The 50,424-nt window shown below is 41.6% G+C and carries 46 protein-coding genes and 2 other annotated features; of the genes, 40 read left to right on the top strand and 6 right to left on the bottom strand.

Annotated elements, in window-relative coordinates; translation table 11 throughout:
- The coding region (locus G519_RS0125215; RefSeq protein WP_029192908.1) for an integrase core domain-containing protein at positions 1-247 on the top strand (247 nt) is incomplete at its 5' end.
- Positions 248-680: 433 nt separating this feature from the next.
- Complete coding sequence (locus G519_RS0125210; protein ID WP_029197050.1) at positions 681-1,628, top strand: ATP-dependent DNA ligase; 948 nt, start codon at positions 681-683, stop codon at positions 1,626-1,628.
- Positions 1,629-1,707: 79 nt separating this feature from the next.
- Here G519_RS0125210 and ku read toward each other — a convergent pair whose 3' ends face one another.
- Positions 1,708-2,577, bottom strand: a complete 870-nt coding sequence (ku, locus tag G519_RS0125205; RefSeq protein WP_029197049.1) for a non-homologous end joining protein Ku — start codon at positions 2,575-2,577, stop codon at positions 1,708-1,710.
- 161 nt (positions 2,578-2,738) lie between these two features.
- Here ku and G519_RS0125200 point away from each other — a divergent pair, with 161 nt between their 5' ends.
- From G519_RS0125200 to G519_RS0125165, 8 genes are all read left to right on the top strand, one after another.
- Positions 2,739-2,924 carry a hypothetical protein gene (locus G519_RS0125200; RefSeq protein WP_029197048.1) on the top strand — a complete coding sequence of 62 codons (186 nt, stop codon included), beginning with the start codon at positions 2,739-2,741 and terminating at the stop codon, positions 2,922-2,924.
- Positions 2,921-3,103 carry an H-type small acid-soluble spore protein gene (locus tag G519_RS0125195; RefSeq protein WP_029197047.1) on the top strand — a complete coding sequence of 61 codons (183 nt, stop codon included), beginning with the start codon at positions 2,921-2,923 and terminating at the stop codon, positions 3,101-3,103. Before G519_RS0125200 ends, G519_RS0125195 begins: the two co-directional genes overlap by 4 nt.
- Positions 3,104-3,240: 137 nt before the next feature.
- Positions 3,241-3,723 carry a tRNA (adenosine(37)-N6)-threonylcarbamoyltransferase complex ATPase subunit type 1 TsaE gene (gene tsaE / locus G519_RS0125190; protein WP_029197046.1) on the top strand — a complete coding sequence of 161 codons (483 nt, stop codon included), beginning with the start codon at positions 3,241-3,243 and terminating at the stop codon, positions 3,721-3,723.
- Complete coding sequence (gene tsaB / locus G519_RS0125185) at positions 3,720-4,544, top strand: tRNA (adenosine(37)-N6)-threonylcarbamoyltransferase complex dimerization subunit type 1 TsaB (protein ID WP_036633747.1); 825 nt, start codon at positions 3,720-3,722, stop codon at positions 4,542-4,544. The genes tsaE and tsaB overlap by 4 nt, the downstream gene beginning before the upstream one ends.
- Entirely contained in the window at positions 4,544-5,050 is a 507-nt protein-coding gene (rimI, locus tag G519_RS0125180) for a ribosomal protein S18-alanine N-acetyltransferase (protein WP_174806667.1), read from the top strand. The genes tsaB and rimI overlap by 1 nt, the downstream gene beginning before the upstream one ends.
- 82 nt (positions 5,051-5,132) lie before the next feature.
- The gene (tsaD, locus tag G519_RS0125175; protein ID WP_029197043.1) at positions 5,133-6,176 is read left to right on the top strand and encodes a tRNA (adenosine(37)-N6)-threonylcarbamoyltransferase complex transferase subunit TsaD; all 1,044 of its coding nucleotides are present in this window, start codon (positions 5,133-5,135) and stop codon (positions 6,174-6,176) included.
- Positions 6,177-6,250: 74 nt separating this feature from the next.
- Positions 6,251-6,501, top strand: a binding site (T-box leader).
- Positions 6,502-6,658: 157 nt separating this feature from the next.
- Positions 6,659-6,927, top strand: a binding site (T-box leader).
- Between the two features lie 332 nt (positions 6,928-7,259).
- The gene (locus tag G519_RS0125170; RefSeq protein ID WP_029197042.1) at positions 7,260-8,831 is read left to right on the top strand and encodes a 2-isopropylmalate synthase; all 1,572 of its coding nucleotides are present in this window, start codon (positions 7,260-7,262) and stop codon (positions 8,829-8,831) included.
- 368 nt (positions 8,832-9,199) lie between these two features.
- The gene (locus G519_RS0125165) at positions 9,200-11,635 is read left to right on the top strand and encodes a hypothetical protein (protein ID WP_029197041.1); all 2,436 of its coding nucleotides are present in this window, start codon (positions 9,200-9,202) and stop codon (positions 11,633-11,635) included.
- Between the two features lie 811 nt (positions 11,636-12,446).
- Here the strand turns inward: G519_RS0125165 and G519_RS0125160 are convergent.
- Positions 12,447-14,396 (bottom strand): ABC-F family ATP-binding cassette domain-containing protein, encoded by a 1,950-nt coding sequence (locus tag G519_RS0125160; RefSeq protein WP_029197040.1) that lies wholly within the window; start codon positions 14,394-14,396, stop codon positions 12,447-12,449.
- Positions 14,397-14,547: 151 nt separating this feature from the next.
- Between G519_RS0125160 and G519_RS0125155 the strand changes: the two genes are divergently transcribed.
- From G519_RS0125155 to groL, 10 genes are all read left to right on the top strand, one after another.
- Positions 14,548-14,949, top strand: coding sequence for an endonuclease/exonuclease/phosphatase family protein (locus G519_RS0125155; protein ID WP_029197039.1), 402 nt, complete (start codon positions 14,548-14,550; stop codon positions 14,947-14,949).
- On the top strand, positions 14,921-15,415 hold the full coding sequence (locus G519_RS0125150; RefSeq protein WP_029197038.1) for an endonuclease/exonuclease/phosphatase family protein: 495 nt from the start codon (positions 14,921-14,923) through the stop codon (positions 15,413-15,415). Before G519_RS0125155 ends, G519_RS0125150 begins: the two co-directional genes overlap by 29 nt.
- Before the next feature lie 65 nt (positions 15,416-15,480).
- Entirely contained in the window at positions 15,481-16,110 is a 630-nt protein-coding gene (locus G519_RS0125145; RefSeq protein ID WP_029197037.1) for a 5-formyltetrahydrofolate cyclo-ligase, read from the top strand.
- A gap of 16 nt (positions 16,111-16,126) precedes the next feature.
- Positions 16,127-16,615, top strand: a complete 489-nt coding sequence (moaC, locus tag G519_RS0125140) for a cyclic pyranopterin monophosphate synthase MoaC (RefSeq protein WP_036633746.1) — start codon at positions 16,127-16,129, stop codon at positions 16,613-16,615.
- Between the two features lie 111 nt (positions 16,616-16,726).
- On the top strand, positions 16,727-17,218 hold the full coding sequence (locus G519_RS0125135; RefSeq protein ID WP_029197035.1) for a MogA/MoaB family molybdenum cofactor biosynthesis protein: 492 nt from the start codon (positions 16,727-16,729) through the stop codon (positions 17,216-17,218).
- A gap of 2 nt (positions 17,219-17,220) precedes the next feature.
- Positions 17,221-18,231: a molybdopterin-binding protein gene (locus G519_RS0125130; protein WP_029197034.1), complete on the top strand. Its 1,011-nt coding sequence runs from the start codon at positions 17,221-17,223 to the stop codon at positions 18,229-18,231.
- A gap of 412 nt (positions 18,232-18,643) precedes the next feature.
- The gene (gene tatA / locus G519_RS53095) at positions 18,644-19,366 is read left to right on the top strand and encodes a twin-arginine translocase TatA/TatE family subunit (RefSeq protein ID WP_279626878.1); all 723 of its coding nucleotides are present in this window, start codon (positions 18,644-18,646) and stop codon (positions 19,364-19,366) included.
- Positions 19,367-19,436: 70 nt separating this feature from the next.
- Positions 19,437-20,195, top strand: a complete 759-nt coding sequence (gene tatC / locus G519_RS0125120) for a twin-arginine translocase subunit TatC (protein WP_029197033.1) — start codon at positions 19,437-19,439, stop codon at positions 20,193-20,195.
- A gap of 229 nt (positions 20,196-20,424) precedes the next feature.
- Entirely contained in the window at positions 20,425-20,706 is a 282-nt protein-coding gene (gene groES, locus G519_RS0125115; protein WP_028553854.1) for a co-chaperone GroES, read from the top strand.
- A 93-nt stretch (positions 20,707-20,799) separates the two neighbouring features.
- Positions 20,800-22,428, top strand: coding sequence for a chaperonin GroEL (groL, locus tag G519_RS0125110; RefSeq protein ID WP_029197032.1), 1,629 nt, complete (start codon positions 20,800-20,802; stop codon positions 22,426-22,428).
- Between the two features lie 83 nt (positions 22,429-22,511).
- On the opposite strand, the gene G519_RS0125105 is transcribed toward groL, so the two are convergent.
- Complete coding sequence (locus G519_RS0125105; protein WP_029197031.1) at positions 22,512-23,174, bottom strand: class I SAM-dependent methyltransferase; 663 nt, start codon at positions 23,172-23,174, stop codon at positions 22,512-22,514.
- A 290-nt stretch (positions 23,175-23,464) separates the two neighbouring features.
- On the bottom strand, positions 23,465-27,700 hold the full coding sequence (locus tag G519_RS47790) for a GGDEF domain-containing protein (protein WP_051253673.1): 4,236 nt from the start codon (positions 27,698-27,700) through the stop codon (positions 23,465-23,467).
- Between the two features lie 273 nt (positions 27,701-27,973).
- Between G519_RS47790 and G519_RS50480 the strand changes: the two genes are divergently transcribed.
- Both G519_RS50480 and G519_RS0125090 read left to right on the top strand, forming a co-directional pair.
- The gene (locus G519_RS50480) at positions 27,974-28,279 is read left to right on the top strand and encodes a hypothetical protein (protein WP_127528039.1); all 306 of its coding nucleotides are present in this window, start codon (positions 27,974-27,976) and stop codon (positions 28,277-28,279) included.
- 181 nt (positions 28,280-28,460) lie between these two features.
- A complete protein-coding gene (locus G519_RS0125090; protein WP_029197029.1) occupies positions 28,461-29,219 on the top strand; it encodes a C1 family peptidase in 759 nt (252 codons plus the stop codon).
- Positions 29,220-29,266: 47 nt separating this feature from the next.
- On the opposite strand, the gene G519_RS0125085 is transcribed toward G519_RS0125090, so the two are convergent.
- Together G519_RS0125085 and cysC are read right to left on the bottom strand one after the other, a co-directional pair.
- Positions 29,267-31,786 carry an O-antigen ligase family protein gene (locus G519_RS0125085; RefSeq protein WP_029197028.1) on the bottom strand — a complete coding sequence of 840 codons (2,520 nt, stop codon included), beginning with the start codon at positions 31,784-31,786 and terminating at the stop codon, positions 29,267-29,269.
- Between the two features lie 103 nt (positions 31,787-31,889).
- Entirely contained in the window at positions 31,890-32,489 is a 600-nt protein-coding gene (gene cysC / locus G519_RS0125080) for an adenylyl-sulfate kinase (RefSeq protein WP_127528042.1), read from the bottom strand.
- A 156-nt stretch (positions 32,490-32,645) separates the two neighbouring features.
- On the opposite strand from cysC, the gene G519_RS0125075 reads away from it, so the two are divergent.
- From G519_RS0125075 to G519_RS0124990, 18 genes are all read left to right on the top strand, one after another.
- A complete protein-coding gene (locus tag G519_RS0125075; protein ID WP_029197026.1) occupies positions 32,646-33,440 on the top strand; it encodes an ABC transporter permease in 795 nt (264 codons plus the stop codon).
- A gap of 15 nt (positions 33,441-33,455) precedes the next feature.
- Positions 33,456-34,727: an ABC transporter ATP-binding protein gene (locus G519_RS0125070; protein WP_029197025.1), complete on the top strand. Its 1,272-nt coding sequence runs from the start codon at positions 33,456-33,458 to the stop codon at positions 34,725-34,727.
- A 42-nt stretch (positions 34,728-34,769) separates the two neighbouring features.
- On the top strand, positions 34,770-35,849 hold the full coding sequence (locus G519_RS0125065; protein ID WP_029197024.1) for a sulfotransferase family 2 domain-containing protein: 1,080 nt from the start codon (positions 34,770-34,772) through the stop codon (positions 35,847-35,849).
- A 62-nt stretch (positions 35,850-35,911) separates the two neighbouring features.
- Complete coding sequence (locus G519_RS44510) at positions 35,912-39,310, top strand: glycosyltransferase (RefSeq protein WP_036633744.1); 3,399 nt, start codon at positions 35,912-35,914, stop codon at positions 39,308-39,310.
- A gap of 57 nt (positions 39,311-39,367) precedes the next feature.
- Positions 39,368-40,336 (top strand): GHMP family kinase ATP-binding protein, encoded by a 969-nt coding sequence (locus G519_RS0125055; RefSeq protein WP_244280214.1) that lies wholly within the window; start codon positions 39,368-39,370, stop codon positions 40,334-40,336.
- Positions 40,337-40,924 (top strand): D-sedoheptulose 7-phosphate isomerase, encoded by a 588-nt coding sequence (gene gmhA2, locus G519_RS0125050; RefSeq protein ID WP_036633743.1) that lies wholly within the window; start codon positions 40,337-40,339, stop codon positions 40,922-40,924.
- A gap of 3 nt (positions 40,925-40,927) precedes the next feature.
- Complete coding sequence (locus tag G519_RS0125045; RefSeq protein ID WP_029197021.1) at positions 40,928-41,623, top strand: nucleotidyltransferase family protein; 696 nt, start codon at positions 40,928-40,930, stop codon at positions 41,621-41,623.
- Positions 41,616-42,182, top strand: a complete 567-nt coding sequence (locus G519_RS0125040; protein ID WP_029197020.1) for a D-glycero-alpha-D-manno-heptose-1,7-bisphosphate 7-phosphatase — start codon at positions 41,616-41,618, stop codon at positions 42,180-42,182. Before G519_RS0125045 ends, G519_RS0125040 begins: the two co-directional genes overlap by 8 nt.
- A 2-nt stretch (positions 42,183-42,184) precedes the next feature.
- Entirely contained in the window at positions 42,185-43,927 is a 1,743-nt protein-coding gene (locus G519_RS0125035) for an ArnT family glycosyltransferase (protein WP_029197019.1), read from the top strand.
- 14 nt (positions 43,928-43,941) lie between these two features.
- Positions 43,942-44,658, top strand: coding sequence for a glycosyltransferase family 2 protein (locus G519_RS0125030; protein ID WP_029197018.1), 717 nt, complete (start codon positions 43,942-43,944; stop codon positions 44,656-44,658).
- A complete protein-coding gene (locus G519_RS0125025) occupies positions 44,655-45,044 on the top strand; it encodes a DUF2304 domain-containing protein (RefSeq protein ID WP_029197017.1) in 390 nt (129 codons plus the stop codon). Before G519_RS0125030 ends, G519_RS0125025 begins: the two co-directional genes overlap by 4 nt.
- Complete coding sequence (locus tag G519_RS0125020) at positions 45,041-45,382, top strand: EamA family transporter (RefSeq protein WP_029197016.1); 342 nt, start codon at positions 45,041-45,043, stop codon at positions 45,380-45,382. The genes G519_RS0125025 and G519_RS0125020 overlap by 4 nt, the downstream gene beginning before the upstream one ends.
- 63 nt (positions 45,383-45,445) lie before the next feature.
- Positions 45,446-46,189 carry a sugar phosphate nucleotidyltransferase gene (locus tag G519_RS0125015; RefSeq protein WP_029197015.1) on the top strand — a complete coding sequence of 248 codons (744 nt, stop codon included), beginning with the start codon at positions 45,446-45,448 and terminating at the stop codon, positions 46,187-46,189.
- Between the two features lie 166 nt (positions 46,190-46,355).
- Positions 46,356-47,219 carry a methyltransferase domain-containing protein gene (locus tag G519_RS0125010; RefSeq protein ID WP_029197014.1) on the top strand — a complete coding sequence of 288 codons (864 nt, stop codon included), beginning with the start codon at positions 46,356-46,358 and terminating at the stop codon, positions 47,217-47,219.
- A 117-nt stretch (positions 47,220-47,336) separates the two neighbouring features.
- Positions 47,337-47,882, top strand: a complete 546-nt coding sequence (gene rfbC, locus G519_RS0125005; RefSeq protein WP_029197013.1) for a dTDP-4-dehydrorhamnose 3,5-epimerase — start codon at positions 47,337-47,339, stop codon at positions 47,880-47,882.
- Between the two features lie 19 nt (positions 47,883-47,901).
- The gene (gene rfbB, locus G519_RS0125000; protein WP_029197012.1) at positions 47,902-48,924 is read left to right on the top strand and encodes a dTDP-glucose 4,6-dehydratase; all 1,023 of its coding nucleotides are present in this window, start codon (positions 47,902-47,904) and stop codon (positions 48,922-48,924) included.
- Positions 48,921-49,772 (top strand): dTDP-4-dehydrorhamnose reductase, encoded by an 852-nt coding sequence (rfbD, locus tag G519_RS0124995; protein ID WP_029197011.1) that lies wholly within the window; start codon positions 48,921-48,923, stop codon positions 49,770-49,772. The genes rfbB and rfbD overlap by 4 nt, the downstream gene beginning before the upstream one ends.
- A 124-nt stretch (positions 49,773-49,896) precedes the next feature.
- Positions 49,897-50,136 (top strand): hypothetical protein, encoded by a 240-nt coding sequence (locus G519_RS0124990; RefSeq protein WP_029197010.1) that lies wholly within the window; start codon positions 49,897-49,899, stop codon positions 50,134-50,136.
- The last annotated feature ends 288 nt before the right edge of the window (positions 50,137-50,424 follow it).

Below are 50,424 nucleotides of genomic sequence, written 5' to 3'. Positions count from 1 at the left end.
CGAGCGCATACCGCCCAAGACCCCCAATATGAACGCATACATTGAGTCATTTCATAGCATTATTGAAAGAGATGTGTACACAAAAGAGTACTTTGAAACGTTTGAAGAAGCTTACCAAAGAGTACACACATACATTGAATTCTACAACCAACGGCGTTTCCACGGAAGTCTGCACAAAATGAGTCCAAGCCAGTACCATGCAGCTTGGGAAGCTAAAAAATTAGAAGCCGTAGAAATTGCGCTTTAGTGTGCTAGAGAAATGAGAAGCTGCGAGAGCGAGAGCATTTAGCAGCTAGACTCCATAATTAAGGGGCCGAACCGGTGTACAACAATTTCTCTACTTTCTTCTCAATTGGCTGTAGATGTTGCAGTTTGTACAACAGTTTAGCCATATTTCATGCTATGGAGCTACTCTTGGGAGTAAATGGTGTATTTTCTGCAACAATTTTGAAGATAACGCTGATTTGCTTGCTTTTTGTTGTACAAAGTACAACATGTTTTGGGGCGAACTTGGCTTGGAGCAAACATTGATTGTCTTGGCAGCAAGTAGATACCGGGCTTCTGGTTGATCCTCTTCAATCATTCTGGACTTTCAAAAAGAGGGACGTAGTCTTAGCTTGGTTTGTTCTTTTTTAATAATGGCAACAATGAAGAGAACATATCAAACAGGGGAGACCCACATGGAACTCAAGCCCGTATTTCCTTTCGAGCCGATCAGCACAGAAAAGATTCCAACATCCGATGATTGGGTGGCACAGATTAAATGGGACGGCGTCCGAATGCTAACCTATTTTGATGGAAATGACGTTCGTTTAGTGAATCGTAGGTGTAATGACCGTACGAAACAGTACCCAGAGCTGCTAGATATCCAATCATACTGTTCTGCTTCCTCAGTCATCTTAGACGGGGAAATCATTGCATTTGATCAAAAGAAGCCTTCCTTTCACGAAATTATGAAGAGGGAATCTTTACGAAAAAGCCAAAGCATAGATAGAGCCGTCTCGCAAACGCCCATTACTTATATGATTTTCGATATCCTCATGTACAATGACAAATGGATCGTGGACAAGCCATTATCGGAGAGACAGAAGATACTCCATGATGTGATTACCCCTTTGCCCCATTTTCAACTTACGCAAAACATTGCGGACGGAAACAAACTTTTCGATGTAATGAAGGAGCACGGTATGGAGGGGGTTGTATGCAAAGACCTTAACAGTACTTATGCCATTGGGGGAAAAGACAGCCGTTGGGTGAAGAAGAAGATTTTCCACGACCTATTTGCTGTGATTGGCGGGGTAACGACGAGGGCGGGAGTTGTCAATGCGATATTGCTAGGATTATACGACAAAGAAGGCCGTTTTGTCTATATCGGTCATGCCGGCACTGGAAAATTAAGCAGGGAAGATTGGCGTCAATTGACGAAGATCGTTGAACCGATGACGACGCCGCAAAAGCCATTTATTAATGAGCCTGAACGGAGTAAAGAAGCCATTTGGATTGAACCCAAGTTAACGGCGAAAATACAATTTCTTGAATGGACTCCCCATGGAACGATGAGGCATCCCAGCATTCAAGCCTTCGTTCAAATGGATCTAGCGGATTGCACGTTTTCACAAAATATGTAGATGGTAAACAACAGAACAATGCAAAAGCGCTAATCCTTGATAATCAAGAATGAGCGCTTTATTTGCGTCCAATTCACATTCACGTTACCGGTTCTTTGACTTTTTTGGCTCTCGGTTTCGCTTTCGACTTCTTGACCTCAGTGACACTGGCGTCCTCACTCAAGGTAACTTTGTCATCCGTCGACTTCGTGGCGTCAAGACTCGCTTGCAGCGCTGCCATGAGATCAATAACGCTCGTTTTCTGCAGCGTAGGGGCAGCTTGTACTTCTTCTCCAGCCACTTTATGCTCGATTGCTTCGAGCAAGCGGCCGCGGTACTCATCTTTATACTTCTCAGGCTCAAAAGGTGTCGATAGTTGGCTGATCAGCATCTTCGCCATTTCCATTTCACGCTCGTTCACGGTAACTTTCTCGGGAAGGTTGGGAACTTGAGAAATCGGACGAATCTCATCCGGGTAAAAAATAGTTTCCATAGCGAGGCAGTTCTCGATAACTCGAATGGCGGCTAGTGAGCTTTTGGAACGGATCGAGACTTTGGCGATGCCAATTTTGCCGGTTTGACGCATGGAATCCAGCAGCAAATGATAGGCGCCAGAACCAGTATCTCCAGGCCCGAGGTAGTAAGTCTTTTGAAAATAAACAGGATCAATATCTGTCAAGTTGACGAAATCCAGAATCTTGATCTCTTTATTCGCTTCGCCTGAGATATTTTCCAATTCATCCTTCTCAAAAATAACGAAACGTCCAGGTTCATACTCGTATCCTTTGGAAATTTCCTCCCACTCTACTTCCTTGTCACAAGTCTGACATTTACGCACATAGGAGAGCGGTGTAATACAAGTTTTATGTATGTAACGCATAGAGATATCCTTATCTTCCGTAGCTGAAAACATTTTCACAGGCACATGAACAAGTCCGAAGCTAATAGCGCCTTTCCAAACCGTATGCATCTCGTGATTCCTCCCCATTAATCGTGATTGTACTAGTATTCTCTTGAATTAATGGCTTTATACGGTAGGGATTTAAGAGAATAGATGGCCTTGAGAGTGGGTACGTTAAAAACGCAAGTTAATTACCATGAAGCTAATTTATGCTAAGGAGGGATTCACGGATGGCACAAGATTCAAATGCATCCCAAGATAAAGATAATCAAGGGAAAGATGATCATTTCATGGACATTGATCGCATGATTAACGAAGGCTTGGGAGGCGGCAACGTCACCTTGCACAATGGATTAATCGAATCCTCAACGACGGATACGATGGATCATCCGGAATCCGTATTGGATGAGCCATGAACATTCATCGCACTCAAGAAATTCTAGCCGCTGATGAGAAGATTCACGTCGAGTTAAATGGCCTCCCTGTCTGGATCGACAGTGTGGATTCTGGCAAAGCAACGGCCAAAGTTCATGCGGAAGAAAACCCGGCCGATTCTCGGGTTGTGACGGTTCAAGAGTTAGAAGAGGTCCATTAGTGGATGTGAAAGAACAGCAAAGCCTGCTCCGAGTTATTTCGGGGCGGGCTTTTTGTATTAGAGAGTTGATGTTGCCTACTAGCGAGGACTATAATAGGAGCAGCACGCGCAAACGGAAAGAAAGGGATGAGATCTACTTGCCTCAATCCACATTTACGTACAACTCCCGGCACGAGGAAGATACCGATAAACTGGGGAGATTGCTGGCCGCCTATTTGCAGCCTGGCACCGTCTTTACACTAGATGGCGATCTGGGTGCGGGAAAAACGAGGTTTTCGCAAGGCTTTGCCAGAGCGATGGGAATTACCGAAACCGTCAACTCGCCTACATTTACCATTATCAAAGAATACGAGGGAGCCGAGCTTCCTTTCTACCATATGGATATGTACCGCATTTCCCAAGAGGAGGCGGATGAATTAGGGCTCGACGATTATTTTTATGGAGCGGGCGTTACGCTGATCGAATGGTCAAGTTTAATTGAAGACCTTCTGCCGCAAGATCGGCTAGCCATCACGATTGACCATCAGGATGATCAAACCAGAGTATTTCACCTGACTCCGCACGGAGACCCGTATCAGAGCTGGTGTGTACAAATGAAGGAGAACGGACATTTACAATGACAGAACGGACAATGAATTTAGGGCGATGCTTAGCCATCGATACTTCAACATCTGCAATGACAGTTGCTATTTTGGAAAATGGCAATATGCTGGGCGAGGTCAGCTCCTACGCTGAACGGAATCACTCGATAGGGCTTCTTCCCCATATTCAAGATCTACTTGCGAGTTTACATCTAAAACCAAAGGACCTACAATCGGTCGCTGTCGGCCAAGGCCCCGGTTCCTATACAGGGGTTCGTATTGCCGTGTCTGTTGCGAAAACATTCGCATGGTCGTTAGGTCTGGATCTTATTGGTGTGTCCAGCTTAGAAGCAATGGCGCTTGGAGGTGCTATGAAGGAGCAGAGCGCGACCGGAAATGGGCCGACTTGGGTGGTGCCGCTCATGGATGGTAGACGTAAGCAGGCTTTCACGGCAGTCTACGCCTATGAGGGTGCTTCTCCGTTAACAGCGAATGGTGAGCTCGGGGCAAATTGGCAAGAAGTTCTGCCTGATGGCATTCGTGTTATAGGTTCTTGGACAGAGCAAATCGTTAAGCAAGCAGCCTCATCTTCGCAAGGACAAAGGCCCTATGAGATTCTGTTTGTGGGTGAAACCGAAGGATTCAAGGATGAGCTTGAACAATTTGCGCAGGCTTGGGACGGAGTCGTTCGTATCCTTTCCTATGGCATTGAAGCGGAATATATAGGTAGACTAGCCTATCCGAGGCTGGCTAAAGGGGAGAAGGCAGATGTGCATACATTTGTTCCTAATTACACCAGATTACCGGAAGCTGAAGCCAATTTACTAGCCGGAATTAAGACGAAGAAAGGGGATCATTGATGATGGAGCAGCGGCAACCGCAAACAACTGAAAACTCGTTGGTGTTCCGTTCCATGCGAATGGAAGACATCCCTTATATTTGTGAAATTGAGCAAGAAGCGTTCACGACGCCCTGGACCAAAGGTGCATTCGAGAATGAATTAACGAACAATCAGTTCGCTCATTATATGATTATGGATATCGAAGGTGAGGTCGCCGGGTATGGCGGGATGTGGCTCATCATGGAAGAGGCGCATGTCACGAATGTGGCCGTTCGGGATACGTATAGAGGTCGTAAGCTAGGGGAGCGTTTGCTTCGGGAGCTAATGAAAACTGCCGCTTTCTTAGGGGCAATTCGGATGACGCTTGAGGTTCGAGCTTCGAACTACGTTGCGCAAAATTTGTACGAAAAAGTCGGATTCCGCTCTGTTGGCGTGCGTAGAGGGTACTACACGGATAATCGCGAGGATGCTGTCATTATGTGGGCAGACTTGCCTAAGAGAAGAAAGGATAGTCTCGGAGATTGAGGCTTTCGGATAGGTGAAGAATTTGACTAGAGAAGCAGGGCAAGAGCAAACAAGTGCAATAGGACAACAACAAACAAGTGAAATAGGACAAGAACAAAAAGAAGCTTCCGTCACGAAGCCGGTATATATTTTGGCGATCGAAACGAGCTGTGACGAGACTTCCGTAGCCATTGTCGAAAATGGTAAAATCATTCGTTCCAATGTGATTTCCAGCCAGATCGAAACACACCAACGTTATGGCGGTGTGGTGCCGGAGGTGGCTTCCCGGAAGCATGTGGAGTCCATCACATGGATGCTGGAGGAAGCCGTCGAGAAAGCGGGCGTATCGCTGCAGGAGCTGTCCGCGATTGCCGTAACCGAGGGACCCGGATTAATCGGGGCCCTATTAGTAGGCGTCGTTGCGGGCAAAGCGCTAGCCTGTGCCTTAGACCTGCCGCTGATTGGTGTTCACCATATTGCGGGACATATTTATGCGAATCAACTTGTGCATGAGCTCGAGTATCCGTTGATCTCGCTCGTTGTGTCCGGTGGACACACGGAGTTGATTCTGATGGAAGGGCCGGGCCAATTCCGCATCATCGGGCGAACGCGCGATGATGCGGCTGGCGAGGCCTACGACAAAATCGCGCGGGCGATGGGCCTGCCTTACCCGGGCGGACCGCATGTGGATCGGCTTGCGCAGGAAGCCGAGTCCGAGATCAAGATGCCTCGCTCGTGGCTCGAGGCAGACTCTTACGACTTCAGCTTCAGCGGATTGAAATCCGCGGTGCTGAACGTCGTCAACCAAAGCAAGATGCGCGGCGAGGCCGTTCAAGTCGCGCAGATTGCCAAGGGCTTCCAAGCCTCCGTCATCGACGTGCTTGTGGAGAAGGCTGACCGCGCCGTGCGTGAATACGGCGCGAAGCAGCTGCTGCTCGCGGGCGGTGTCGCCGCGAACAAAGGGCTGCGCAGCAGGCTCGCTGAGCGCTGCGAGCAGCTGAATGTGCCGCTGCTCGTGCCGCCGCTTAACCTTTGCACGGACAACGCTGCGATGATAGGCGCAGCCGCTTTCCTCAAGTGGGACAAGCAAGAATTCGACTCCATGGAACTGAAGGCAGAGCCTCAGCTCAAGCTGGAAGAGTGGTAAGGGCAATAAAATAAATTTTCTGACAACTGTATTGACTTTGCCAAAGCAGCATATTATAATCACAATCAATACTTTCAAACGCAACGAACGGGATTAGTAAGGAACAGCAGTTTCGCTCAGAGAGCTGTGCGCTTGGTGAAAGCACAGACGAAACGGTACCTGAACTCGCCCGGGAGCGGTAAGACTGATAAGGATGCCAAGGATCCAGCACCCAAGTAGGTCTTGACGGTTGACCCCCGTGATCAGGTACATGAGTGGTTTCGAGTGTAACAGCTCGGATCAATTAGAGTGGTACCGCGGAAGGTTCAAGCCTGTCGTCTCTTTTATAGAGATGGCAGGCTTTTTTGGTTGTTCTGAAACTTGAAGCGAACATGAGCAAATGCGAAGAAGAAATATGAACATACAAAAAACGCGATGAACAAGAGTAGTAAGGAAAGCATACACAAAAACGTGATGAACAAGAGTAGTAAGGAAAACATACACAAAACGCGATGAACAAGAGTAGTAAGGGCTCACTTGTACGGTACAGAAAGCTGCGGGTTGATGCGACGCAGACCGTGAATGCCCCGAACTCGCTTGGAAGCGGTCATCCTGAGCAGGCAGTTCATGCTGTTAGGGATGAACGGATGACCTCCGTGATCAGGTGACGTAATGCTGCAGCTAGTTTTGCTGCGCTATGTCTGAGGTGGGCTCCGTGACTTGGAGCCAACAAGAGTGGTACCGCGCTGGGTGAAGACCCGTCGTCTCTTATGTGGAGATGACGGGTCTTTTTGTTGTTTTGAGGTGACTGTGAGGCCTCGAAAGTGAAATTAATGCATTTTGTACATCTAAATTGGGCATTAGAAGTCCATTTGGAAGATTACCTGTATTTTGTGCAGTTAATTTCACCTCAAAAGGCCCAAAACGTCTAAATTCAGAAAAATAGATGTAGGAAATGCAGCTAATCTAAGAATAGGTAAACATATTGCGAAATTAGATGTATGTTTTACATCAAATTTTTGATTCTTTTACGAGTATTGTTTCATTTTCAATAAAATAGCCAACGCCAGCACGTCTGGCCCAACCTTGAGGAGGAATTTAACCATGGAAAACAACATCACTAACAACAATCGTCGTATTCGGATTTTTGACACGACACTTAGAGATGGCGAACAGGCGCCAGGAGCTTCCCTATATCCAGAAGAGAAGATTCGTATCGCAAGACAGCTTGCGAAAATGGGCGTGGATACCATCGAGCCGGGCTTCCCGATATCTAGCCCTGGGGATTTTCAGGCGGTGCAGCAAATTTCACGTGAACTGCAGAACATTGAGATTTGCGGCTTCGCCCGCGCTGTTAAAGCGGATATTGACTCGGCGATAAAAGCAACTCAGGATGCTGCTTCAAGACGCATTCACATGTTCCTGTCCTCGTCGGATATCCACCTGGATTTCCAACTGCGCAAATCCCGTCAACAGGTGGTAGAGATGGCTCGCTCCATGGTCGCCTATACGAAGCAATTCGTTGATCGGATCGAATTCTCACCGATGGACGCAACACGGACAGGGGACGAATTCCTGTTTGAAGTGCTTGAGGCGGTCATTGCTGAGGGAGCAACCATACTCAACATCCCTGACACTGTAGGCTACGCGCTTCCAGAAGAATATGGGGCTATGTTCCGCAGAGTGCGCCAAAGTGTAAGGGGCGGCGACACCGTGGAGTACAGCGCGCATTGCCATAATGATTTGGGTCTTGCAGTTGCGAACAGCCTAGCGGCTATTGCTGCGGGAGTCACACATGTGGAAGTAACCGTTAACGGTGTAGGGGAGCGCGCAGGCAACTGTTCTCTTGAAGAGCTCGTTATGGCTATTGAGACGCGAAAGCAAACCATGGGTGTGGAAACAGGGATCGTATCCAGTGAAATTTTCAACACATCCAAAATGGTCAGCCGCATCATGGGCTTCCCCATTGCTTACAATAAGCCGATCGTTGGCCGAAATGCCTTCCAACACGAAGCGGGTATCCATCAAGATGGGCTGCTGAAAAATCGCAACACGTACGAAATTATGGATCCGGAAAAGCTGGGTATTCCACGGTCCATGATCATCCTTGGCAAGCATTCAGGACGTCACGCGCTGAAACATCGCGCCCTACAATTTGGCATTGAGCTTACAGGAGAAGAACTGGATACACTGTATACCAGATTCAAAGAAAAAGCAGATGACCAGAAAATGGTGACGGACGATCAACTCATGGAGCTTGTAGGTTCTACTGTTGATGGGCAAATGGAGCCATTTACACTGACACACATGCAAGTCGTCTCTAGCAGTGATCGCAATCGGGTTGCCTCCGTGTCGGTAAAGAACAATCAAACTGGTGTTGAAAATGTGTACTCGGGGACAGGTGAAGGACCGATTGAAGCCATCGTGCAGTGTCTTAGACAAGCGATTCCGATGGCTGTGGATTTCTCCGATCTGGAGCTTCATTCGTTGTCAACAGGTGAAAAAGCAACAGGCGAAGCGGAAGTCACCATCTCAGTAGGCGGCCAAACTTACAAAAATACGGGCATAGATCAGGATGTGCTTGTTGCGGTAGCCAAAGCTTTTATCTCAGCTTGCAATCAAGCCATACGGATGCAAAATAGCGCAGCGGCTCCAACCGAAGCCACTACGGCTTGATAAGACGACTACACCAGATCAAATTGTAAGAAAACTTAGATATATACACAGCTTGTGTGCAAAGTTATTCACATACCCTGTGTACAATGTGTATAACTAGGGCAAACCCATGGTTACCAATGGTTTTAAAAGAATACGGAGAAGAATAACTTTTTAACATTTTTTTGTGGATAATGTGGATAAGAATGTGGAAAACGAAGGAATAGCGCAGAGGGAGGCGAATTTTGCCTCTCTTTTTTTGTGGATAACGATGTGGATAACTTAAATGGTGTAAAATCACCCCGCTTTAAATTATCGGAACAATCCGGCAGTGGATAGCTTTTCACTTGGATGAAAATGCTAAAAGCAAAAACAGTGGGTGAATACACTTGAAATTAAAAATAGCAGGCATCATTGTGGGTATCTTGACTTTAATGTTTGAGTTGTCCACAAGTGCGGAGGGAATAGAAGCTGGAATCGACCCATCCATCCACAACATAGTAAAGTCCAAGCACGTAACAGTGGTTTCTATACCGGGTTTATCGTTCATGGAGCTCCGACCAGATCAACTTGTTGAGCTCCCTCATTTACGGCGGCTGACGGAGTTAAGTGCAGTTGGAGCTATGAACATTCGCACATCGAGTCGTACGATGAGGGATGTGTATGTCTCGTTGGGAGCAGGAGCACCTTCCGTAGGAGTTGCAGATGGGCAGGCTTTTGCAGCAAAAGAAACAAGGCACGGCATTCGTATTTCCGAACTTATGAATCGTTACATAGGCCGCTATGGCGAAGATAAACAGATCGAGATTGACTCCGTACTGGTGCCTGATATCACGATGCTGCAGCGAGCTAATAAGAACCAAGGTTATGTACCAGGTATCCTAGGAGAATTGTTGAAGGAGTATGGTGTTTTTCGCTCTGTGCTGGGAAGCAGTGATTTAGGGAAGGGATCAGGCATGGAAGATAAAAAAATGCGGCGCTACAGCCCGCTCATGCTGATGGATGCCAATGGTTTTGTGGACAAAGGCGCACTCGGAGATGACGTCATAACTTTGGACGTGGACAGACCATACGGTGTTAGTACCCATTATGCACAATTGCATTCTTTATGGGAAAAACGGACGCAGCCTGGTATCACTCTAGTCGAATTAGGTGATTTGTACAGACTTTATACGGATCAAGAGCATTATAACGAGGAACGTTTCACGCAGTTGAAAGGGCAAATCTTAAAGGAAATAGACCAATGGATAGGGCAAGTAGTGGCAGGGATGACGGAGGAGGACAGCTTGTGGATCTTCTCTCCGGAAGTGAATAGTGAGGCGGCAAGAGCCAAAGCTTATCTATCTCCTATCCTTCATTATACGACTGACAGTAGAGAGGCAATTCTGGTGTCGGAATCTACTCGCAGGCAAGGTGTCGTCACGGCGCAAGATTTCACAAGTTCGCTGCTAAAAGAGTTCAACATCCCGGTGCCGAGTGGGCTGGTGGGCATTCCTTTATCCTATATGGGAAAAAGTGATGTTCTTGCTGATCTTGTCAGGGAACAGAGCAGCATGCAGATGATTTACCGCAGTAGGCCGCTGCTTCTATATCCTTTTGTTACTTATGAAATGCTCATATTGCTCTTGAGTTTGATCTATGGTCTGTGGATAAAAAAAAGACTGGCAGACCCAGGGTATCTCGAAGGAAGGGAAATGCCTTGGCGTAGGAGTGTGCGAACGCTGCTGTTCTCGCTGCTCTCGGCGCCTGCTGTTATGCTGTTGATGGGCTGGTTGGTTGTTCCTCTGACAACAAAAGTAGGGATAGAAGGCACGATGCTGGTACTGATTGCCGTTTTTATTGTGTGTACGCTGCTTATTTCCGCTTTTATGGAAAAATGCGGCTTATCCACAGCCATGATCTGGCTTGGTCTTGGGAACGCGCTGATCATAACGCTGGATGGCAGTTCAGGGGCCCATGCCATGAAGTATTCCATTCTGGGTTATGATCCGATGATCGGCGCCCGCTACTACGGCATCGGGAATGAGTTCATGGGCGTCTTGATCGGCGCCCTCGTACTTGGCGTTACGGCGGCTTTGCAGCGCCGTCATGGGGGGGAGCAGCCCGCGCTGCGCGGGCTTGGTGGGAATGAGCCGCTCCTTGCAGGGAGCGGGAAGGTTGAGGGATCGCCACGCCTCGGGGACGCGGCGGCTTCGCCTGCCGCCGCGCTGCTCGCGTGCGGGGCGTTCTTGCTCGTGACGGCCTGCCTGGCGGCACCGTCACTCGGCGCGAACGCGGGCGGCGCCTTGAGCGCCGCGGTCGCCTTCGGCGTAGCCGGCGCACATTGCTTCGCCGGCGAACGCTGGCGCGAGCTGCGCCTAGGCAGGGGCGCAGCCCTGCTGTCGGCGCTGCTCGCGCTGGGGCTTGGGGCGCTGTGGCTGCTCAACAGCGCCGATTCTCCCGCGGCATTCGCGCGGGAGAACCATGTCGGGCGTGCGTTTCACGCGCTGCACGCCGGGCACTTCGATCAGATCGGACAGCTGATCGAGCGCAAGCTGCGGATGAACGTGCACTTGCTTCGTGCATCCGTGTGGAGCAAAGTGCTCATCACCAGCCTCATCGTGATGGCTGTCCTTGTGCTCCGTCCACGCGGCCATCTTCGCTCGTGGCAGCACAAATACCCGTATTGGATGTACGGGTTCTCGGCCAATATGATCGGAGCCATCGCAGCGCTGCTGCTTAACGACTCCGGCATTGTTGCAGCAGCGACGTTAATTATCTTCGTCGCCGTACCGATGCAGCTCCTGCGATTGCAGGAGCTGGAAACAGAAAATCCCCGCTCATAGGGGGACATGAATCGCTGAGAGGTCGTTTTAGATCCTCTCAGGCTGCCTCACGAGCGGAAATTCGTCTGAGAGGTCGATATCAGCGCTCTCAGCTCAGAAAACCCCCGCCATTAAGTCATTGAGCAGCTGAGAGGTCGTTTTAGATCCTCTCAGGCTGCCTCACGAGCGGAAATTCGTCTGAAAGGTCGAAATCAGCGCTCTCAGCTCAGAAAAACCCCGCCTTTGAGGAATTGAGCAGCTGAGAGGTCGTTTTAGATCCCCTCAGGCTGCCTCACGAGAGGAAATGCGTCTGAGAGGTCGAAATCAGCGCTCTCAGCTCAGAAAAACCCGCCACGGAGGCATTGACCAGCTGAGAGGTCGATTTAGATCCTCTCAGGCTGGCTCACGAGCGGAAATGCGTCTGAGAGGTCGAAATCAGCGCTCTCAGCTAAGAAAAACCCCGCCTTTGAGGAATTGAGCAGCTGAGAGGTCGTTTTAGATCCTCTCAGGCTGCCTCACGAGCGGAAATGCGTCTGAGAGGTAGAAATCAGCGCTCTCAGCTAAGAAAAACCCCGCCTTTGAGAGATGAGCAGCTGAGAGGTCGTTTTAGATCCTCTCAGGCTGCCTCACGAGCGGAAATGCGTCTGAGAGGTAGAAATCAGCGCTCTCAGCTAAGAAAAACCCCGCCTTTGAGGAATTGAGCAGCTGAGAGGTCGTTTTAGATCCTCTCAGGCTGCCTCACGAGCGGAACGGAGCCCGAGAGGTCCAATTTCGCGCTCTCAGTCCAGTAAATTCCCGCTTCCGAGGCATTGATCTGCTAAGTGATAACCTATCAAGCCAACAAAAGCTCCCACTCCTCATAACAAGCAGCGAGCGCGCTCTTCCGTTGATCAACCGCAGCGGTCTTCTCCTGAACGAGCACATAGTTGTTATACACAGCTGGGTCAGCAAGCTCCGCCTCCAAGGCGGACACTTCGTCTTCCAGCCGAGCAATGTCGAGCTCAAGCTGCTCGAGCTTGCGCTGGCGGCTGCGTTCTTCGCGCTTTGCCAGCTTGTCCGCTTCATACCCACCGCCACTCGTGGGTTCGCTCTTCCCAAGCGCGCCGCTGCCTCCAGCGGCTTTCTTCTCCGCTTCTTTGGCCAGCCGCTTCGCTTCCATCTCGGCGAGTTCGGCCTTTTTCTCCACATAATCGTCGTAGTTGCCGAGATAGCTCGTAAGCCCATCCTTCTGCAGATCCAGCATACTTTCAGCCATCTTGTTCAGGAAGTAACGGTCATGGGAGATGAAGAGAAGAGTGCCTTCGTAATCCATCAATGCCGATTCCAAAACCTCTTTGCTGTACAAATCCAAATGGTTGGTAGGCTCATCGAGGATCAAAACATTCGCTTTTTGCAGCATCAGCTTGGCTAAGGCTACGCGCGCTTTTTCCCCGCCGCTTAAGGCTGCAACTTTTTTGAAAACATCTTCGCCGCTAAAGAGAAAGCTTCCTAGCACCGTCCGAATCCGTGCCTCCTCCAAATGAGGATACGTGTTCCATACTTCCTCAAGCACGCTATTGCTCGGGGTCAGTCCAGTTTGCTCCTGATCATAGTAGCCAATCGTGACGCCAGCGCCCCACTTGAAGGTGCCTGCGTCTTGTTTGTGCTGACCAATTAATGTTTTGAGCAAGGTGGATTTCCCTACACCGTTGGGTCCAATGAGTGCAGCGGTTTCCGAACGGCGAAGCTGGAAGGAGACGCCATCGAGCAATCGGTTCTTTCCATCATAGGAAAGCGCCAAACGATCAACTTGCAGTACTTCCTTGCCGGAGGTCTGCTCGATTTCAAAAGAAAACGAAGCCCGCTTCAAATCCCCCATCGGCTTATCGAGTCGATCCATTTTTTCCAGCTGTTTGCGGCGGCTCTGCGCTCTCTTCGTCGTCGAAGCACGCACAATATTGCGCTGAACAAAATCCTCCAGCTTCGCAATTTCATCCTGCTGTTTCTCGAATTGCTTCATTTCGATCTCATAATTAGCTTCTTTAATTTCGATGAATCGGGAGTAGTTCCCGGTATATCGTTTGGAAGCATTTCGCTCAATTTCATAAATAGAAGTCACCAAAGCATCTAGGAAAAAACGGTCATGAGATACTACCAGAATAGCGCCCGGATAGCCGCGTAAATAACCTTCGAGCCAAGTTAGCGTCGGAATGTCCAAATGGTTCGTCGGCTCATCGAGCATAAGCAGATCAGGTTCTTCGAGCAGCATTTTAGCAAGGGCAAGTCTTGTTTTTTGACCGCCACTGAGCGTTTTGACTAACGTGTCCGGAGGAAACTGGCCGAAGCCCATCCCGTGCAAAATGCCACGGATTTTCGCTTCAATTTCATAGCCCCCATGTTCACGGAACCATTCGGAGCGCTGAGCGTAACGATTCATCGTGGTTTCGTACTTTTTTTCGTCCGAGATTAGATCAGGGTCAGCCATTAATGCTTCAAGTTCACGAAGTTCTCGCTCTGTCTCCAGCAAGGAAGTAAACACGCTGAGCAGCTCGTTCCAGATCGACTTGTCCGTTTGCAGTCCGCTATTCTGCTTCAAGTAACCTATTTTCGTTTCTTTCGCCTTGAATAAGTCGCCGCTGTCATAGGACATTTCGCCGGCAATAATTTGGAGCAGCGTCGATTTACCGGCGCCATTCACGCCAACTAAACCGATCCGTTCCCTGTTTTCGATCTGTAGCGTTATATTGGAGAGTACGGAGCGTACCCCATAGCTTTTGGAAATGTTTGAAACCTGTAATAGCATCTTCTGCTACCTCCTGCTTATTAATGAAAGGACTTGATCTAGCCCGTCCTTTCGCTCTCTTATAAATCCCATCAATTCACTAGTATACACCATGCGCGAGGGCATCGTATGCTTAATTTTGCATAAATGAGAATGGGTGGGGGATGGGTAAATGGTACTTTTGAGGCATGCTAAGCATATAGGGTATCCGTTCTTGCCCCTGCTTCTGTTGATATGTCTGTGTCAAGGAGTATCAAGCTCATCAGACATTGGGAGCCATGCGATATCTGCAATTCCCGCGTCTAGTTCAACCACTTCCCCAGCAGCATTCACGATTATGACGTTTAATATCCACCACGGTGAAGGTTTAGATGGTAGAGTAAATATACAACGTATTGCTGATCTCATTCAAAATGCCAAAGCCGACGTCATCGCCTTGCAAGAAGTGGATCGGTACCGCTGGCGCAGCGGGTATGTGGATCAAGCAAAGGAACTGGCCGAGCTGCTTGGGATGGAGATGCGTTTTGCACCTAATATAGGGATCTTTGGTCGGAGACCAAAGTCTCACATATAAAGTCGGGCAATATGGCAATGCGATTCTCAGCCGATATCCAATTGAGGACAGCAGCTATACGCTGCTTCCTGGGAATAAGGAAACTAGAAGCATGTTAGAGGTAAAAATCAAGGTTGGTTCTGAACACGTTCGAATAGCCGACACACATTTGGGTCTTTCCAAAGAGGATCGAAGCGTTCAACTTGCTCGTATTTCAGAAAAGGTAGCAAACTACGATGACCCGCTTATTGTCGCGGGGGATTTTAATATGGAATTAGACTCTTTTCCGTTCAAAATAGAACCAACACAGCTCACGAATGTGCCATTACGAGCTGATGTGAAATCGACATTTGTGGATGGAAAAAGGATCGATTACATCTTTACAAATAGGAAGAATGTCCAATCTTCATGGGCGATTCCGACGATATTCTCGGACCATTTTCCCGTAATAACGCTCATTCGGCTGGGGTCTTCGGTGCGAGTATAGTTTTTTTCCTTGTTTATGTTAAAATGGGGGAAACCACTCCTCGTTAGGGAAGGGCTGAAGCTAGTATGAACATCCGAGAGCGGAAAATCGAATTACGCAAAGAAATGGAAGAACTGCGCTCCTCCATCATGAATGAAGAACGTGAAGTGAAGCAGCAGCGCATAAATGAAAGATTGATAAAACTATGCAGCGATAGGCTTCTTGGACATGGACAGAATGAAACCTCCGCTCCGCCTGCGATCATGAGTTATATGCCTTTTCGGTCTGAGCCGGATGTTGCCCCTCTGATGGAATGGTGTTGGCAGCAGGGAATTCGTGTGCTTGTGCCGAAGGTTGTAGCAGATACGAAGACGATGAATTTGCATATCATAAGCAGCTATGAAGATGTGGAAAGCGGGGCATATGGCATCAGAGAACCTCGCAGCGAGGTGCCGATTGAGCACGATTTGTCCACCCTATCTATGATCTTAGTGCCAGGGCTTGCTTTTGATTTGGATTTCGGAAGACTTGGGTATGGAGGCGGTTTTTATGATCGCTTCATGCAGCTATTTGCTGCGCGCGGGCTTAAGAGACCATTTGCGGTTGCAGCCGCTTTTGATAATCAATTGATTCCAGCGGTTCCTTCTTCCTGGCATGATTTCCGAGTTGACGGGATCGTCACCGAGAGCAAAATGGTCTTCAAATCAGAATCCTAAAATAGAGGTGAGTGCTTTGCCCGATTTTTCTCCATTAACCCATTTTAATGAGCAGGGACGAGCACGAATGGTCGACATTTCGGACAAAACCGAGACGAAGCGTACGGCTACCGCACGTTCCACTTTAATGATGAAGAGCGAGACGCTCGATTTAATTAAGCAGGGTAAAATGAAAAAAGGCGACGTCCTCGCCGTTGCGCAAGTGGCTGGCATCATGGCCGCCAAAAAAACGTCAGACTGGATTCCAATGTGCCATCCGATTGCGCTGACGGGCATTGATATTCAGTTTGCTGATAATGGCAACAATGAACTATACATAGAAGCAACTGTCCGGACGACGGGTCCGACTGGCGTTGAGATGGAGGCTTTAACTGCCGTATCCGCCGCCGCGCTAACCGTCTACGACATGTGCAAAGCAGTTGAGAAGGATATGATTATCAGCTCTACGCTGCTTGTCCACAAAACAGGCGGCAAAAACGGGGATTTTCACAGACAAGATAGTTGACAGTGACGCGACTTGACAGATAAAGCAGTTTTTTTCATGGAAAAGAAAGTCGACGATCACTCAGGTTAGTGGGGTTATCTCATTCAGTTAACAAGGGAGAGGTGACGAAGGATGCACTGGAAAGTTGCGATTTTGACAGCCAGTGACCGCGGTTACCGAGGAGAACGAGAAGACACTAGCGCTCAGGTAATCCGCGAGCTGATTGAAGAGGAAATTCAAGGCGAGATCATCGAATACCGGGTCGTTCCGGATGAGATGGATGAAATTATGGCTTCATTAATAGAAATGACGGATTATTATCAGGCAGATTTGATTTTAACGACTGGCGGAACGGGACTAGCCCCCCGAGATGTGACACCGGAAGCAACGCTCAATGTGATTGATCGGGTAGCACCGGGTTTTGCTGAAGCCATGCGAATGATTTCGATGCAAAAGACTCGGAAAGCTATGCTTTCCAGAGCGGTATCCGGCATTCGCGGACGCACGCTGATCATTAATTTGCCGGGCAGCCCCAAGGGCGTGCAGGAGAATCTGATGGCGATCATCGATCAGCTTCCGCATGCGCTGGGGATTCTAACAGGCAAAGAAGGTGACCATGGGTGAGTATTAAACATGACTCGATGCTGCGCGAGGTCAAGGTCGAGGATGCCATCGGCATGATTCTGCCGCATGATCTGACTCAGATTTTGCCAGGTGAGTTCAAAGGGCGCCTGTTTCGCAAAGGTCATCAGGTGACTGAGGCCGATATTCCTGCGCTTCTGAGCATCGGCAAAGAGCATATCTATGTGATGGAGCTGCAGCCTGGCTACCTGCATGAGGATGAAGCTGCGCTGCGCATGGCGAAGGCCATAGCTGGAGATGGGCTCTTGCTGACGGAGCCGCACGAGGGTAAAGTGAACGTGAAATCGGCGATTCACGGCTTGGTCAAGATCGATAAGGCGTTCGTCGACAGCGTGAACGCCATCGATGAGGTCGTGTTGTCGACGATTCGCAGCAACACGGTCGTTCAGGCAGGCGCTTCGCTAGTCGGCACGCGGGTAATCCCGCTGATTGTGGACGAAGCGAAGGTTGTAGAGGTCGAGCGACTGGCTGCCGCTCGACGTGAGATGGGCTTCACCTTGCTTGAGGTGAAGCCGTTTCGCAAGCTGCGCGTCGGCGTGATTACGACGGGCAGCGAGGTCTTCAAGGGCCGAATCAAGGATAAATTCGGCCCGGTCGTGAAGGAGAAGCTGGCGCAGCTCGGCTCCGAGGTGGTAGACCAACGCTTCGTGTCGGACGACAGCGAAGCGATAGTGGGTGAGATCCACGCGCTGCTAGCGCTGGGCGTGGATCTGGTCTTGGTCACGGGCGGCATGTCCGTGGACCCGGACGATCGCACACCGGGTGCGATCAAGATGGCCGGCGCCCGTGTGGTCAGCTACGGCACGCCGATGCTGCCGGGCTCGATGCTGATGATCGCCTATCTGGGCGATGTGCCGATCATGGGCTTGCCGGGTTGCGTGATGCATGACCCGTACACGTCCTTTGATGTGCTGCTCCCGCGGATTTGCGCGGGCGAGACTATCGTGCGCAGCGACATTACGGAGATGGGCTATGGTGGCTTTTATCAGTGTTAGTGGTAGTCGATGAAATCCTGCAAGTTAAGCTTGTTTGAATTTATTGTGTGATTTGTTGCATGGCTTACAAAGTTGATTTTGCTTGTTAGAGCACATTCAAACATTTAGCTGCATTTTGTGCAGGTAATTGGATGAATTTGTTTCGTATCTAGCAATTTGCTGCAAAATGTACATCTTTTTTGGCGCTTTGGCGGTATATTGGCTGTTTTTAGCTGATTTTGATGTACAAAATGCAGGTAAAGTGGGCCGTAGAGGTGAAAAGTAGCAAAATAACTGCACTTTTTGCAGCTAATGCAAAAGTGTGTGACTATAGTGAAGGTGTTGACCGCAGTTACCACCCACTAGGAGATTTCGTTGCCGATTTCAGCGTTTGATAATTTGTTATACGGTTTAGATGAAGTCGCAACAAATAATGGAGATGAAGTCCATGTTTCAAAATATCGGTTTCACCGAACTCTTGTTAATAGCAGTCGTTGCTCTTGTCCTATTTGGACCGCAGAAGCTGCCCGAAATTGGCCGCGTGCTAGGGCGCACGATCAGGGATTTTAAGAAAGGCGCTCACGCCCTGCTGAATGATGAGTCTGAAGAAACGGCGGCACCGAAGCCGGTTGCCGAGGTCAAACCTGCTCCGCAGGTTTCGACTCAAGGTGAAGCAGCCTCGTCAGACCCTGTCGAAGCAGGTGCTATTTCCAAGAGAGCGGCAGTGGAGTTTGTTACCGCAGCTCCCTCATTAGTCAAATCGGCTGTCGAATCAGTTCCAGCCACACCAGAAGTAGCGGAGTCAGGCTCTTCCGCTACTGCTGAACATGATGCTGTCCATGAGATTGTCCAGCCCGAGCAGGCATCGGCCCATGCCGCATCAACTGAAGCGTCTGCTGTGTTTGCTGCAACTGCTGCAACAATCCCAACAGACGCGACATCTGCCTCTTCGGCAGTAGTCTCCGCTGTGGAAGCACCGTCGGTCACGCCGGCAACACCCGCGCAGACGCACGCAGCACCTGCCCCGTCGGCAGCAGTGCCCGCTGTGAACGCACCGTCGGTCACGCAGACGGCACCAGCTCGACCGAACGCAACACCTGCCTCATCGGCAGTGCCCGCAGCGCCGTCAAGCAACGCGCGGCGTCTACCGGACTAGCCGCTTTCTTTTCAGCATAACAAGTGCTTCAGCCGTATAGGTTTGATCCACTAGATCAGGTTGGTGAAATATGACAACGAACGAAGAAATGTCACTCGTAGAGCACCTTGGTGAGCTGCGCAAACGAATCATGTGGGTACTGGCTGTCCTGGTCATAGGGATGGTAGGCGGACTAATCAGCGCGAGGCCGATTATTCGTTACCTCAAAAACATTCCTCCTGCTAATAGCATCAGTTGGAACGTTTTTTCCCCGTGGGATGCCCTGCGCTTATATATGAATTTTGGATTGGCCGTAGGGATTCTGATTACCCTCCCGGTTATTCTTTATCATATATGGGCGTTTGTTAAGCCAGGCTTGCGTGAGGCTGAGCAGAAGGCTTCGATTATTTATATTCCTTATGCGTTTTTGCTCTTTTTGGTAGGTCTTTCCTTCGGTTATTGGGTTGTTTTTCCGATGGCTTTTTACTTTACTTCCTCCATTAGCCATAGTCTCGATATCACGGAGATGTATGGCGCGGCGCAATATTTTACATTCATGTTCAACATTATTCTTCCGCTAGCCATTACGTTTGAAATGCCTATTGTCGTGATGTTCCTCACGAAGATTCGTCTTTTGAATCCTAAGCGTCTGCACAAGTTCAGAAGATATGCCTACATGCTGCTCGTTATTTTATCTACGGTTATCACGCCGCCAGATGCGATATCGGCTATCTTAGTGGCTTTGCCGCTTATTATTTTGTATGAATTTAGCGTATTTATGTCGGGATTTATTTATCGTAAACAGTTGGCGAAGGATGCTGAATGGGAGCGCGAGTTCGGTCCTAAATAATAAAACAGTCTGCAATAAGGTGCAGGCTGTTTTTCTTTTTTTTAAGCGAATATTTGTTTTTCATTTGGGTAGAATGAGGGGGGTGCCTGAAAGAATGAAAAATGTGTAAAAGGACTTGCAAATTACTCCCAGAATGAGTATCATAAGAATTGTTGTTAGCACTAAACACATTCGAGTGCTAATAACCGAATACACCCAATACCAATTTTCTAAAGGAGGCTATTTTTCCATGATCAGACCGTTAGGTGATCGAGTAATCATTGAAGCCGTTGCGAAAGAGGAGACTACAGCAAGTGGCATCGTGCTGCCAGATACAGCTAAAGAAAAACCACAAGAAGGTAAAGTTGTAGCTGTAGGCGCAGGCGCGTTGAAAGATGGCGTTCGTGTTCCGCTTGAAGTAAGCGAAGGCGACCGCATCATTTTCTCCAAATACGCTGGAACTGAAGTGAAATACGAAGGCCGCGAACTGTTGATCTTGCGCGAAAGCGACATTCTCGCTGTATTAGCCTAATTTAGCAGGATATAGATCGGCACTGCGTTTACTTAGTTTTTCCGTAAAACTACTTACTATGTACAGGTTTTAAATTAGAGGAGGTTTCCTATCATGGCAAAAGAAATTAAGTTCAGTGAAGACGCACGCCGCGCGATGCTTCGTGGGGTAGATGCTTTAGCTAATGCTGTAAAAGTAACCCTCGGTCCTAAAGGCCGTAACGTTGTTCTTGAGAAAAAATTCGGCAGCCCGTTGATCACAAATGACGGTGTTACGATCGCGAAAGAAATCGAGCTTGAAGATGCTTTCGAAAACATGGGAGCACAACTTGTTAAAGAAGTTGCTACCAAAACAAACGATGTTGCTGGTGACGGTACAACAACTGCAACGGTTCTAGCACAAGCTATGATCCGCGAAGGTCTGAAAAACGTAACGGCAGGCGCTAACCCAATGGTTATCCGCAAAGGTATCGAGAAAGCTGTTAAAGCGGCTGTAGAAGAGCTTCAAGCTATCGCTAAGCCAATCGAAGGCAAACAATCCATCGCACAAGTAGCAGCAATCTCTGCTGCTGACGAAGAAGTAGGCGAATTGATCGCTGAAGCTATGGAAAAAGTAGGTAAAGACGGTGTTATCACAGTTGAAGAATCCAAAGGTTTCTTGACTGAACTTGAAGTTGTAGAAGGTATGCAATTCGACCGTGGTTACACTTCCCCATACATGATCACTGACACGGATAAAATGGAAGCTGTCCTTGACAACCCATACATCCTGATCACTGACAAAAAAATCTCGAACATCCAAGAAATCTTGCCTGTTCTTGAAAAAGTGGTTCAATCCGGTAAACAACTTCTGATCATTGCTGAAGATGTTGAAGGCGAAGCACAAGCAACGCTTGTTGTGAACAGACTTCGTGGAACATTCACTTGCGTAGCTGTTAAAGCTCCTGGTTTCGGTGACCGTCGTAAAGCTATGCTTGGCGATATCGCTGCTCTAACTGGTGGTCAAGTGATTACAGAAGAGCTTGGATTGGATCTGAAATCCACGCGTCCTGAGCAATTGGGTAGCGCGCGTCAAATCCGCGTAACCAAAGAGAACACAATCATCGTTGATGGCGCTGGCGACAAAAAAGACATCGCAGCACGTGTTACTCAAATTCGCGCACAATTGGAAGAAACAACTTCCGATTTCGATAAAGAAAAATTGCAAGAGCGTTTGGCTAAACTTTCTGGCGGCGTAGCTGTTATCAAAGTTGGCGCAGCAACTGAAACTGAGCTGAAAGAGCGCAAACTTCGTATCGAAGATGCTCTGAACGCAACTCGTGCAGCTGTTGAAGAAGGTATCGTTTCTGGCGGTGGTACAGCCCTGGTTAACGTGTACAACGCAGTAGCTAAGGTAGTAGCTGTTGGCGACGAGCAAACAGGCGTTAACATCATCCTGCGCTCCCTAGAAGAGCCAGTTCGCACAATCGCAGCTAACGCTGGTCAAGAAGGCTCCGTAATCGTTGAGCGCCTCAAGAACGAAAAAGTAGGCATCGGCTACAACGCAGCAACTGGCCAATGGGTGAACATGTTCGAAGCAGGTATCGTTGACCCTGCTAAAGTAACTCGTTCCGCACTGCAAAACGCAGCATCCGTAGCAGCAATGTTCTTGACAACTGAAGCGGTCATCGCTGACAAACCAGAAAAAGACAAACCAGGCATGCCTGATATGGGCGGCATGGGTGGAATGGGCGGCATGATGTAAGTCGTACCCAAAATAGAGGCTTCTCATGAGTTCACCGAACTTATGGGAGGCCTCTTTCTTTTTCGGTTTGGTAAAGGAACCATCTATTTATAAAGATAGACAAATAAACTAATGCCCTCTTTTTTGATCTTGTAGTTCTTAAAAGGGGTTTCTTTTAAAAGAGACTCAAAATCTTCTTTCGTGTAAGCACCTTGTTTTAGGAAAGTTTTGAATGCAAATTTCACAAAATGCTTGTCAAATCCTTTCATTCCTGTCTGTCTAATCTCATTGTTAATATCTTCAGATGTTGCCTCATAATTCATGTCGATGATTAGGGAGGTTCCGCCCTCTTTCAGCACTCGATACATTTCACTTAGCGCCTTTACGGGGTCCTTAAAGTTCTTGAATGCAGCACTGCAAATAATAGAATCAAAAAAGCTATCTTCACAGGGTAGATGGGATGCGTTACCCTCTTTAAAATCAACTGAAACATTTGCTTCTTTCGCATTGTCTTTTTCAATTTTCACAAAGTCTGGGCTTATTTCAACTCCTGTAACGTTAAACCCTTTCTTGGCGAGTTCAATCGACAAATAACCCGGGCCTGGAGCAACTTCCAAAATATGTGCACGTTTGCCGACAAAAGATGCAACTTCATTCGCATAGGTTTGCATTTGAGTCATTCGACTTTTGCGAGAATTCTTATCATACCACTTTGCAGTTAAGCCATAAATGCCGACATCCTTGGTTTTTCGCATGGTTTTCATCATAAACATATCTCCTTTAAAATTAGCTCGATTTCTTCAGCATCTTATTGATTTCATTATATAGGATCGATCGGCGCGTCTGAACCATCCGGCGGATGACATACAGCTCCGTCTTCAGACGGAGTAGTAGAGCAAATCACAGATCTTTTTCGTCGGCGCTCCATGATGACTTTATTGAAGCACGATCTTATTAACATAAAAAAAGCCCTTATGGGCTTATTGTGAAGGTTGTGGTCTGGATCGTTTCAAGTAACTTATTGTCGGTTTCGATATTCTCAAACTTTTTCATAACATTAAAAATCCCAAGCAGCAACAACCTTGTTCTTCCCGGTCTGCTTCGCAGTAATCTCCGCCGTATCAGCCTGTTCAATCAATTCCTCAATCGAAGTTGGACTGCAGAGCTCTAGGGAAGATACGCCCACACTGACGGTGATTTGGTAAGGGCGCCCGAAGGCAAATTCTCTCTCAATTTCCGCTCTCAGCTGATGGGCAATCTTGAGTGCTTCCTTTCCATCCGTTTTAGGTAAAATGAGAATAAGCTCCTCGCCGCCATATCGTCCAGCGATATCGCTCTTTCTTAAATGAAACCGGAAAATATCTGCGATTTCTCGTAAAACTCGGTCCCCTTCCGGGTGTCCAAACTCATTGACCTTGCGGAAATTATCCACATCGATCATGATCACGGATAAGTCGAGGTTATAGCGTCTAGAGAGATCGAATTCTTCCCTCAGCTTTTCCATGAAATAACCGCGTAAATAAAAGCCGGTCAGGTTATCAATCACCATCTCTCTATGCAAGAGAACATTGATAATATGCGGTTTGATGAAAGAAAGAAAATGCTCCATATGCTGCAGCTTTGTTTTGGTCATGCCATCTACATAAACCTGGAGCGTAATAGCTTGATCCCCTCGCTGAAAGAGAGTGAAAGTGTGGGCCCAGCTATCTTCACTTCGGGTTTGATAAGCAACCAATTCATCGTGGTCTCTTAGTCCGGAAGCTGTCACGAAAACCTTTTGTTTATAATGCAGCAATGTGTAGGTGATGGCGAGTTGAATGACTGGAAAGTAGTCAAAAAGTGCCTTGGTCAACCTCTGCATGGTTGTCATTAGATCCAAAGTTTCGGTAACCTGTTCACTGAGCTCGATGATGATTTGTAAATCCAAGGAGAGGAGCAACCATTGCTCTCGGTCGGCAATCATTTTTTGAACAAAATCATCCTGCATAATCGCAGGTGATGCCGGGGCAAAGGTGGGCCGAATTACCCGTTCCATGCAATCGGTTAAGTAGGGGAGCCAAGTTTCCTTTTGAATAATTTGATAACCATTTAATGCCCGCCGCAAATACAGCATCGCATTTTGAACATCGCCCTCATAGATGGACCTCTCCGCTGAAAGTCTAAAATAATCTGGCCAAAAGATGTCAAAAGAACATCGTTTGAGATAAGCTTCAAAGTTTTCGAACCAAATCCCCATATTCTCCGAGCGAAGCGCTAACAGGAGCGTAAGCAATTCTCGGTAAGCCCAGCCAGCATACATCCCTGAGTTATTTTTCGAAATAAATTGTTCAAAAAGCTTGCAGGCTAGTTCCAAATTTCCTTCTCTAGTTTGAAACAGCGCGTCCAAGAAGAACGACGTGTTCTCAAATTTCAAGAAGCCCGGGACGAGGATAGGTTGATTTTGACGGAAAGCGACATAACCTTGAAAAACAGATAATAAAGCCATACTCGACTCTGTGATTTGCTGCTCGAACAGGAGGGCTTCCAATTCCTGAAACAGTTCCCACTGGTCCCATTCAAGTGCATATAACAACTGATTCGTTAAATATGTCTCGGCCAAATCCTTGCGCCGCAATTCGTCAACCTGCAGGACACGTTCTTTGTGATAGTAGTAGCTGGCCAAGTCTCCTTGATTTAAAGAGAACTCCATAGCATTCAGATGGCCTACTTGTTCCTTCGTCGTGTAGCCAGAGCGCTTGGCACCTTCAATCCCGCGATATACATACGTATTGATCAGTTTATTGTTGCTCTGGTAGGAATATAAATCATAAAGACGGAGCATGAGGTCCGTATGAGGTGATGTTTGCAGAAGCGGTTCTAACTTAGCTGCAATGGATAAAGCCCACTCCTCGGTTTCAGGAAAATGAATCAGCATATTAATCGTATAATAGTTCGTAATCTCCGCAAAATGGCGAAGTGAAAGCAAATTTCTCTTTGGATAGACGACCTCGGTATAGAAGACATGAAGCTTACGCACCTCATCATCCAATAGAGGGAAACAGAGATTGCTGGTATTGAGTAGAAATGCAGCTCGTACCCGGTCTTCTAATGCCTGACTTTCATCGAAAATAAAGGGGAACAGTTGCTCACGTAAAATATAAACATCCAAATCATTTTGAATAATGCGGATATACATCCACTCGAAACGATCGGTGATTTGGCCTGTTCGTTCATATACCGCTAGAGCTAATTGTTCGGAAAGAGCAAATTGGTTAAGCAGAAGATACATTCTACTTAGCAGCCTGTCTAGGAAAATGAGATAAGGCCGTTCTAATTTTTCATATAAATATTTGATGCGTTCTAATAATTCAACCTTTTGTTCATAAGAGAGGAGGGAACGGATCTGTTTATAATATTTTAAAAGCAAATAATATTCTACTTTAAACTCACTCGCTTGGCTGGATAGTGAAATAAGTTGAGGTAAACCAACTGGACGGAATTGATGCTGGTAAATCAGTGCTGTTTGGTAGTAAGACATTTGTTGAACGGCTGGCAGCTGTTGCAAGACCAATTCGGTAATTTCAGTTGAGATAAATAAACTATCATTGTGACTGACATGAACAAGGCCAAGCTCTGCCAGCTTCGTAACCGAAGACAGGATGTTTCCTAAATCCGCTTCATTAGCCTTAAATAGGGAAAACACGCTTATTGGCATTGGCAAACAGCATAAAAGCCGCAGCAGCTCCAGTTCCTCATTGTTCAAAACGGAGATTCGCTTAGAAAACAAGGGAAGAGATTGGAGCTTTGCATCATCAAGATGAAATGTTGTTGTTTTGTGCCAGCCCTTGTTAGTGAGATGAATACTTCCAGATTGAATGAGCTCCTGCAGAATGATGCGGCAATGGCTAAAGTTGATCTTGTGCTCATAAAACCAATTTTTTAATTCGGATAGTAACGTGGAATCAGCTCGTCCCAATTGTGAAGACAACAGCTGTTCATAAATCGCCTGGTCCGCATGATGAATTTCAAGTGTTTGAAAGGATAAGCTAGTGAATTGTGAAGGTGTCTGGCTGCCGCTGAAAATAACATGCAAGCCGGTCATTTCATGACCATGTTCTCTCCAGAAGTTAAGGAAAATGAGCTGGGAATCTTCATCAAAGTGTTCGCTGTTTTCAAAAATGTAAAAAAGATTTTGAACAGGGAACATCGGGATAATGGAACAGAAAAATTGATACAACCACTCCGTTAGCAAATAAAGGATATCGTCGCCTTCATAGTGCTTTTTGAGAAGCTGGTCAAATTTACGAGAAAGATTCCGCAGCATGGTGATTGATTCTGGAAATAAGCCAAAGCCAAGATGTAAGGTTCTGGAGACCACTTCACGCAAAGTTGAATAAGGAAGTCCTTGGGAGACAATTTTGAAGAAATAGCCTCTTTCTAACATCTCATTGACATGCTGCGTATAAACATCAAATCGAATAGCCTCATCCTCACAAACGAGCCCTAATAAACGCTTCTCATTTGATTGTAAAAAATAACGAAAATGCTTTTGATGTTCTTGCGTAATTGGCGCGGCGGCAGGGTGCAGCCAGTTGGGGCTACTATGGGAAATAAGCGGTTGCAACTGCTCAGGCAGTTGAAAGGCTGCTCGAATGATATCGGCAATTTCATCAGCGAATAACATAGTTTCTGGTTCAGAACGCAGACGTTCTGATAATTGCAGCAGGTTATTAGGCACGGAGTCGGAGCCATATATCGTATGAATCAGTAGATGGATAGCTTCGAAATCAGCAGCTCTGGAAAGCAGAAATCGCCGTGCATAACGTGGAAATGAAGAGAATGAAAAGTCCGTCAATAAATGATTAATAAATTCGATAGCAGAAGGGAATGGCTGGACATCGATAATAATGCCTAACGTTTGCGGATTGAAAAAAAGCTGCTCTGGCAGCAAAAAGCCCATATAAAACTGCTCTTCGTGCAAAATGGAAAGCGCTCTACAAATGGAGATCAGCAATTTACCTTTGGATTCATCGCTTAATGCAGCTTTTTCAATATGTGAAAACGGCAAATAGCCTTCTGATAATGGAGAAAGCTGAACGACAAGATTGCTCTCGGCAAAATTCCAATTCAGCGGCTGTCGGAAATAATCTCCTTTTGCGGCTTTGGCCCAAGAAAGCAAACGATTCTCGATTTGTTTTTCGTGGAAATAATTCCAAAGCTTATGATGAAGATGCATCTCAGAATAACCAGGGGCATGAGAGTATGTTAAATGCCGAAAGTCGGAATTCGTGTTTTGAGTTGTATGATTCATCATACTCCCTCCTCCTTCTAAGGTATGGGAATTCAAGACGCAAGGGATGGGATCATACCATCAAGTTTATGTCATTTCTCAATTGTAACAAATATATGAAGCAAAAGGGAGAGGTATCATGGTGCAGATAGCCTGCTATTTTCGGGCCTGCTTGGACTTTTAACCTGCTTGGCCCATAAAACCAAGCCTAATTATTGGCTTAATAGGCATTGGTACATTCCTTGGACTAGGGATAAACGTATACTAACACAAACCTATAGAGGAGTTGACCCATCCATGGAACACAAACATCACCATCACCATTTCAGCCCGCTTAGCCAACCTAGCCAACTCAGTCCGCTTAGCCAACCTGGCCCAGGCAAACCATTTCAATGTCCACCTGCTGACCCAATCATGACAGATCCAGAAAGAGTTGTAAGAGACTTCTACCACCCACAAAGAGTTCAAGTTATTCATCCTATTCAAATCGTTAACCGCCACCACTGCGTTCCTGTCTATGAGCATGTTTACACTTGTTCTGAGGTAGATGAATATTGCGGTACTCATCCGCATCCGCATCAAGGCATGCTGCGTGAGAAGTAGATAAGGATACCCTCGGAAAGAATCTGATGATTCTTTTTGGGGGTTGTTTTGTGTGTACTCAGAACAGTAGAAATGAACAATACATTGGGGGCCGGGCTTCTATTAGTATAGTGAAACAGACCGTATACATATTTTAGTATAAATTGTATAATTATGTATCATATTGAAAGGGTGTGTGGTTATGTCGAATCGTGTGTTCCCTTTGAAACGGGAGAAGCGTGATTTACGCGATTATCATTTTATGAGTACGGCGTTTAAGTCCCCGAGCGAGCTGCCCAAGAAAGTCGACTTGCGCTCAAACATGTCCCCCATAGTCGATCAAGGCGCACTCGGAAGCTGTACGGCCAACGCCATAGCTAGCGGGCTTCGAGAGTATTTGCTCGTAAGCAGTCAGGAGAAGTGGACAGCCCTTTCTCGGCTTTTCCTGTATTGGCACGAACGCAAGCTCGAAGGTCATGTGGATGAAGACTCAGGGGCCTATATCCGAGATGGGATGAAAGTGCTCCAGAAGATTGGTGTTTGTCCAGAAGAGGATTATCCCTATAACATTGGGGATTTCAGAGATACGCCCGATTCCAAAGCAGGAGGGGATGCAGCTAATTACAAAATCGGCGACTACCATCGGATCACAGATTTATATGCTCTCAAGGCAGCACTGGCTGAGCAATCACCCGTTGTTATCGGCATAATGATATACGAGAGCTTCCAATCTCCTGAAGCAGCCCAAACGGGCAAAATTCCGGTTCCAAAGAAGAAGCGTGAACGGGTACTGGGCGGACATGCCATGTTGGCAGTCGGGTATGTGGATCGAGGCCAGTCAGGTTATGTCATCGTGCGCAACAGCTGGGGCGCGCACTGGGGAGATCATGGATACTGCTATATTCCTTATAAAATGTTTCAGGATCCGGACAGTGTGATGGATATGTGGACGGGGCGATAAAGGAAAATGGAAAAGAAAAAGGCACCACATCATGTGGCGCCTTTTTCCTATTTCAACTGAAAATTTGTAGCTATGATTGCATCAATATTCTGTTTCTCCGCTGGATCCTTGGCAATAAGCTTATTTAACAAATCATTGTCCGCAGTTCCTTGCTTCTGAAGAGCTGCCAGATACCATCTGGCGACGACCCGGTTCGTCTGATCATCGAATTTATCAGTCACATACGGTTTAATCGTATTAGCTGCACCCGCATAGTCACCACGCATGTAGTGAACTTGACCTACATTGAGCGCCATACTAGGCGTCACAGCGAACTCGCGTCCTTGTGCTTGTTCTTTAGGTAGATTCTTCAGGGAATCGATGCGAGCCAGAACTTCATTGTATGTGGCAAGTACATTGTCGAGCTTTTTATTCGTATCTTGTATATTATTCTTTTGAATTTCTTGGTTTGCGAGTTCGATATTTAAAGACATGCTTTTCTCATAGAGATCAATATACCAAGGATAGTTAGGAATTTGAGCGGTGGACCAGTCTAACGCATCTTGAGTTTTGCCTTTAATCAGAAGCATATTGAGCTGCTGCATGGCGACCATCCGGTTATGCGGTTCCTTTTTCAGCAATTGATTGAGAAGATCTTGTGCTTGATTGAAAAAAGTTTCTGCTTTCTTCGGGTCTTCCTTCTGCATCTGATTAGAAACTTGAAGAAGAATGCCGATTCTACTAACCTGTCCTGTTAACAAATAGTCTGGATGAGCAGGGTGCAAAGAAATCGCTTTGTCCAGCGGAGTTACAATTTGATTGTAATCTTGACTCTTTTTGATAACTTCAAGGGTTTGCTGATAAGAACTATTCGCTGAGACTAGTTGAGCCGAGATATAGAACATCACGATCGACAAAACAGCCAGGAGTGCCGGGAACATTTTGTGAAGCGTAAGTGAATCAGACTTTAATCGTATCGGAGCCGATGTGCTGTTACTCAGCATCCCACCTAATGCAAGGAACAAGATAGCACCTAAGTACACATAACTCAGATCGAAGTCAATCATACTGTGTGCTAAAAGTGAAACTGTTACGATGAAAAATAGGAAGTGTAGATCTCTTTTTTCCTGTGAGCTTTTGATGTAGCTTCGTATATAAAAGACCATAACAGCAAGTACGAAACCGATAAAGGCAAGGAATCCAAGCGCACCGGCCTCAACCAAGTATTGAAGTGCGAAGTTATGAGCCTGACGACTTGTGTAAGGGTTGTTTTGATACTTCTCATATAAGGAAGCCCAAGCACCACCGCCTGCTCCAATGATCGGATAATCAGACCAGAGCTTCACTGCATCTTTGTAAAAAGTACCGCGCTCTAAAACGCTGTGTTGTTGGAAGTTGATATTTTCTAGACGTATTTTGACATTGTTAGGAAGAATATTTTTCAAACCTGTATCTCCGAAAAGAAGAACAGCTCCTATAACACCGACGATAATAGCAGCTATAGGGAGGATGAAAGTAGCATTCTTCTTAGCTGAGAATCGAGCAGTCACTCGCTCTAACCAAGGAGCTCCGAAGCGTTGAATAACGATTGCAAGTGCAGTGAAAACTATCGAAGTAAGAAGTAAAATCCACCAACCGTGCAAGGATTCAGCTGCACTAGGTTGTTTTTGTAATCCAATCCCAATATCTGTCACTTTTTGTAAAATGGCTAATGACGCTGCAAATGCTAGACCAAATTGTATGAGTGCTAGAATCTGTCTACTAATCGAGAAGAAGAAAAGCATAATTAAGAAAACAACCGGAATGATCACAATCGCGCCGCGGGAAAGTGTTAGCCAGAATGAAACAATGATTGGCACCAACATGATTGCATGAGGAAGAACTACGTACCATTTTCGAGACTTCACAATGAAGAACAATGCCCCAAGAGATAATGTGATTAAAAAGGCAGCATACGTATTCGCATATTGGAAAACAGAAGTGAGTCGCAGACCGTTGGAGTCCGTCATGATCGCATCGCGGTACAAGTTAGGATTAGCTGCATCCATCAAAGCGAACCATCCAACCAGGTGTCCAGCGAAGTTTCCGTTACCTAACCAATACAAAAGTCCGAAGAGGACAACGAAATAGCCGGAAATAATTAACAAACTGGCAATAATCGACGTACCAAGCTTGTTTTTTGTCAGAAATACACCTAAAATGAAGAAGGTTGCATACAGCATTTGTATATAGATCATATTTGTTGCCAAATAATGAGATGCCGCATTTGAAAGAGAGATTACGTAAGTCAACGGCATCATTAAGACAAGGATCGTCAACACATCTTTTTGTTCTTTAAGCTTGAATACAAAGAAAGTAAGTATTGCAATTAGTAGCAATATGATGGAGGACCATACCGAAGCCGAGTAGATTGTTCTCTCGAAATCGTAAGTCCCACCATTGAACAACGCCCGCTGAAACGGCGCCCAGAACATAAACAAGCCCGTAAACACAGTCAAAATCCAAAAAATAACAGAGCTTTTCTCTGTCGTTATCGTTCCATTCGCTTTTGCACGCGAAGCCGCGTAGGCATTCTTACTTGCACTCATGAAAGACAGTCTCCTTTTTTGCTAAAGTTCGACTTTATTTTAGCATACTGGAAGGGGGTTTCCAAATGGAAAAGAACCTCTTTAATCAAGAGGCTCTTAATATTTACAAATATCCTTGGGTTTTTAAATAATCAACAAGTTGAAGAACAGAATCTTCAATAGATTGTTTATCTGTCTCAATAATTAACTCTGGGTTTTCGGATACCTCATAAGGAGCAGAAACGCCAGTAAATTCCTTTATTTGATTAGTTCGAGCCATTTTATATAACCCTTTTGGATCTCGGCGCTCGCATTCTTCAACTGAACATTTCACATAAACTTCAATGAATTCATCTTGTGGAAACATAGATCGCACCATATTTCTATCTTCGAGATAAGGAGAGATAAAGGCTGTTATGGTGAGTAGGCCTGCATCTACAAATAGTCGAGCTACCTCACCAACTCGTCGAATGTTTTCTTTACGATCTTCAGGTGAAAAACCAAGGTCCTTGTTTAATCCATGCCTAACATTATCCCCATCCAGTACATAAGAACGTATACTTTGGCTATGTAAATGTTTGTCTAATTCATTGGCTAACGTTGATTTTCCTGACGCGGATAATCCAGTAAACCAAAGAACACAACTTTTATGTTCATTTAATATAATTCTATCTTTTTGATTTACACCAGGTTTATGCCAGAAAATATTTGTATTGTTCATAATTAGATACCTGCTCCTAATATTATATTGTAATAATGTAAGTATACATTTATAAAAATATATTTCAATGTAACTATTAAAGAGTTTTATCAAACCAGATTAAGCGTTTAATATTTGCACTTTAAGAGTTCGATGAGTGCGTTAAAGGAGAGAAAGCACATGTTTGGCAATTTCTTTAAGGATCTAACCAATAAACAAAGATTGATATTTGATTTATCCAAAAAAGACTTTAAGTCAAAATATTTAGGTTCTTATCTTGGTATTGTATGGGGTTTTGTACAGCCTCTAATACAGATTTTGATTTTTTGGTTTGTATTCCAAGTTGGTTTTAAATCAACGCCTATTGATAATTTTCCATTTATATTATGGTTATCAACAGCAATGATACCTTGGTTTTTTCTATCGGAAAGCATTCAATCAGGAACCAATGCTATTTTAGATAATAGTTATTTAGTGAAAAAAGTAGTTTTTCAAATCAGCATTCTTCCAATTGTTAAAATATATTCAGCACTTTTTGTTCATATATTTTTTATAGTATTTCTTAATTTTATGTTCTTAGTTTATGGTTTTAGTCCCAATATCTATATTTTACAGGTGTTATATTATCTTATATGTATTTTCTTTTTAACTTTAGGAATAACATTGATAACTTCCTCGCTTGTCATTTTTTTGAAGGATATAGGGCAGATTATAGCTATGTTACTTCAATTCGGATTTTGGCTAACTCCTATATTTTATTCAATTTCTACTGTTCCAGAACGATACCACAAATTTATAAAATTAAATCCAGTATATTATATAGTTGAAGGGTATAGGGATACGTTTATTTACCATAAATGGTTTTGGGAACATCCTAATCTAACTATAAATTTTTGGGTGATTACTATTTGTTTGTTGTTAATGGGAATTTTCATTTTTAAAAAATTACGTCCACATTTTGCTGACGTTCTCTAAGGAGATTATTATTACATGAATAATAAATTTGCTATTTCATTGGATCATATATCCAAAATTTATAAGCTTTATAATAAGCCGACTGATCGGTTAAAGGAAGCTATTAATCTTTTTGGTAGGAAGTATCATAATGTATTCTATGCAATAAATGAACTTAGTATGGAAATTAATAAAAATGAGTCTGTTGGTATAATAGGTAAAAATGGATCTGGTAAATCGACTTTATTAAAAATGATAACTGGTTTATTAACTCCAACTTCAGGTTCTATTATAGTGAATGGTAAAGTTTCAGCACTACTTGAACTAGGTGCCGGTTTTAACCCTGAATATACTGGTTTAGAAAACATTTATTTGAACGGTGCCATAATGGGATTTACAAAAGAGCAGATTGATGAAAAATTAGAAACAATATTGTCTTTTGCTGATATTGGTGATTTTATTTATCAGCCTGTTAAAGTATACTCAAGCGGGATGTTTGTCAGACTTGCATTTGCTGTTTCAATTAACGTCGAGCCAGATATTTTGATTGTAGACGAAGCACTTAGTGTAGGGGATATGAGGTTTCAACAAAAATGCTTTCGGAAAATAGAGGAATTAAAACAAAATAAAACTGTATTGTTTGTTTCACATGATATGGCAACTGTAGTAAATTACTGTGATAGAGTTATTTGGTTAGATAATGGTAATGTAATAGATGTTGGGCATCCCAAAGAAATTGCTAAAGAATATCAAGCTTTTATGTTAGGTTCTAAAATGTTTAAGTCCACTGGATTGGATCCTATAGGATCATTAGAGTCAATAAAAGATGATGATATTGATGATCTACCTGATAATTTAGACGTCATTGGCGACAATAAGGTCCAAATATTAGGAATTTCCATGTATGATCATAGAACCAATGAAAAAAATAGTATGTTTAGCCCATTAGAAACTGTAAAGATAATTATAAAAGTTAAATCGATTGAAAATATAAAAGATCCAATAGTAGGCTTTACATTGAAAGATCGAATAGGAAATATTATTTGTCAGTGTAATACTTATGTAATGCAAAAGCAGGTGCCAGAATTAAAACCATTAGATATAGTCAGTTATTGTTTTAAACTTACATTACCTTCCTTAAATAAAGGTGCATATACTTTGACTCCAGCTTTAGCGTCTGGCTCTCAAGAAGACCACATACAACATTGTCTTGTACATGATGCTTATATTTTCAATATTATTAATAACAAGAGATACTCGCTTCAAGGGTTACTTAATTTGGATGATGTCGAATTTAATCAAATCTGAAAGGATTAAGATAAAAATATTATTTATTAAAGGATGAAAAAAATGGAATATACAAAGGATATAAATAAGATAATCATTCATGTACATGTTCCAAAGACTGCGGGAACTACTATGCAAGGAATAATTAGAAGACAGTATGATAACCCGAAAGATTTAAAAGAAATATACATGCCTTGGGGGCTCCCAGAATCATTAAATGCCATAAATGATATTGATAATATAGATGAAATCAAGTGTATACAGGGACATTTCCCTTATGGAATTCACAGGTACTTTAATAGGTCGTTTAATTATATTGCAATGTTAAGGAATCCAATTGAGCACATAATTTCCGTGTATTCGTATATATTGGAAAACCCTACGATTCCATACTATAACGAAATAATGAAAAACAATCTAACTCTAAAAGATTTTAATAAATTAAAGACTCCATATGGGGACTTAAATAATTTGCAAACAAGATATATCTCAGGTGTTATTATGAGGGATTTAAATTTAGGTGATTTAGAGAGGGCCAAGGAGAATGTTTTGAAAAAATTTCTGTTTGTAGGTTTAACAGAGCGGTTTGATGAATCTGTATTCATGCTAAAACAATTACTTGGTTGGAAAATATCTTTCTATGCTAAAAAAAATGTAACTAAATTAAGACAAAGACAAGAGGATTTACCAAATGATTTATTAGATGCCATATATCAATCTAATGAGTATGATATTGAACTGTACCGCTTTACAAAAGCATTGTTTGATAAAAAAATAAACGAATTGGATGTTGCAGACAAGATTAATCTTAAAGTTTTTATCAACAAAAAAAATGAAATAGAACAATTAACTTCATCTGAGAAGTATCAAAATGAGAGGTTTTTAAATTGGTGCTTAGAGAATAACAATTCAGATATTATTATATTTGGTACAGGTAAAGTTCGTGAGGATTGTATATCCTTTCTTAATAAAATAAATGAAATTGCGAATACGAATCTTACAATTAAACCACTCATCGACAGTGCATTTTATAATTGTAAAATTATTATTGCTTCTGAGACTAATCAAAACAATCAAGAACTAGTGCAACAACTCATTTTGTTAGGAGTTGAACGGGAAAAAATAATTTCGTTTATTGATTGATTATGAAATTATGAGAAGTTTTAATGATAATATTCAATAATATAGCTGAGGGTGACTGTGTTATGAAATTTACTGGTGAACGATTTGTGCCTCATCTAACAGAAACGCAAATAAAAGTTGAGCATTTACAACGATATTTATCGATTACAGAGTTAGTAAAAGGTAAAATAGTTCTTGATGCTGCATGTGGTGAAGGTTATGGATCATCCATACTTTCAGATACTGCTTCTAAGGTTATTGGGATTGATATTAGTGATGAAACAATACAACACGCAAGAACAAGTTATATAAAAGAAAACCTTTCATTCCAAACTGCATCAATTGAAAACTTGCCAATAGAAAATCATTCAATGGATGTAATTGTTTCTTTTGAGACTATTGAGCATGTAAATGAAACACTGCAGAAAACATTTCTTAAGGAAATAAAAAGAGTACTTAAACATGATGGTATATTAATAATCTCAACACCAAATAAACATATTTATTCTGACCTACGTAATTATCAAAACCCTTTTCACATTAAAGAGTTTTATAAAGAAGAGCTCAATGAATTTCTTGGAGATTATTTCCAAGAAATTGAGATTTTCCATCAGAAAAATGAAGTTACATCGGTCATAACTAAGTTTATAGATGAAGAAAATATTCGACAAATGAAACTAGAGCAAGACAACCCCGATCTAGAAGGAACATACTTTGTAGCTATTTGTAGTGATGTACACATTGGAAGCTTACCAATAGGTTCATCCATACTTTTTGCTGATAAATACAGTGAGATGTTGAATAGAATATTGTCTCTTCAAGATGAGGTAGAAGAAAAAAATGCACATATTAAATATTTAGATGGCAATATTGGAGAGCTTTCAGCTGAAATAAATAGGTTAAAGAATATATTAATTGATTTACAAGAAAAGACGATTGTTCTACAAGGTAAGGTGATTGATTCTCAAGGGAGAATACTTGATTCAAATCAGGCATTATTTGATTGCCAGTTTGAAAAAGATAAATTGAAGTTGGATTTAGAAAAAAGATTGATGGATAGTGATGAGATTCTCCGTAGAGTTGGAATCGAATATGGTATTGAAAATTGGAATTTAGATGAAATCATAGAAAGAATCAATAACGATCGTATAAAAATCGGTGGTCACGACCAAAAAATATATAATCAAGATCAGGAACCCAAGAACAAAGACGGTCATATTAATCTTCTCTTAGAAAGTGATAGAGCGTTAGAAAATATATATCGTTCTAGAGGTTGGAAGCTTCTTACAAATTATTATCGTCTTAGAGACAAGTTAATTCCTATGAGTAGTAAAAGAAGATTGGTCGTTAAACTAGTTTCTAAATCAATAAAAGAACCGCGTAAAATGATAAGAAGTTTGAATAAATCTAATTTGAAGAAATTACGATATTACATGAATACTGAAGATGTGGGGAACATAGGAAGCCGAATTGATAATTACATGAATCGACATGATGAAGTTAAACAAGTGGAAATTAAATTGATTGATTCCAATCAAGTAAAAGAGAAGATCGTATTTCCAATTTATGAAAAACCATTGGTTTCTATAATTATTCCTGTGTATAATCAATGGGACTATACTTACTCATGTTTAAAATCTATTGCAATAAATACAAATAGCATTACGTATGAAGTAATTATTGCTGATGATATGTCAACTGATGAAACTACCCATATAACAAGTTATATTGAAAATATTAGTGTAGTTCGTGATGGAGGCAATAGAGGGTTTTTGTTAAATTGCAACAACGCGACGAAACATGCAAAAGGGAAATATATTTTCTTTTTGAACAATGACACTAATGTTCAAGAAAACTGGTTAAAATATTTGGTGGATTTAGTCGAAAATAATAGTAAAATAGGAATGGTTGGATCCAAATTGGTTTATCCGGATGGTAGACTTCAAGAAGCCGGAGGTATCATTTGGAATGATGCAAGCGGTTGGAATTACGGCAGATTGGATGACCCGAGAAAACCTGAATATAATTATGTAAAAGAAGTGGACTACATTTCTGGTGCTGCAATCATGATTCGTGCGGATTTGTGGAATGTAATTGGTGGTTTTGATGAACGTTATGTTCCTGCTTATTTTGAAGACTCTGATTTAGCCTTTGAAGTCAGAAAGCAAGGATATAAGGTTGTGCTTCAACCGAAATCAATTGTTGTTCATTTTGAAGGTATTTCGCATGGGACTGATACTGGTTCTGGTATAAAAAGTTACCAAATTTCTAATAAAGAAAAGTTTATTGAAAAGTGGAAAATGGAATTGAATTCTGGCCAATTTGATAATGCTCAAAATGTATTTCTGGCTAGAGATAGAAGTAGGTTTAAAAAGACGATTTTAGTTATTGATCATTATGTTCCTCATTTTGATAAAGATGCAGGGAGCAGAACTGTATTTCAATACTTAAAGCTATTTAAAAGTATTGGGTTCAATGTGAAATTTTTAGGCGATAACTTTTTCAAACATGAGCCTTATACTTCAGCTTTGGAGCTAATGGGCATTGAAGTTCTGTATGGTAATTGGTATTCAAAGCATTGGAAGGATTGGATTAAGAGCAATGGAGAATATATTGATTTCACTTTTTTAAATCGCCCTCATATTGCAGAACAGTATATTGATACTATTAAAAGATATTCGAACTCAAAAGTTATTTACTATGGTCATGATTTACATTATTTGAGAGAATTAAGAGAATATGAGCTTATTAATAATTCTAAGTTACTTGATTCCTCGAAGGAATGGATGTTAAAAGAACTAGAAATATGTCGAAAAGCTGATATTGTCTATTACCCATCACAAGTTGAAGTTGATGAGTTGAAGAATCATATACCTAACCTCAATGTTAAAGCGATACCTGCATATATTTACGATGAGATTGAGAAAGCGACACCAAATTTCCAGGAAAGAATGGATCTATTATTTGTGGGGGGATTTGCACATAAACCCAATATTGATGCTGTTAAATGGTTTTTGGAAGAAGTATTCCCATTAATATTACAGAATATGAATGATTTGAAAATTTATATAGTTGGATCTAATCCACCAGATGAAATATTAAGTTATCACTCAAATAATATTACTATTACTGGTTTTGTAAGTGATGATGAACTGAATAATTATTATAGAAAATCGAAAATTGTAGTAGTGCCATTAAGGTATGGAGCTGGAGTTAAAGGTAAAGTGGTTGAAGCACTGTATCATCAGGTCCCTATTGTAACTACGAGCATTGGGGCTGAAGGTTTACCTAATATTGAATCCTATTTACTCACATGCAATGATCCTCAGGAGTTCGCTCAGAAGGTATTGGAGTTATATAACAATGATACATTACTAACTCAATATTCAAGAAATTCCTATAACTATGTTCAAAAATACTTTTCAGTAGAAAGTGTCCTTTCTACTATCTCATTAGATTTCAACATTGAAAGGAAACTTTAATTGATTATAAGGTCGAAAGCCCCTCTTAGGTTAGGACTTGCGGGTGGAGGGACAGATGTGTCCCCATACTGCGATGAGTTCGGTGGATATGTTCTAAATGCAACTTTAGATATGTATGCCTATTGCACGATTGAAACAAGTAATGATAATTCAATTTCATTTTATGCTGCAGATCGGAATGAGTTTTTTGAATCAAAAAGTTGTGGGAAATTAGAATTAGATGGACTACTTGATCTACATAAAGGTATCTATAATAGGATTATTAAAGAATTTAATCAATCAGTTCCCTTATCATTTAAAATGATAACATATTCTGATGCACCTGCAGGATCCGGATTAGGCTCATCATCAACAATGGTTGTAGCCATATTGCAAGCATTTGTCGAGTGGATGAATTTGCCACTTGGGGAGTATGACATAGCACATTTAGCTTATGAAATAGAACGGATTGATGTAGGGTTAAGTGGCGGCCGTCAGGACCAATATGCTGCGACATTTGGAGGGTTTAATTTTATTGAATTCTATGCGGAGGATCGAGTAATTGTAAACCCATTGCGTATAAAGAGCTGGGTTATTAATGAACTCGAAACTTCTATTGTTCTTTACTATACGGGAGCATCAAGAGAGTCTGCAAATATTATCAAGGAACAAGTTAAAAACGCAGAGAACAAGAATGAAAAATCATTGCAGGCCATGCATGAGCTAAAGGCAGATGCTTTAATTATGAAAGAGGCAATATTAAAAGGTGAGCTGCGGAAATTTGCTGAGTATTTAGGGAAATCATGGGAAGCTAAGAAAAGAATGGCTAGTTCCATCTCAAATAGTAACATCGATCGAATATATGATCTTGCAATGGAGTCCGGTGCATACGCTGGTAAGGTGTCAGGTGCCGGTGGTGGTGGGTTTATGATATTTATGGTAGATCCCGTCAGAAGGTTAAGCTTGATTAGAGAATTAAGAAAATTAGACGGAGAAGTTATAAATTTTCACTTTACTTCAGTAGGTACGGAAGGATGGAAAGCTTAAATGTTGCAAAATTTTATTAATAATCAAATAAGAGATTCATACGAGTTGAAGAAGACGATATTAAATAATTCTGAACTAACTAATTTAATTAAGGTAGTATCTGAGTTAGCAGTAAATGTCTATAAGAAAGGTAATAAAACATTAATTGCAGGCAATGGGGGGAGTGCTGCAGATGCTCAACATATTGCAGGAGAATTTGTTAGCAGATTCTATTTTGATCGACCAGGACTTCCATCTATTGCGCTTACTACTGATACGTCAATTTTAACAGCAATCGGAAATGACTATGGATATGAAGAATTATTTGCAAGACAGATTCAAGCTAATGGAGTAGAGGGAGATATGTTTATTGGGATATCTACTTCTGGTAATTCAAAAAATGTAATTAGAGCTCTTGAAGAATGTAAAAAGAAAAAAATAATAACAGTGGGACTTACAGGTGATACTGGAGGTAAAATGTTTGATCTTTGTGATTATTGTATAAAGGTGCCTTCAAATGAAACACCGCGCATTCAAGAATCACATATATTAATTGGACATATCATCTGCGCTGTTGTTGAAGAAGCTATCTTCAGAAAAGGGTTTTAATTTATGGAAGCAATTGTGTTGGCTGGTGGATTTGGTACAAGGTTAAGGAGTGTCGTATCTAACGTTCCGAAACCCATGGCACCAGTAGGAGGTATCCCTTTCCTCTGCTATATATTAGATTACTTGAAGAAATTCGGTATTAGTAGAGTAGTACTTTCAACTGGATATAAACATGAAATTATTGAAGACTATTTTGGTAAAGCATACAGGGGAATTGAGCTAGTTTACTCGGTAGAAAATGAGCCGCTTGGTACAGGTGGAGCAATTAGAGTCGCTTTAGAAAAGGTAAAATCAAATGAGGTCTTTGTATTGAATGGAGACACTTTTTTTCAAGTGGATCTTCATAAAATGAGAGAGTTTCAAACATCAAAGAATGCTGATTTGTCTATTTCATTAAAACTTATGAATCATTTTGATAGATACGGTACAGTTGAGGTTAGTCTAGATCGCATTATTGCTTTTCATGAAAAAAAGATAACCGCGGCAGGAATGATTAATGGAGGTATTTATTTACTAAAAAGCAATCTCTTTAATAACATAGTTCTTCCTGATAAATTTTCGTTTGAGAGTCAATTTTTGCAATTATATTTAAATAAACTTCAGTTTTACGGCTACTTATCTGAAGGATATTTTATTGATATTGGAGTACCTGAGGATTATATGAGAGCACAGAAGGAAATAGGTGAGTTTTTTGAATAAAGCACTTTTTCTTGACCGTGATGGTGTGATAAATGTTGAAAAAAATTATGTTTATAAAATTGAGGATTTTGAATTTGTAAATGGTATCTTTGAATTAGCAAAACATTTCGTAAATTCAGGATACTTAATAATTGTGATCACTAATCAAGCTGGAATTGGTAGAGGTTTTTATTCTGAAAGAGATTTTCATATTTTGAACAACTGGATGGTTAATGAATTTACAAAACAAAATATTAAAATAAACAAAGTATATTATTGTCCATATCACCCAATACATGGCATAGGAAAATATAAAAAAGATAGCTTCTTTAGAAAACCTAATCCAGGTATGATTTTAAATGCATTGCAATTATTTGATATTGATCCACAACAATCGATTTTAATTGGAGATAGTATTACTGACATCGAAGCAGGATTGAATTCCGGTATTAAACATAATATTTTAATTGGTAAACAATATAGTAATGACTTTGTTGATGCTTCTCTGATACTTGAGAACTTAGAACCTGATAAAATAATAAATTATTTGCGTGATTTCCCAAATATTAGGAGAATTTAATTATGATGATAACTATTGTTGCATTTGTGCAATTTTTACTTGCTCTAGTATACTTATCAATATTTATTGGTTGGGGTGTTATTCTAAACAAATATCTTCGAGTGAAAATTGATTCTGCTTTCGAAAGAATATTTTTCTTGTCAATATTAGGGATATCATTTGTAATATTATTCATTACTTTATTGGGCTTGTTAGGAATATTTTATAATTTTTTTGTGTTTATATTGCTAATTGGTTTAGTAGGCTTGAGGAAATTTAAGATAACAATTGTTGAATTAAAATGGACAAGTTTGATGTTGGGTATATTATTTCCTATTATGGTTTTAACACTTTACCCTGCTACTAGATGGGATGATATTAGCTATCATTTACCTATAGCACAGTCATTGCTTATTCATCATAAAATTATTTTTCAAGAATTCATAAGATATCCTGTTTTTCCAATAAATGGAGAGATATTCTTTTCTATTGGATTAGCCTTAAATCAACAAACTGCTCAATTAATGTCGTGGTTGGCTCTTTTCTTATTGTCATTAGGTTGTTTTTGTATAGTAGAACGAAAATTTTCAAAGATATATGGGTTACTTAGTTATTTATTATTGCTTTCGAATATTATTATTTTAATTTTAGGTACAATAAATTATATAGATATTGTTCTGAGTTTGTTCTTAACAGCAGGAATTTTGGCTTTCGTTAAATATATTGATGAAAATAATACAAAGTGGATATATTTGTCTGGTATTTTTTTGGGGACAGCCATTGGTGTGAAGTATACTGCAGCTATAATATGCTTATTAATGTGTATTATACTATTTACTATTACTAGGAATTATAAGTTACTTTTTAAATATGGTGTTCTTATCTCAATTATAGGGATTCCTTGGTATATAAGAAATTTAATTTATACAGGTAATCCAGTCTGGCCCTTTTTAAATTCTTTTTTTGGTGATAATTTTTTATGGAATGCAAGCGATTATATTGGTCAATACAATGATTTTAAGAGTCATGGTATAGATAAAACGTTAAATAATTTCTTGAAAATTCCATGGTATTTATACAAATCAGAAGAAGGAAGTTTCAATGTTTTAATTTGGATTGGATTAGCTTTCAATATTTTTTTCATTAAAAAGAAATCAAGTGAAAAAATTATGTTTATTATAGTAGCTTGTTACACACTTTTTTGGTTTTTATCTGTCAATTTATCACGTTATTATGTTCCTATAATGCCTACTCTTTGTATTCTTTCTGCATTTGGATTTAGTTATTTTTTAATTCAATTAAATGATAAAAAAATAAAATATTCTTTTATAGGAATTTTTATTATTGGTTTATTACTAATACAAGGTACTTATATAAATCATAGAATTAATGATTCAGGTCTGCCACCAATTAAAACTGAAGAAAAGGAGAGTTATCTGAGTGTAAGGCTTCCAACCTATAAAGCTACAAAAATAATATCAGAATTCAGTGGGACAACATACGGTTTATTCAATGAAAATATGTATTATTATGGAAACCAGAAATTAATTGGTGATTGGTTTGGAAAAGGAAGATACTCAGAAGTTTTAGGTATTCTTGATAAGCCTAAGGAACTAAATAAGTATTTATCTAGCTTGGGAGTCAATTATTTTCTAGTAAATAAGACAAGATTAAGTCCAGTTCAATTTCAAAATATCAAATTAGACTCAAGCTTCAAAAAAATTTACGAAGATAATAATACCCTAATATATCAGCTGATTAAATAGTAAGGAAGTGAAATGTGAAGATATTAATAATAGTACCTGCTTTCAATGAGTCGAGAAACTTAGTAAGATTATTGAAAAAATTTAAAAGTTTATCATTACAGTTTGATATTGTTGTAATCAATGATTGCTCAACAGATAATACTTCAGAGATAGCAAAAAAACACGGAGTTATTGTTATCGATTTACCTTGTAATTTGGGTATTGGTGGTGCTGTGCAAACAGGATATTTATATGCTAGAAATAACAATTATGATGTTGCAATACAAGTAGATGGTGATGGACAGCATAATCCTGAGTATATTGAAAATCTTATCGCACCTATTATTAACAGATCTGCAAATTTAGTAATTGGCTCAAGATATATTAAGAAAGAAGGATTTCAATCTTCATACTTGAGAAGAATAGGTATTAGTTATTTTAAAGGTCTAATACAAGTATTGTGTGGTAAAACTATTACAGATCCAACATCAGGATTTAGAGCATGCGATTCTAATATTATTAGTTTATTTGCAAGTAATTACCCAAAGGATTATCCTGAACCTGAATCTATTGTTTTTTTACTTAGAAATAACTTTAAAGTGTTGGAAGTTCCTGTAGTTATGAATGATAGAGAGGCTGGTAAATCATCAATTCGATCTTTTAAAACGATCTACTATATGATCAAAGTATCCTTAGCTATATTAATTGATGTTTTAAGAAGAAGGGCAACCAAAGTGGGGTTCGAAGAATGATACCGTATCATCTGCAAATTATTTTGTTTATATTTTCTATAAGTACTTTTTTAATGATAATAAATATGATCAGAAAATATAAGTTGGAACTACAATACGCTCTTCTTTGGCTATTTTTAAGTTTTGTAAATATATTACTAGCTTTGTATCCAAGTATATCAATTAAGTTAGCAGGTTTATTAAGCATTGAACTACCAGTAAATGCACTTTTTTTATGTAGTATTTTTGTAATGTTACTTATCCTATTTAATTTAACACTAGCTCTATCTAAATTCTCCAATAACACGAAATTCTTATCTCAACATTTAGGAGTGTTGAAACAAGAAGTAGAACAACTCAAAAAAACAATAAAAGAAATTGAAGATAACAAAGTAGGCAAATTATGAATTATTTACTTATATTATTGAACGTGTTGTTACTGGTTACAGGCCAAACTCTATGGAAAATAGGAGTTGAAAGATTTAATTTTAATAATTATAAACAACTTTATTTAGTTCTCAGTTCCCCTTTTATAATAACAGGATGCTTTTTATATGTTATTGCAACAGTCATATGGATTTTACTTTTATCAAGACTGCCTTTAAGTTTCTTATATCCATTACAAAGTTTGGCTTATGTAGTAGGGTTAATCATTGCTATATTTGTTTTTCATGAACATGTTACATTGACTAAGTGGATCGGAGTAGGTGTAATTTTAGTTGGGGTATACTTTGTTGCAAAATAAGTAATATACATTAAAGAAATTTTTTGATTTAATAGATACAATTGGAAAGGAGAGAGATACTAAATGAAAGGCATTATTTTAGCTGGGGGAACAGGATCACGATTATATCCATTGACAAAGGTAACTAATAAACACTTACTTCCGGTGGGTAAATACCCTATGATATTTCATTCGGTTTACAAACTTAAACAAGCAAATATTCATGATATTTTAATAGTTACAGGTAAAGAACACATGGGTGACGTTGTTAATCTTCTTGGTAGTGGAAAGGAAATGGGAGTCACTTTTACATACAAAGTACAGGATGAAGCTGGCGGTATTGCACAAGCACTTGGCTTAGCTGAGCATTTTGTTTACGATGACAAAATGGTTGTTATTCTTGGAGATAATGTTTTTAATGATGAGATATCTACTTATGTTCAGAATTTTAGAGAACAAGGGAAAGGTGCAAAAATATTGATTCGAGAAGTTCATGATCCACAAAGATATGGGGTGCCTGAACTGTTTGGTGATAAAATTATTGCAATTGAAGAAAAGCCGGAATTTCCCAAAAGTCGTTACGCAGTAACAGGAGTCTATATGTATGACAGCAAGGTATTTGAAATTATCAAAAAATTAAAGCCATCGGGTCGGGGAGAATTAGAGGTTACGGATGTAAATAACGCATATATTAAAAAAGGTGAACTGACCTTTGATCGGCTTGAGGGTTGGTGGACTGATGCAGGGACACATAATTCTCTTGTAAAAGCAAATGAGTTGGCAAAAGATTTAATATTTGGAGAAGAATTTGGCAAACTAAAGCTTTAATATTTCATTGCATTTCTGTTAAACCCTACATAGGTTCAGTGGCCAATTGATAATTCGTTTATTATCAGATGTGTAGTAAATAGTAAAGCCATCCTCTGTTAATATTGATAAATATAATAATTGTTAATTTCTATTTTATGATGATGGAGTTAATTAAGGAGGATCTATGGAACAGGGTTGTCCGTGTTGTAATGACAGTAAAGTAAAGTTTTTTACTAATAGACAAGAATATGATTATTTTAGCTGTAAACGCTGTGAATCAATTTTTATATCACCTGATATTTTGGAGAAAATAGATAATGGATACAGTGTAATGACATATGATGAAGGTTATTGGAAGACAGAATTAGCTAGTTCTTTTGAAAGAAGCTACGGTGTTGCTTTAGCAAGAATGAGTGAAGTGTTTTATTACGCAAGATCACAAATTAATCGATTTATAGATATTGGAACTGGACCAGGGTATTTCTTAGATGCAATTCATAAATTGCTTCCAGACAAAGCACATATTTTTTACGGTATCGAAAAATTTCCGCCATCGGATCTTGAAAATAGAACAAAGCATGAGAATTATTTCATTGGTGATATGGATGTTTTCAAAACAGAAAAGTTTGATGCGGGTATGTGTATTGAAGTGATAGAACACATAACACCAAACATGTTGAAAAGCTTATTAAGCAATTTAGCTTTAATAAGCAACGAAAATGCTGTTTATTTATTTAATACTGGTATGCCTGATTATGTAGTTAATGAAGACAATGAATATTTGGACCCTCATAAAAGGGGCCACATAGTAAGTTATTCGCTTAAGGCAATTAATATACTTGCATCACAGTTTGGGTTTAAAACTCATAGTATAAGAGGTAAAACTTGGGCATTTATTCTAGAATTTAAACCGAATCATAAAACAAGTGTAGAAATGGTAGACAGAATTTGGACGGCGGTCCCAGAGAACTTACAGACCCTGACAGATAAAAATATGGGAAGTGTACTTCGACTATTAGGTATGGAAACGAGTAGGGCATATTATTAAATGAATAGTTAAAATTAATACAAGTTAAATAAGTTAAATAAGTTAAATCAATAAAAAATTTATTAAATAATACTTTTACTTTAAGTATTGTACTAATGTAGGAGTGTGCCTTTACTCATGAAGATAATATCTACGAATTTAAAAGGATTATTTATTGTAGAGCCCGATGTCCATGGTGACAATCGGGGCTTTTTTATGGAGAGTTACAGTCGCGCGAAATTTGCAGAACTAGGAATTGAGCATGAGTTTATTCAAGATAATCATTCTTTATCAGTGGAAACCGGTGTATTGCGAGGACTTCACTACCAGCTGAATCCAAAAGCCCAAACGAAGCTCGTTAGAGTGGTATCAGGAGCTATTTATGATGTTGCTGTAGATATTCGCAAGAATTCTCCTACTTTTGGAGAATGGGTAGGAGTCATTCTTAGCGAGGCTAATAAACGACAACTTCTTGTTCCCCAGGGGTTTGCTCATGGTTTCTGTACGATTGTTCCTAATTCACAGGTACTATACAAAGTTGACGAGTACTACTCGCCTGAACATGATAGGGGAATTCTTTGGAGCGACCCAGCAATAGGTATAGATTGGCCAACATCTAATCCTATCCTGTCTGATAAAGACCAGAAGCACCCACTGCTCCAAGATGCGGAAATAAACTTTTAAAAATGGGAGTCATACTCATATGAAATTACTTGTAACTGGTGGAGCCGGGTTTATCGGCAGCAACTTTGTACATTATATGTTAGATCGTTATCCTAGTTATGAAATCATTAATTTGGATGCGTTGACGTATGCGGGAAATTTAGAGAACCTCAGATCAATTCAAGAGAACAGCCATTATACTTTCGTTAAGGGTGATATCACAAACATAGAATTAGTGAACAGTCTGTTCGATCAGGGTATCGATACGGTTGTTCATTTCGCCGCGGAATCACATGTGGATCGAAGTATTTTGGAACCAGATGTCTTCGTGAAGACGAACGTACTTGGCACACAGGTTTTACTTGAGGCTGCTAGGAAGTATGCAGTTAAGAAATTTGTCCATGTCTCTACGGATGAGGTATACGGAACGCTTGGTGAAACAGGTCTTTTTACTGAAGAAACTCCGTTATCTCCTAACAGTCCTTATTCAGCTAGTAAAGCAGGTTCGGATCTTCTAGTGCGCGCTTATCATGAGACATTTGGATTACCGATTAACATTACTCGTTGTTCCAATAACTATGGACCTTATCAGTTCCCTGAAAAGTTAATCCCATTAATGATTGCAAATGCATTGAACGATAAGTCTCTCCCTATTTACGGAGACGGTCTTAATATTAGAGATTGGCTTTATGTTGAGGATCACTGTAGTGCGATAGATCTTGTTCTACATAAGGGTATCAATGGTGAGGTTTACAATATTGGCGGGAATAACGAGAGAACAAATATTCAAATCATACAAACTATCCTTCGTGAATTGGGTAAACCAGAGTCGTTGATTCAATATGTTAAAGATCGTCCGGGTCATGATCGTCGTTACGGTATTGATGCAACTAAGATTACAGAGGAGCTTGGGTGGAAGCTGAAGCATAATTTTGAGACGGGTATTCATGAAACGATTCGTTGGTACTTGGATAATCAAGATTGGTGGAAACGAATTCAGACGGGTGAATATCAAAAATATTTTGCAGAGCAATATGGCTCGCGACTTGGTGCCGGAAAATGAGAATAGTAGTTACCGGGGCTAATGGTCAACTTGGGCGGGATGTTGTAAAACTGCTGCTAGGAGCTAAGCATGAGGTTCACGGTTTTGGGAGAGAGCAACTGGATATTACCAATGAAAATCAGTGTCTAAAGGTTCTAAAAGCTTTGAAGCCAGATGTTATCATTCATAGTGCTGCGTACACGGCTGTTGACCTTGCCGAGACGGAAGAAGCAATAGCTTATCGAGTCAATGCTGATGGAACTAAGAATCTTGCCGTGGCTTCAGAGAGCATAGGGGCGAAATTTTGCTATATTAGCACGGATTACGTGTTTGATGGTACCGCTACGAATGCATACAGAGAGGACGATAATACCAATCCTCAAAGTATCTATGGGAAGTCTAAAAGAGCTGGTGAACGGCATGTCGAATCGCTATCATCTAAGCATTTTATCGTGAGAACTTCATGGGTTTATGGGATTTATGGGGCTAATTTCGTGAAAACCATACTGAATCTGGCAAAAACCAGAGATTCTTTAAAGGTTGTCAGTGATCAATTCGGTTCACCGACCTATACAGTCGATCTTGCTTTATTTCTTGAAAAACTTATACAGACTGACCGTTATGGCATTTATCATGCTTCTAATTCGGGCGTTTGTTCGTGGTATGACTTTGCTTGTGCCATTTTTGAAGAAAGTGGCGTGAAGATAAAGGTAGATCCTTGCTCAACGGAAGAATTTCCGCGACCTGCTCCAAGACCACGAAATTCTGCTATGGAACATGAAGCAATTCGTGCTAATGGTTTTGAGGATTTACGACCTTGGCGTGAGGGGCTTAGGGCGTTTTTGAATGAGCTGGAAGAGAGTAAATAGTAATCGGAGCTGTCAGTATGCCTAATAGGTGACTGATGGCTTTTTGTGCGCATAGCTAATTATCTATGTGTCGTTTTCTTTCGGCTTCATGTTGCGTATAATGAGAAGAAAGAGGAGGCGTGAAATGGCTAAATCACTAAATAATGAGACAACGAAAAGTATTTTGGAGCTTTTAAGGAAAGCAGGTATTTCCGGTAAAAAAGTTACATTGGATGTTGATTTGGATCATGAGACTGTTGAAGTCATGAATACTTCGAATACCATTTTAAAAGACTTATTAAACATTCCTAATTTGGTTCCTGAAGATAAAAGAATAGAAGTGTCTGAAAATATACACAATGCTCGAGAGGATTGGAGCAGATGAGGCCGGTTATTTTGCTGTTGCCGCTGAATCATAATGCCCAAAAGCTGACGGAATTGCCTGTCCAGGGATTGACGAATATAATGACCGTATCACAGTAAAGGAAAAGGACGCCTCCATAAAACGTGTACCTGTTAGCGCAGGTACACCGGAGACATCCTCTCACAAAAAATAACATGGTCATTGTATCAAATTATGAGCTGGTTGAGAAGGTCACCGGCGTTTTTTGTTAGGTGTGTGGAAATCGTGCCTTGCCCCTGTTGTGGCGAAGGACTTAAGGTTATTGGTAGT

The organism is Paenibacillus alginolyticus DSM 5050 = NBRC 15375, assembly GCF_000422905.1.
Lineage (GTDB): Bacteria > Bacillota > Bacilli > Paenibacillales > NBRC-103111 > Paenibacillus_E > Paenibacillus_E alginolyticus.
The sequence above is the reverse complement of the archived record's forward strand: the minus strand, read 5'-3'. Positions and strand labels throughout refer to the sequence as shown.

Excerpts from the sequence above, each read along its gene's own strand:
- G519_RS0124990 (WP_029197010.1), top strand. The coding sequence starts at position 49,897 with ATGGCTAAATCACTAAATAATGAGACAACGAAAAGTATTTTGGAGCTT.
- ku (WP_029197049.1), bottom strand. The coding sequence starts at position 2,577 with ATGCATACGGTTTGGAAAGGCGCTATTAGCTTCGGACTTGTTCATGTG.
- rfbD (WP_029197011.1), top strand. The coding sequence starts at position 48,921 with ATGAGAATAGTAGTTACCGGGGCTAATGGTCAACTTGGGCGGGATGTT.
- G519_RS0125035 (WP_029197019.1), top strand. The coding sequence starts at position 42,185 with ATGATGATAACTATTGTTGCATTTGTGCAATTTTTACTTGCTCTAGTA.
- tatA (WP_279626878.1), top strand. The coding sequence starts at position 18,644 with ATGGAGATGAAGTCCATGTTTCAAAATATCGGTTTCACCGAACTCTTG.
- groL (WP_029197032.1), top strand. The coding sequence starts at position 20,800 with ATGGCAAAAGAAATTAAGTTCAGTGAAGACGCACGCCGCGCGATGCTT.
- G519_RS0125015 (WP_029197015.1), top strand. The coding sequence starts at position 45,446 with ATGAAAGGCATTATTTTAGCTGGGGGAACAGGATCACGATTATATCCA.
- G519_RS0125020 (WP_029197016.1), top strand. The coding sequence starts at position 45,041 with ATGAATTATTTACTTATATTATTGAACGTGTTGTTACTGGTTACAGGC.
- G519_RS0125145 (WP_029197037.1), top strand. The coding sequence starts at position 15,481 with ATGAACATCCGAGAGCGGAAAATCGAATTACGCAAAGAAATGGAAGAA.
- G519_RS0125195 (WP_029197047.1), top strand. The coding sequence starts at position 2,921 with ATGAACATTCATCGCACTCAAGAAATTCTAGCCGCTGATGAGAAGATT.
- groES (WP_028553854.1), top strand. The coding sequence starts at position 20,425 with ATGATCAGACCGTTAGGTGATCGAGTAATCATTGAAGCCGTTGCGAAA.
- G519_RS0125075 (WP_029197026.1), top strand. The coding sequence starts at position 32,646 with ATGTTTGGCAATTTCTTTAAGGATCTAACCAATAAACAAAGATTGATA.
- G519_RS44510 (WP_036633744.1), top strand. The coding sequence starts at position 35,912 with ATGAAATTTACTGGTGAACGATTTGTGCCTCATCTAACAGAAACGCAA.
- rimI (WP_174806667.1), top strand. The coding sequence starts at position 4,544 with ATGATGGAGCAGCGGCAACCGCAAACAACTGAAAACTCGTTGGTGTTC.
- G519_RS47790 (WP_051253673.1), bottom strand. The coding sequence starts at position 27,700 with ATGATGAATCATACAACTCAAAACACGAATTCCGACTTTCGGCATTTA.
- G519_RS50480 (WP_127528039.1), top strand. The coding sequence starts at position 27,974 with ATGGAACACAAACATCACCATCACCATTTCAGCCCGCTTAGCCAACCT.
- G519_RS0125170 (WP_029197042.1), top strand. The coding sequence starts at position 7,260 with ATGGAAAACAACATCACTAACAACAATCGTCGTATTCGGATTTTTGAC.
- G519_RS0125160 (WP_029197040.1), bottom strand. The coding sequence starts at position 14,396 with ATGCTATTACAGGTTTCAAACATTTCCAAAAGCTATGGGGTACGCTCC.
- G519_RS0125105 (WP_029197031.1), bottom strand. The coding sequence starts at position 23,174 with ATGATGAAAACCATGCGAAAAACCAAGGATGTCGGCATTTATGGCTTA.
- G519_RS0125210 (WP_029197050.1), top strand. The coding sequence starts at position 681 with ATGGAACTCAAGCCCGTATTTCCTTTCGAGCCGATCAGCACAGAAAAG.
- G519_RS0125010 (WP_029197014.1), top strand. The coding sequence starts at position 46,356 with ATGGAACAGGGTTGTCCGTGTTGTAATGACAGTAAAGTAAAGTTTTTT.
- G519_RS0125045 (WP_029197021.1), top strand. The coding sequence starts at position 40,928 with ATGGAAGCAATTGTGTTGGCTGGTGGATTTGGTACAAGGTTAAGGAGT.
- G519_RS0125155 (WP_029197039.1), top strand. The coding sequence starts at position 14,548 with ATGGTACTTTTGAGGCATGCTAAGCATATAGGGTATCCGTTCTTGCCC.
- G519_RS0125085 (WP_029197028.1), bottom strand. The coding sequence starts at position 31,786 with ATGAGTGCAAGTAAGAATGCCTACGCGGCTTCGCGTGCAAAAGCGAAT.
- rfbB (WP_029197012.1), top strand. The coding sequence starts at position 47,902 with ATGAAATTACTTGTAACTGGTGGAGCCGGGTTTATCGGCAGCAACTTT.
- G519_RS0125090 (WP_029197029.1), top strand. The coding sequence starts at position 28,461 with ATGTCGAATCGTGTGTTCCCTTTGAAACGGGAGAAGCGTGATTTACGC.
- G519_RS0125065 (WP_029197024.1), top strand. The coding sequence starts at position 34,770 with ATGGAATATACAAAGGATATAAATAAGATAATCATTCATGTACATGTT.
- G519_RS0125135 (WP_029197035.1), top strand. The coding sequence starts at position 16,727 with ATGCACTGGAAAGTTGCGATTTTGACAGCCAGTGACCGCGGTTACCGA.
- G519_RS0125070 (WP_029197025.1), top strand. The coding sequence starts at position 33,456 with ATGAATAATAAATTTGCTATTTCATTGGATCATATATCCAAAATTTAT.
- tsaB (WP_036633747.1), top strand. The coding sequence starts at position 3,720 with ATGACAGAACGGACAATGAATTTAGGGCGATGCTTAGCCATCGATACT.
- G519_RS0125025 (WP_029197017.1), top strand. The coding sequence starts at position 44,655 with ATGATACCGTATCATCTGCAAATTATTTTGTTTATATTTTCTATAAGT.
- rfbC (WP_029197013.1), top strand. The coding sequence starts at position 47,337 with ATGAAGATAATATCTACGAATTTAAAAGGATTATTTATTGTAGAGCCC.
- tatC (WP_029197033.1), top strand. The coding sequence starts at position 19,437 with ATGACAACGAACGAAGAAATGTCACTCGTAGAGCACCTTGGTGAGCTG.
- G519_RS0125200 (WP_029197048.1), top strand. The coding sequence starts at position 2,739 with ATGGCACAAGATTCAAATGCATCCCAAGATAAAGATAATCAAGGGAAA.
- gmhA2 (WP_036633743.1), top strand. The coding sequence starts at position 40,337 with ATGTTGCAAAATTTTATTAATAATCAAATAAGAGATTCATACGAGTTG.